61 protein-coding genes and 1 pseudogene (2 of these 62 cut by a window edge) are annotated in these 55650 nt (G+C 53.3%); 32 read left to right on the top strand and 30 right to left on the bottom strand.

Features of this window, described 5'->3' with window-relative positions; translation table 11 throughout:
- The 6 genes from moaA to D5398_RS02515 all read left to right on the top strand — a co-directional run.
- Window positions 1–630, top strand: partial view of a GTP 3',8-cyclase MoaA gene (moaA, locus tag D5398_RS02540; RefSeq protein WP_120506201.1) — the 3' portion only. It extends 357 nt beyond the left edge of the window; the window shows 630 of its 987 coding nt (coding positions 358–987); the start codon falls outside the window, past its left edge; its stop codon occupies window positions 628–630.
- Between the two features lie 31 nt (window positions 631–661).
- Window positions 662–1174 (top strand): molybdenum cofactor biosynthesis protein B, encoded by a 513-nt coding sequence (gene moaB / locus D5398_RS02535; protein WP_120133681.1) that lies wholly within the window; start codon window positions 662–664, stop codon window positions 1172–1174.
- Window positions 1175–1176: 2 nt separating this feature from the next.
- Entirely contained in the window at window positions 1177–1668 is a 492-nt protein-coding gene (gene moaC, locus D5398_RS02530) for a cyclic pyranopterin monophosphate synthase MoaC (RefSeq protein WP_120506200.1), read from the top strand.
- On the top strand, window positions 1665–1910 hold the full coding sequence (moaD, locus tag D5398_RS02525; protein ID WP_120506199.1) for a molybdopterin synthase sulfur carrier subunit: 246 nt from the start codon (window positions 1665–1667) through the stop codon (window positions 1908–1910). The genes moaC and moaD overlap by 4 nt, the downstream gene beginning before the upstream one ends.
- Before the next feature lies 1 nt (window position 1911).
- A complete protein-coding gene (gene moaE / locus D5398_RS02520) occupies window positions 1912–2364 on the top strand; it encodes a molybdopterin synthase catalytic subunit MoaE (protein ID WP_120506198.1) in 453 nt (150 codons plus the stop codon).
- A gap of 118 nt (window positions 2365–2482) precedes the next feature.
- A complete protein-coding gene (locus tag D5398_RS02515) occupies window positions 2483–3193 on the top strand; it encodes a Bax inhibitor-1/YccA family protein (protein ID WP_120506197.1) in 711 nt (236 codons plus the stop codon).
- 210 nt (window positions 3194–3403) lie between these two features.
- On the opposite strand, the gene D5398_RS02510 is transcribed toward D5398_RS02515, so the two are convergent.
- Window positions 3404–4606 (bottom strand): multidrug efflux MFS transporter, encoded by a 1203-nt coding sequence (locus tag D5398_RS02510; RefSeq protein ID WP_341868496.1) that lies wholly within the window; start codon window positions 4604–4606, stop codon window positions 3404–3406.
- A 378-nt stretch (window positions 4607–4984) separates the two neighbouring features.
- On the opposite strand from D5398_RS02510, the gene rhlE reads away from it, so the two are divergent.
- Entirely contained in the window at window positions 4985–6394 is a 1410-nt protein-coding gene (gene rhlE / locus D5398_RS02500; RefSeq protein WP_120506194.1) for an ATP-dependent RNA helicase RhlE, read from the top strand.
- Window positions 6395–6465: 71 nt separating this feature from the next.
- Here the strand turns inward: rhlE and D5398_RS02495 are convergent, their stop codons facing one another.
- Window positions 6466–7113: a helix-turn-helix transcriptional regulator gene (locus D5398_RS02495; RefSeq protein WP_120506193.1), complete on the bottom strand. Its 648-nt coding sequence runs from the start codon at window positions 7111–7113 to the stop codon at window positions 6466–6468.
- Between the two features lie 120 nt (window positions 7114–7233).
- Between D5398_RS02495 and D5398_RS02490 the strand changes: the two genes are divergently transcribed.
- From D5398_RS02490 to pbpG, 4 genes are all read left to right on the top strand, one after another.
- Window positions 7234–8679, top strand: coding sequence for an MFS transporter (locus D5398_RS02490; protein WP_120506192.1), 1446 nt, complete (start codon window positions 7234–7236; stop codon window positions 8677–8679).
- A 58-nt stretch (window positions 8680–8737) separates the two neighbouring features.
- Window positions 8738–9667: a tRNA dihydrouridine(16) synthase DusC gene (dusC, locus tag D5398_RS02485; RefSeq protein ID WP_120506191.1), complete on the top strand. Its 930-nt coding sequence runs from the start codon at window positions 8738–8740 to the stop codon at window positions 9665–9667.
- Between the two features lie 181 nt (window positions 9668–9848).
- Entirely contained in the window at window positions 9849–10751 is a 903-nt protein-coding gene (locus tag D5398_RS02480; protein WP_120506190.1) for an MBL fold metallo-hydrolase, read from the top strand.
- A gap of 251 nt (window positions 10752–11002) precedes the next feature.
- Window positions 11003–11941 carry a D-alanyl-D-alanine endopeptidase gene (gene pbpG, locus D5398_RS02475; RefSeq protein WP_162940706.1) on the top strand — a complete coding sequence of 313 codons (939 nt, stop codon included), beginning with the start codon at window positions 11003–11005 and terminating at the stop codon, window positions 11939–11941.
- A gap of 68 nt (window positions 11942–12009) precedes the next feature.
- Here the strand turns inward: pbpG and D5398_RS25885 are convergent, their stop codons facing one another.
- Window positions 12010–12093, bottom strand: a complete 84-nt coding sequence (locus tag D5398_RS25885) for a small membrane protein YohP (protein ID WP_019105993.1) — start codon at window positions 12091–12093, stop codon at window positions 12010–12012.
- Between the two features lie 107 nt (window positions 12094–12200).
- The gene (locus D5398_RS02470; RefSeq protein ID WP_120506188.1) at window positions 12201–12830 is read right to left on the bottom strand and encodes an Asp/Glu racemase; all 630 of its coding nucleotides are present in this window, start codon (window positions 12828–12830) and stop codon (window positions 12201–12203) included.
- A gap of 264 nt (window positions 12831–13094) precedes the next feature.
- On the opposite strand from D5398_RS02470, the gene D5398_RS02465 reads away from it, so the two are divergent.
- The 4 genes from D5398_RS02465 (at window position 13095) to D5398_RS02450 (ending at window position 15351) form a co-directional block, all read left to right on the top strand.
- Complete coding sequence (locus D5398_RS02465; RefSeq protein ID WP_244216703.1) at window positions 13095–13244, top strand: hypothetical protein; 150 nt, start codon at window positions 13095–13097, stop codon at window positions 13242–13244.
- Complete coding sequence (locus tag D5398_RS02460; protein WP_244216702.1) at window positions 13234–13632, top strand: c-type cytochrome; 399 nt, start codon at window positions 13234–13236, stop codon at window positions 13630–13632. The genes D5398_RS02465 and D5398_RS02460 overlap by 11 nt, the downstream gene beginning before the upstream one ends.
- 291 nt (window positions 13633–13923) lie before the next feature.
- On the top strand, window positions 13924–14583 hold the full coding sequence (locus tag D5398_RS02455) for a hypothetical protein (protein ID WP_120506187.1): 660 nt from the start codon (window positions 13924–13926) through the stop codon (window positions 14581–14583).
- A gap of 177 nt (window positions 14584–14760) precedes the next feature.
- Complete coding sequence (locus D5398_RS02450; RefSeq protein WP_120506186.1) at window positions 14761–15351, top strand: Yip1 family protein; 591 nt, start codon at window positions 14761–14763, stop codon at window positions 15349–15351.
- Between the two features lie 57 nt (window positions 15352–15408).
- Here D5398_RS02450 and dld read toward each other — a convergent pair whose 3' ends face one another.
- Window positions 15409–17100 carry a D-lactate dehydrogenase gene (dld, locus tag D5398_RS02445; protein ID WP_120506185.1) on the bottom strand — a complete coding sequence of 564 codons (1692 nt, stop codon included), beginning with the start codon at window positions 17098–17100 and terminating at the stop codon, window positions 15409–15411.
- Window positions 17101–17306: 206 nt separating this feature from the next.
- Here dld and phnC point away from each other — a divergent pair, with 206 nt between their 5' ends.
- The 4 genes from phnC to phnE (D5398_RS02425) all read left to right on the top strand — a co-directional run bounded on the left by phnC (window position 17307) and on the right by phnE (D5398_RS02425) (window position 20997).
- Window positions 17307–18143, top strand: coding sequence for a phosphonate ABC transporter ATP-binding protein (gene phnC, locus D5398_RS02440; protein ID WP_120506184.1), 837 nt, complete (start codon window positions 17307–17309; stop codon window positions 18141–18143).
- A gap of 68 nt (window positions 18144–18211) precedes the next feature.
- A complete protein-coding gene (phnD, locus tag D5398_RS02435; protein ID WP_112291356.1) occupies window positions 18212–19144 on the top strand; it encodes a phosphonate ABC transporter substrate-binding protein in 933 nt (310 codons plus the stop codon).
- A 66-nt stretch (window positions 19145–19210) separates the two neighbouring features.
- The gene (phnE, locus tag D5398_RS02430; RefSeq protein WP_113877879.1) at window positions 19211–20074 is read left to right on the top strand and encodes a phosphonate ABC transporter, permease protein PhnE; all 864 of its coding nucleotides are present in this window, start codon (window positions 19211–19213) and stop codon (window positions 20072–20074) included.
- The gene (gene phnE, locus D5398_RS02425) at window positions 20074–20997 is read left to right on the top strand and encodes a phosphonate ABC transporter, permease protein PhnE (protein WP_120506183.1); all 924 of its coding nucleotides are present in this window, start codon (window positions 20074–20076) and stop codon (window positions 20995–20997) included. The genes phnE (D5398_RS02430) and phnE (D5398_RS02425) overlap by 1 nt, the downstream gene beginning before the upstream one ends.
- A gap of 64 nt (window positions 20998–21061) precedes the next feature.
- Here phnE (D5398_RS02425) and D5398_RS02420 read toward each other — a convergent pair whose 3' ends face one another.
- Together D5398_RS02420 and D5398_RS02415 are read right to left on the bottom strand one after the other, a co-directional pair.
- Window positions 21062–22183, bottom strand: a complete 1122-nt coding sequence (locus D5398_RS02420) for a ribosomal protein uL16 3-hydroxylase (protein ID WP_120506182.1) — start codon at window positions 22181–22183, stop codon at window positions 21062–21064.
- A gap of 149 nt (window positions 22184–22332) precedes the next feature.
- Window positions 22333–23712: an NAD-dependent succinate-semialdehyde dehydrogenase gene (locus tag D5398_RS02415; protein ID WP_120506181.1), complete on the bottom strand. Its 1380-nt coding sequence runs from the start codon at window positions 23710–23712 to the stop codon at window positions 22333–22335.
- Window positions 23713–24050: 338 nt separating this feature from the next.
- On the opposite strand from D5398_RS02415, the gene D5398_RS02410 reads away from it, so the two are divergent.
- On the top strand, window positions 24051–24380 hold the full coding sequence (locus D5398_RS02410) for a DHCW motif cupin fold protein (protein ID WP_120160728.1): 330 nt from the start codon (window positions 24051–24053) through the stop codon (window positions 24378–24380).
- 60 nt (window positions 24381–24440) lie between these two features.
- The gene (gene ddlA, locus D5398_RS02405) at window positions 24441–25538 is read left to right on the top strand and encodes a D-alanine--D-alanine ligase (protein WP_120506180.1); all 1098 of its coding nucleotides are present in this window, start codon (window positions 24441–24443) and stop codon (window positions 25536–25538) included.
- 69 nt (window positions 25539–25607) lie between these two features.
- Here ddlA and D5398_RS02400 read toward each other — a convergent pair whose 3' ends face one another.
- From D5398_RS02400 to D5398_RS02370, 7 genes are all read right to left on the bottom strand, one after another.
- Window positions 25608–25946, bottom strand: coding sequence for a helix-turn-helix domain-containing protein (locus D5398_RS02400; RefSeq protein WP_120506179.1), 339 nt, complete (start codon window positions 25944–25946; stop codon window positions 25608–25610).
- Entirely contained in the window at window positions 25930–26283 is a 354-nt protein-coding gene (locus tag D5398_RS02395; RefSeq protein WP_120506178.1) for a type II toxin-antitoxin system RelE/ParE family toxin, read from the bottom strand. The genes D5398_RS02400 and D5398_RS02395 overlap by 17 nt, the downstream gene beginning before the upstream one ends.
- A gap of 191 nt (window positions 26284–26474) precedes the next feature.
- Complete coding sequence (locus D5398_RS02390; RefSeq protein WP_120506177.1) at window positions 26475–27689, bottom strand: MFS transporter; 1215 nt, start codon at window positions 27687–27689, stop codon at window positions 26475–26477.
- A 246-nt stretch (window positions 27690–27935) separates the two neighbouring features.
- On the bottom strand, window positions 27936–28193 hold the full coding sequence (gene bhsA / locus D5398_RS02385) for a multiple stress resistance protein BhsA (RefSeq protein ID WP_120506665.1): 258 nt from the start codon (window positions 28191–28193) through the stop codon (window positions 27936–27938).
- A gap of 160 nt (window positions 28194–28353) precedes the next feature.
- Window positions 28354–28611 carry a multiple stress resistance protein BhsA gene (bhsA, locus tag D5398_RS02380; protein WP_120133658.1) on the bottom strand — a complete coding sequence of 86 codons (258 nt, stop codon included), beginning with the start codon at window positions 28609–28611 and terminating at the stop codon, window positions 28354–28356.
- Window positions 28612–28778: 167 nt separating this feature from the next.
- Entirely contained in the window at window positions 28779–29036 is a 258-nt protein-coding gene (gene bhsA / locus D5398_RS02375; RefSeq protein WP_120506176.1) for a multiple stress resistance protein BhsA, read from the bottom strand.
- 409 nt (window positions 29037–29445) lie between these two features.
- Complete coding sequence (locus tag D5398_RS02370; RefSeq protein WP_120506175.1) at window positions 29446–29703, bottom strand: hypothetical protein; 258 nt, start codon at window positions 29701–29703, stop codon at window positions 29446–29448.
- A gap of 200 nt (window positions 29704–29903) precedes the next feature.
- On the opposite strand from D5398_RS02370, the gene D5398_RS02365 reads away from it, so the two are divergent.
- Both D5398_RS02365 and D5398_RS02360 read left to right on the top strand, forming a co-directional pair.
- The gene (locus D5398_RS02365) at window positions 29904–30563 is read left to right on the top strand and encodes a TetR/AcrR family transcriptional regulator (RefSeq protein ID WP_120506174.1); all 660 of its coding nucleotides are present in this window, start codon (window positions 29904–29906) and stop codon (window positions 30561–30563) included.
- An 18-nt stretch (window positions 30564–30581) separates the two neighbouring features.
- Window positions 30582–31448 (top strand): oxygenase MpaB family protein, encoded by an 867-nt coding sequence (locus D5398_RS02360; protein ID WP_120506173.1) that lies wholly within the window; start codon window positions 30582–30584, stop codon window positions 31446–31448.
- A gap of 3 nt (window positions 31449–31451) precedes the next feature.
- On the opposite strand, the gene abgT is transcribed toward D5398_RS02360, so the two are convergent.
- From abgT to D5398_RS02345, 3 genes are all read right to left on the bottom strand, one after another.
- Window positions 31452–32975, bottom strand: a complete 1524-nt coding sequence (gene abgT / locus D5398_RS02355) for a p-aminobenzoyl-glutamate transporter (protein ID WP_120506172.1) — start codon at window positions 32973–32975, stop codon at window positions 31452–31454.
- 104 nt (window positions 32976–33079) lie between these two features.
- Window positions 33080–34534 (bottom strand): M20 family metallopeptidase, encoded by a 1455-nt coding sequence (locus D5398_RS02350; RefSeq protein WP_120506171.1) that lies wholly within the window; start codon window positions 34532–34534, stop codon window positions 33080–33082.
- Complete coding sequence (locus D5398_RS02345; protein ID WP_120506170.1) at window positions 34534–35850, bottom strand: M20 family metallo-hydrolase; 1317 nt, start codon at window positions 35848–35850, stop codon at window positions 34534–34536. The genes D5398_RS02350 and D5398_RS02345 overlap by 1 nt, the downstream gene beginning before the upstream one ends.
- Window positions 35851–36051: 201 nt before the next feature.
- Here D5398_RS02345 and D5398_RS02340 point away from each other — a divergent pair, with 201 nt between their 5' ends.
- Both D5398_RS02340 and D5398_RS02335 read left to right on the top strand, forming a co-directional pair.
- Window positions 36052–36948: a LysR family transcriptional regulator gene (locus D5398_RS02340; RefSeq protein ID WP_120506169.1), complete on the top strand. Its 897-nt coding sequence runs from the start codon at window positions 36052–36054 to the stop codon at window positions 36946–36948.
- Between the two features lie 141 nt (window positions 36949–37089).
- Entirely contained in the window at window positions 37090–38196 is a 1107-nt protein-coding gene (locus tag D5398_RS02335; protein WP_120506168.1) for a suppressor of fused domain protein, read from the top strand.
- A gap of 236 nt (window positions 38197–38432) precedes the next feature.
- On the opposite strand, the gene D5398_RS02330 is transcribed toward D5398_RS02335, so the two are convergent.
- On the bottom strand, window positions 38433–39926 hold the full coding sequence (locus tag D5398_RS02330) for an MFS transporter (RefSeq protein ID WP_120506664.1): 1494 nt from the start codon (window positions 39924–39926) through the stop codon (window positions 38433–38435).
- Window positions 39927–40041: 115 nt separating this feature from the next.
- Complete coding sequence (locus D5398_RS02325) at window positions 40042–41106, bottom strand: NAD(P)-dependent alcohol dehydrogenase (RefSeq protein WP_120506167.1); 1065 nt, start codon at window positions 41104–41106, stop codon at window positions 40042–40044.
- 235 nt (window positions 41107–41341) lie between these two features.
- On the opposite strand from D5398_RS02325, the gene osmF reads away from it, so the two are divergent.
- From osmF to D5398_RS02305, 4 genes are read left to right on the top strand one after another with little or no spacing between them, the layout of a single operon-like run.
- A complete protein-coding gene (osmF, locus tag D5398_RS02320; RefSeq protein WP_120506166.1) occupies window positions 41342–42280 on the top strand; it encodes a glycine betaine ABC transporter substrate-binding protein OsmF in 939 nt (312 codons plus the stop codon).
- 60 nt (window positions 42281–42340) lie between these two features.
- Complete coding sequence (locus tag D5398_RS02315; protein WP_120506165.1) at window positions 42341–43510, top strand: ABC transporter permease; 1170 nt, start codon at window positions 42341–42343, stop codon at window positions 43508–43510.
- Window positions 43507–44451 carry an ABC transporter ATP-binding protein gene (locus tag D5398_RS02310; protein WP_120506164.1) on the top strand — a complete coding sequence of 315 codons (945 nt, stop codon included), beginning with the start codon at window positions 43507–43509 and terminating at the stop codon, window positions 44449–44451. The genes D5398_RS02315 and D5398_RS02310 overlap by 4 nt, the downstream gene beginning before the upstream one ends.
- On the top strand, window positions 44448–45206 hold the full coding sequence (locus D5398_RS02305; protein WP_120506163.1) for an ABC transporter permease: 759 nt from the start codon (window positions 44448–44450) through the stop codon (window positions 45204–45206). Before D5398_RS02310 ends, D5398_RS02305 begins: the two co-directional genes overlap by 4 nt.
- 63 nt (window positions 45207–45269) lie before the next feature.
- Here the strand turns inward: D5398_RS02305 and D5398_RS25800 are convergent.
- Window positions 45270–45371 (bottom strand): annotated as a pseudogene (locus D5398_RS25800) (hypothetical protein); the annotation flags it as partial.
- A gap of 224 nt (window positions 45372–45595) precedes the next feature.
- Here D5398_RS25800 and yedA point away from each other — a divergent pair.
- Window positions 45596–46513 carry a drug/metabolite exporter YedA gene (gene yedA, locus D5398_RS02300; protein ID WP_120506162.1) on the top strand — a complete coding sequence of 306 codons (918 nt, stop codon included), beginning with the start codon at window positions 45596–45598 and terminating at the stop codon, window positions 46511–46513.
- Between the two features lie 42 nt (window positions 46514–46555).
- Here the strand turns inward: yedA and D5398_RS02295 are convergent, their stop codons facing one another.
- The 9 genes from D5398_RS02295 to D5398_RS02255 are packed head-to-tail and all read right to left on the bottom strand — an operon-like array spanning window position 46556 to window position 53466.
- Window positions 46556–47092 (bottom strand): DUF3833 domain-containing protein, encoded by a 537-nt coding sequence (locus tag D5398_RS02295; protein ID WP_120506161.1) that lies wholly within the window; start codon window positions 47090–47092, stop codon window positions 46556–46558.
- A 22-nt stretch (window positions 47093–47114) separates the two neighbouring features.
- Window positions 47115–47642, bottom strand: coding sequence for a hypothetical protein (locus D5398_RS02290; protein ID WP_120506160.1), 528 nt, complete (start codon window positions 47640–47642; stop codon window positions 47115–47117).
- A complete protein-coding gene (locus D5398_RS02285) occupies window positions 47639–48142 on the bottom strand; it encodes a DUF2878 domain-containing protein (RefSeq protein ID WP_120506159.1) in 504 nt (167 codons plus the stop codon). Before D5398_RS02285 ends, D5398_RS02290 begins: the two co-directional genes overlap by 4 nt.
- Entirely contained in the window at window positions 48139–49371 is a 1233-nt protein-coding gene (locus tag D5398_RS02280) for an SAM-dependent methyltransferase (RefSeq protein WP_120506158.1), read from the bottom strand. Before D5398_RS02280 ends, D5398_RS02285 begins: the two co-directional genes overlap by 4 nt.
- A 2-nt stretch (window positions 49372–49373) precedes the next feature.
- Entirely contained in the window at window positions 49374–50090 is a 717-nt protein-coding gene (locus D5398_RS02275) for a DUF1365 domain-containing protein (RefSeq protein ID WP_120506157.1), read from the bottom strand.
- Window positions 50087–51445 carry an NAD(P)/FAD-dependent oxidoreductase gene (locus D5398_RS02270; protein WP_120506156.1) on the bottom strand — a complete coding sequence of 453 codons (1359 nt, stop codon included), beginning with the start codon at window positions 51443–51445 and terminating at the stop codon, window positions 50087–50089. Before D5398_RS02270 ends, D5398_RS02275 begins: the two co-directional genes overlap by 4 nt.
- A gap of 1 nt (window position 51446) precedes the next feature.
- The gene (locus D5398_RS02265; RefSeq protein WP_120506155.1) at window positions 51447–52163 is read right to left on the bottom strand and encodes an SDR family NAD(P)-dependent oxidoreductase; all 717 of its coding nucleotides are present in this window, start codon (window positions 52161–52163) and stop codon (window positions 51447–51449) included.
- Entirely contained in the window at window positions 52163–52615 is a 453-nt protein-coding gene (locus D5398_RS02260; protein WP_120506154.1) for a nuclear transport factor 2 family protein, read from the bottom strand. Before D5398_RS02260 ends, D5398_RS02265 begins: the two co-directional genes overlap by 1 nt.
- Entirely contained in the window at window positions 52615–53466 is an 852-nt protein-coding gene (locus D5398_RS02255) for a MerR family transcriptional regulator (protein WP_120506663.1), read from the bottom strand. Before D5398_RS02255 ends, D5398_RS02260 begins: the two co-directional genes overlap by 1 nt.
- 180 nt (window positions 53467–53646) lie before the next feature.
- Here D5398_RS02255 and D5398_RS02250 point away from each other — a divergent pair, with 180 nt between their 5' ends.
- Window positions 53647–54216: a helix-turn-helix domain-containing protein gene (locus D5398_RS02250; protein ID WP_120506662.1), complete on the top strand. Its 570-nt coding sequence runs from the start codon at window positions 53647–53649 to the stop codon at window positions 54214–54216.
- A 25-nt stretch (window positions 54217–54241) separates the two neighbouring features.
- On the top strand, window positions 54242–54778 hold the full coding sequence (locus tag D5398_RS02245; protein WP_120506153.1) for a GNAT family N-acetyltransferase: 537 nt from the start codon (window positions 54242–54244) through the stop codon (window positions 54776–54778).
- Window positions 54779–54897: 119 nt separating this feature from the next.
- Here D5398_RS02245 and D5398_RS02240 read toward each other — a convergent pair whose 3' ends face one another.
- A protein-coding gene (locus tag D5398_RS02240) for an ABC transporter permease (RefSeq protein ID WP_415838527.1) crosses the window boundary here: on the bottom strand, window positions 54898–55650 show its 3' portion. 246 nt of this gene lie beyond the right edge of the window; 753 of the gene's 999 nt are visible here — the last part of the coding sequence; the start codon falls outside the window, past its right edge; it ends in the stop codon at window positions 54898–54900.

Here is a 55650-nt window from a genome sequence, read left to right as displayed (position 1 = left end):
AACGTCAGCGTCGACAGTCTTGATGCCCGCCAGTTTCACGCCATCACCGGCCAGGATAAATTCCGCGATGTGATGGCCGGAATCGACGCGGCTTTTGACGCCGGTTTCAGCAAGGTGAAAGTGAATACCGTGCTGATGCGCGACGTGAATCACGCCAGCCTGAACACTTTCCTCGACTGGATCAAAACCCGACCAATCCAGCTGCGTTTCATCGAACTGATGGAAACCGGCGACGGCGGCGACTTGTTCCGCAAACATCACGTTTCCGGCGAAGTGCTGCGCGAGCAACTGGTGCGTCAGGGCTGGCAGTTACAGGTTCGCTCCCGCAGCGACGGTCCGGCTCAGGTGTTCAGTCATCCGGATTATCTCGGTGAAATCGGTCTGATCATGCCGTACGAAAAGGACTTCTGTGCCAGCTGTAACCGGCTGCGCGTGTCTGCCATCGGCAATCTGCACTTGTGTCTTTTTGGCGAGCAGGGCATTCCGCTGCGCGATTTATTGGCCGACGACATGCAGCAGGACGATCTGATGGACCGCATTCAGGGCGGCCTGAGCCGCAAAAAACAAACTCACTTCCTGCATGAAGGCAATACCGGAATTACCCAGAACCTGTCGTTTATCGGCGGCTGAGTCCGGCATTAATCGTTTAAGGAGCAAACTGATGAGCAAAGCCAGCAAAGAGTTTTTGCCTTTATCTGTCGCGATCATGACGGTTTCCGACCGCCGCACCGACGCTGAAGACACCTCCGGGCATTATCTGAAAGAAGCGGTCACCGAAGGCGGACACCATGTGGTCGCACAGCAAATCGTCAAAGAGAGCATTTACAGCATCCGCGCTGTGGTTTCGGCGTGGATTGCCGATGAAAAAATTCAGGCGATTTTGATTAACGGCGGCACCGGTTTTAACGCAGGCAACAATACGCCTGAAGCGCTGAAACCGCTGTTTGACCGCGAAATTGAAGGCTTCGGAGAGTTATTTCGCATGGTGTCGTTTGAAGATATTGGCACCTCGACCATTCAGTCGCGCGCTATTGGCGGCATCGCCAACCAGACGGTTATTTTCGCCATGCCCGGTTCAACCCGCGCCTGCCAGACCGCCTGGGACAACATCATCGAAGCGCAACTCGACGCCCGTCAGGGGCCGTGCAATTTCACTCCACATTTGAAGAAATAAGAATGTCTGAACTCACACACATTAATGCTTCCGGTGACGCGCACATGGTAGATGTCTCCGGTAAAGCCGAAACCGTTCGCGAAGCCCGCGCGGAAGCCTTTGTTGAAATGTCTGCCGACACGCTGGCGATGATTATTAACGGCAATCATCACAAAGGTGATGCCTTTGCCACGGCGCGTATCGCCGGAATTCAGGCAGCGAAAAAGACCTGGGATCTGATCCCGCTGTGTCATCCTCTGCTGCTGACTAAAGTGGAAGTGAATCTTGAAGCGCAGCCGGAATATAACCGCGTGCGTATCGAATCCCGCTGTCGCCTGAGTGGTAAAACCGGCGTGGAAATGGAAGCGCTGACGGCGGCTTCCGTGGCGGCGCTGACCATTTACGACATGTGTAAAGCGGTTCAGAAAGATATGGTGATCGGTCCGATCCGTCTGCTGGAGAAAACCGGCGGCAAATCGGGTGACTTTAAGGTGGAAGGTAAGGCAGGCGTATGATTGATATTCTCTTCTTCGCGCAGGTGCGCGAACTCACCGGCACTTCCTGCCTGCAACTTCCGGCAGAATTCCCGACGGTGGAAGCATTACGCTCCTCACTGACCGAACGCGGCGATCGCTGGGCGCTGGCGCTGGAATCCGGCAAATTACTGGTAGCCGTCAATCAGACGCTGACTACCATGGCGCATCCGCTGACTGCTGGCGATGAAGTGGCCTTCTTCCCGCCCGTCACAGGAGGCTGATATGGATCAGACGAAAATTATTGTGGATGCTGCGCCTTTCAGTGTCGGAGAAGAATACAACTGGCTGGCGCAATCTGACGCCGACGGTGCCGTAGTGACGTTTACCGGTAAAGTTCGTAATCACAATCTGGGCAGTCACGTTAGTGCGTTAACGCTGGAACATTATCCCGGAATGACCGAAAAAGCGCTGGCGGAAATTGTCGCCGAAGCTCGTACCCGCTGGCCGCTGCAACGTGTTTGTGTTTATCATCGTGTCGGCCCGATGTATCCGGGCGATGAAATTGTGTTTGTCGGCGTGACCAGCGCCCATCGCGGCATGGCATTTGAAGCCAATGAATTCATTATGGATCACCTGAAAACCCGCGCCCCATTCTGGAAACGTGAAGCCACGGAAGAGGGTGACCGCTGGGTTGATGCCCGTGACAGCGATAAACAGGCAGCGGCTCGCTGGTAAATAGCGACTCAACCGCACGCAGACCTCCCATGCTTTTCTCTCTATCTGTGATACGCTTTAAAAATCGGGAGGCTGTTTTGGCCTCATTTTTCGTCCTCCATGCAAAAGGGTAATCATCATGGATCGATATCCACGCAGTAATGGTTCAATTGTCGAACGCGCGAATACCGGCATTCAGGCGTACATGGCGCAAGTGTATGGCTGGATGTTCTGTGGTTTGCTGCTGACCGCCTTTGTGGCCTGGTACGCTTCCGGTTCTGAGAAAATCATGAGTTTTGTTTTCTCAAGCCAGATTACTTTCTTTGGTCTGATCATCGCGCAGCTGGCGCTGGTCTTCGTGATTTCCGGCATGGTGAAACGCCTGAGCGGTACCGTCGCCACCGCCTTGTTCATGTTGTATTCCGCGCTGACCGGGCTGACGCTTTCCAGCATTTTCCTGGTCTACACCGGTGACTCAATTTTCGGTACCTTCATTGTTGCCGCCGGTATGTTTGGCGCGATGAGTGTGTACGGTTACGTGACCAAGCGCGACCTGACCGGCATCGGCAGCATGTTGTTCATGGCGCTGATCGGCCTGCTGCTGGCATCACTGGTGAATATGTGGCTGAAAAGCTCCGGCCTCGCGAACATCATTTCGTACGCCGGTGTGCTGATCTTTGTCGGTCTGACTGCGTATGACACGCAGAAGCTGAAAAACATGGGTGCGCAGTTGTCTGCTGATGATCGCGATAACTTCCGCAAATACTCCATTGTTGGCGCACTGACGTTGTACCTTGATTTCATCAACCTGTTCCTGATGCTGTTGCGGATTTTCGGCAACCGTCGCTAAGAGTTTTTGATTTCAAATGTAAGAAAGGGGCACTGAGAAGTGTCCCTTTTTTTATGCCGGCTGGTGAGGTTTATTAGCTCCCTCCCCTGCGAAGGGGAGGGTTGGGGTGGGGTATAAAGGTCAAAAAATGAATGCTGAAGTGTGCAGGGATAATGGTGTCAGCCCTTAAAACCCCCTCCCGACCTCCCCCCTCGCATGGGGAGGAGCACATCAAACCCTGACTCTTCCCGTCGGCACCTGCCGGAAACTCCACCAAACCTGAACGGTGTTAAATAACACCAGAATCGCCGTAACGATAAACACCCAGCGGAAGCCGAGCAGCGCTGAGGCGCTTGAACCAATTAGCGGGCCGACCACGTTGCCGAGATACATAAAGGACTGGTTATAACCAAATATCCGGCCAGTTACCTGGTCGCTGCTGTACTTCACCAGCAGCGCCTGTACCGCAGGCATCAGCGCGCCATCACCGAAACCGAGCATGAAACGCAAAATACCCAGCTGGGTCGGGGTGTTAATCAGTGCCATCAGGCAGAACAGAATGAAACAGAAGACCAGTGCGGCGATGAGAATGCGGTGTGCGCCGATGCGGTCGCCGAGTTTGCCGAGTTTCGGGGCAGCCATCAGCGCGGAAACGCCCGGTACGGCGGCAATCACGCCGCTGATAAAGGCGATGTTACTGGTGTCCGACGAAAGCTCGCGGATAAACAGCGTCAGGATCGGGCTGATGGAACCATTCGCCAGCTGAATCATCATGGTGGTGACGAACAGGCTGACGATAAGCCACGGATAGGGCAGTGTGGTGAATACCGCTTTACCGCTCAGACGGTTGGCTTTAGTGACTGGCACCACGCGCTCTTTGATCAGGAATAACGTGATCAGGAAACTGATAAACAACATGCCGCTGGTGACGAAAAACACTGTGCGCAGGCCGAGATGGTCGGCCATAAAACCTCCCAGCAGCGGGCCGATGATCACGCCAGATACCTGTCCGGTAGACAACGTGCCCAGCGCCCAACCGCTTTTATCACGTGGCACCTGTGAGGCGACCATCGCCATCGCATTAGGAATGTAACCTGACGTCAGCCCCATCAGCGTGCGCAGAATAAACAGCTGCCAGACGTTGGTAGCAAAACCCTGCAACATCATGACGATCGCCATCCCCAGCGCCGCACGTAACAACATCAGTTTACGGCCTTTGCGGTCAGCGAGGCTGCCCCAAAGAGGTGCCACGATGGCAGAAACCAGGAATGTGCCGCTAAATACCAGCCCTGACCACAAGCTCAGAGATTCGTGAGACGTCACACCCAGTTGTTCAATATAAAGCGGTAAAAAGGGCAGGATCTGACTCATTGCCATGCCGGTAAAAAAACAGCCGAGCCAGACGGAGATTAAATTTAGTTTCCAGGTTTCCATGTTGCAGCGGTGTGGCCTTATGGATAAGAAGAGAGGGCTGCCGAAAGCATAGCAAGCGAATCCATATAGCGGGGAGCAAAAAGTGGGAACATATTGATCAGGTTTATAATTGATTATCCTGTGTCAACATTTGGGATTATCTCGACAGATTATGCCGCCGGAAAACGCCACCGGAGTCAGTCTCTGTAACCGCCCGTTACAGGGCCGGAGGAGATAAGTTCACGCTCTGCGGCGTTTTATGATAGAATCGCCCCAACTGGCGCACTGCAGTTTGTGCCGAATCCTCGTGGTAATGCCTCATTTGCCTCGTCTGATCATCCACTCTTGAAACTGCACCGAACCCCGTTCGGGTTAGAGTGGACTGGAGCTTTTCCTTATATGTCATTTGATTCCCTCGGCTTAAGTGCCGAAATTTTGCGTGCTGTTGAAGAACAGGGCTATCGCGAACCTACGCCTATTCAGCGTCAGGCTATTCCTGTCGTGCTTGAAGGTCGTGACCTGATGGCGAGTGCGCAGACCGGTACCGGTAAAACCGCTGGTTTTACCCTGCCGCTGCTTAATATGCTCAGCCATACCAACGCGCAATTCAAAGGACGTCGCCCTGTTCGTGCGCTGATCCTGACCCCAACCCGCGAGCTGGCGGCGCAGATTGGTGAAAACGTACAGGCTTACAGCAAATACCTGACCCTGCGTTCTCTGGTGGTATTTGGTGGTGTGAGCATCAACCCGCAGATGTTGAAACTGCGCGGTGGTGTGGATGTGCTGATCGCAACGCCTGGTCGTTTGCTGGATCTGGAACATCAGCGTGCTGTTGATTTGTCTCAGGTTGAAATCCTGGTGCTGGACGAAGCTGACCGCATGCTGGACATGGGCTTCATTCATGACATCCGTCGCGTGCTGGCGAAACTGCCTGCCAAGCGCCAGAATCTGCTGTTCTCCGCGACTTTCTCTGATGAGATTAAAGGTCTGGCGAGCAAGTTGCTGACTAACCCTGCTTCTGTCGAAGTGGCGCGTCGCAACACCGCTTCTGCGCAAATTGAACAAAGCGTTCACTTTGTTGATAAGAAACGTAAAAGAGAATTGCTGTCTCAGATGATTGGCGAAGGCGACTGGAAACAGGTGCTGGTCTTCAACCGTACTAAACACGGCGCAAACCATCTGGCAGAGCAGCTGAATAAAGACGGCATCACTGCCGCCGCTATTCACGGCAATAAAAGTCAGGGCGCACGTACCCGTGCACTGGCCGATTTCAAAGCCGGTTCAGTCCGAGTGCTGGTTGCGACCGATATTGCCGCGCGCGGTCTGGATATCGATATGCTGCCGCACGTGGTGAACTACGAGCTGCCAAACGTACCGGAAGATTACGTTCACCGTATCGGCCGTACCGGTCGTGCGGAAGCCACCGGTGAAGCGATTTCTCTGGTGTGCGTTGACGAACACAAACTGCTGCGTGATATCGAACGTCTGCTGAAACGTGAAATTCCACGCATCGCGCTGGAAGGTTACGAGCCAGACCCGAGCATCAAAGCTGAGCCGATCATTAATGGTCGTCAGGGCAGCGGCGGCGGCGGTCGTGGCGCGCCACGTCAGGGCCAGCGTCCGGGCGCACCGCGTTCAGGTGCTCCACGTTCCGGCGCTCCGCGTCAGGGCGGCAATGCGCAGCGCAGCGGTACCTCTGAAAATCGCGGTTCAGAAAACCGTGGTTCTGCCGAAAACCGTCCGGCACGTTCGCGTCCGGCTCATGCAGGCCAGCGTCGTACCGGCAATGCAGGCAGCGGCAACAAGTAATTGTCATCACTGCTCTGCAATCAAACCGCCTTCACCGGCGGTTTTTTTTCGTCTGTCATCTGGTCAGGAACTTAGCGGATCACATACGCGCAGCGGCGCGCGCCCTGCAAAATATGCTCGGTGCGCTGCACGTCAGCGTCCAGCACATCGCTAAATACATCGCGTTCCGCCCGGCAAAATCCCTGACAGGTCGTCGCTGCGGCGCAAATCGGGCAGTGATTTTCGACGAACAGATAACTGCCATCTTCCTGCAATGTCCAGTCCGCCATATAGCCTTCACGGGTACGGATATCCGTCAGCCTTTGTAATTTTTCTTCTATCGACACCGCACCGCGCATCGCCTGCCGATAGTTTTCCTGCGTGATTTTTTCCCGCGAGGTGATGAGCTGGTCCAGCGCCGAATCGCCAAGAGAAGTGCGGATCAGCTGCAAAAGTTGTACGGTGAGATCGGCGTGTGCATCGGGGAATCGCGCATGACCTGCGGCGGTCAGTTGCCAGTATTGCGCAGGACGGCCGACACCTTGAGAAACGGCTTTGGCTTCCACCAGACCTTCTTTCGCCAGCTTCACAAACTGCTGTCGCGCCGCTTCTCCGGTGGTGCCCAGCAGATGGCCGGCATCACTGGCCTGTAATTCCCCGCGCGTTTTCAGCAGCATCAGCAGGCGTTCTGCCACGCTTTGTCTGACGTCATTTTTATTTTCCAAGTCATTGCTTGACATATTACCTCGGCGGGTTCTAGATTACGTAAAACATATTCCAAGTAATTTCTTGTTTTAATCATACCATAACCACAACGCGCTTCAATGCGTGGAAAGCATAAACCAAAGGGATGCAGAGAAATGTCGGGAAGTCAGAACGGATGGGCGGATTTATTCAGCGCAGAAAATCGGGGGAGCGCCATCACCCTGAGCGCCGGTGTCGCGCTTTACGCCACCAACAGTTATATCGTAATCACCATTTTGCCCTCGGTGGTGCAGGATATAGGCGGGCTGGCATGGTATGCGTGGAACACCACGCTCTATGTCGTGTGCTCCATTCTCGGCTCGGCGCTTTCCGCGCGACTGATGCGTACCGCCGGGCCGCGCGGCAGCTATCTGATGGCCACCGGCATTTTCATTGCCGGTGCTGCAATCTGTACGGCGGCTCCCAATATGCCCGTGTTATTGCTCGGACGTGCATTGCAGGGGTTAGGCGGCGGATTCCTGTTCGCGCTTTCCTACGCAATGATCAATCTGCTGTTTAAAGAATCCCTCTGGCCGCGGGCCATGGCACTGATTTCTGCCATGTGGGGAATTGCGACGCTGATCGGTCCGGCGGTAGGCGGGATCTTCGCAGAACTGCACGCCTGGCGCTGGGCGTTTGGTTTGCTGCTGCCGGTCACCTCTTTGTTCGGGCTGTGGGTGTGGCGGATATTGCCAAAAGCGCAGCGTGAGAAACAGGCTGATGAGCCGTTACCGCTGATGCAGCTGGCGTTGCTGACCGGCGCGGTGCTGGTAGTTTCTGCCGGGAGTCTGTCATCCGAAGGCGGGATTAACCTGCTCGGATTCGTGATTGCGGTGGTGATGATTTTGATTCTGCGTCACCGGGAATTTACCGCTGATGTCAGGCTGCTGCCGCGCAATGCGCTACGTCGTTCATCTCCGCTTTACGGTTTGTATCTGGTCATGAGCCTGCTGATTATCGGTCTGGGCTGCGAGCTGTTTGTGCCTTATATGCTGCAACATTTGCACGGTCAGGCTCCGCTGGCGGCCGGTTACATCACGGCAGCAGCGGCAGCAGGCTGGACGTTAAGTGAAGTGGCAAGCTCCGGCTGGACGGGCCGCCGGGCCGACAACGCCATTGTTTGCGGGCCGGTAATTCTCGCCGCCGGTTTGATTTTACTGCTGTTCACCGTGCCCGTCGCCTTTGGTCTGCCGTGGCTGAATATCAGTGGCGTAGTCCTCGGACTGACGCTGGCCGGTTTCGGCATCGGACTTGGCTGGCCGCATTTGCTGACCCGCGTGTTGCAACAGGCACCGGAGGACGATCGCGAAAAAGCCGGGGCATCGATCACCGTCGTCCAGTCCTTTGCTTCAGCGCTCGGTGCGGCACTGGCGGGCACCGTTGCAAACTTCGCGGGAGTGAGTCAGGGCGATACCGGCGCGGCTAACGCGGCGTTCTGGATGTTCCTGTTGTTTGCCATACCGGCATTTCTGGCCGTCTGGATTGCGTGGCGTTCAGTAAAAGCCCGGCGGGCCAGCGGCATTGCACCGGAACACCTGAGCCGCGATTTGTCGCAGGGGTAATTGCCCGCCGGCGGGCCATGCGGTAATCTTGCGCGTCATTTTTAAAGGTTGAATTGCGATGCGCGTATTACTGGCTCCGATGGAAGGTGTGCTTGATCCCCTGGTTCGTGAACTTCTTACTGAAGTGAACGACTACGATTTGTGCATCACTGAGTTTGTGCGTGTGGTCGATCAGCTGCTGCCCGCCAAAGTTTTCCATCGCCTGTGCCCCGAATTACATCATGAAAGCCGTACGCCTTCCGGCACACGGGTGCGCGTGCAGCTGCTCGGACAATATCCGCAATGGCTGGCTGAAAATGCTGCTTTTGCCGTCGAGCTGGGTTCTTACGGTGTCGATCTCAACTGCGGTTGTCCGTCAAAAATGGTTAACGGCAGCGGCGGCGGCGCGACGCTACTCAAAGATCCCGAGCTGATTTATCAGGGCGCGAAAGCGATGCGTGCTGCGGTACCGGCACATCTTCCTGTGACGGTGAAAGTACGTCTCGGCTGGGATTCACTGGAGCGCAGCTTCGAGATTGCCGATGCGGTGCAACAGGCCGGTGCTACCGAGCTGACCGTTCACGGACGCACCAAAGAAGACGGCTATAAGCCGGAGCGCATTAACTGGGCGGCGATTGGTGAAATCCGTCAGCGGCTGAGTATTCCGGTGATCGCTAACGGTGAGATCTGGGATTACGAAAGCGGTCAGGCCTGTATGCAGACCACCGGCTGTGATGCCGTGATGCTGGGGCGCGGTGCACTGAATATCCCGAACCTGAGCCGCGTGGTGAAGTACAACGAACCGCGTATGCCGTGGCCGGACGTGATGACGTTGTTGCAGAAATACACCCGTCTGGAAAAGCAGGGCGATACCGGTTTGTATCACGTTGCGCGTATCAAACAGTGGCTGAGCTATTTGCGTAAAGAGTACGAAGAAGCGACAGAGTTGTTTACTGAAATCCGTGTGCTGAAGACGTCAAAGGAGATTGCTGAACGCATCAACCGGTGATCTTGCTCCAGGACGTTTGTTACCTGATCGACAATCAGTAAGTTTTACTCCATCACCAGAAAGGCGCTTAACGGCGCCTTTTTCTTTTGTGCAGGGCTCAGATTGCTTTGAAGGATGCGCGAAGGGGATCAATACTCAGATCAATCTTCTGACAAATCATCACTTTCCGGAGTCACAAAAAATGAATCATCCATCCGCTGTAATCGGCGCAGCGCCGCAGGCTTCAGACACTCAAAGCACCGGTTTTTACCGGCTGAAAGTCGGGGATGTCACAGTGACGGCTATTTCTGACGGTTCGATGAAAATGCCGCTTGAGAAATTGCTGACCAATATCTCGGTAGAAGATATCAGGCAGCGTATGACACAAGCGGCAATGCCCACGGAAATGGATGCGTCAGTGAATGCGTTCGTGGTGGATACCGGCGATCAGCGGATTTTGATTGATACGGGTGCTGGCGCACTGACCGGCTATACCGGTGGTCATTTGCAAAATCATTTGCGCGCGGCGGGCTATCCGCCTGAGAGTATTACGCTGGTGTTGCTGACGCATATTCACAGCGACCATTGCGGCGGTGTTTCACTGGACGGCGCACCGGTATTCACGCAGGCGCCGGTGAAAGTTTCACAGGAAGACGCCACCTACTGGCTCGCTCGCGACAATCTTGATGATATTCCTGAAGGCCGCCACCGTTCATTCAATAATGCAAAACGAGTAATGACACCGGTTCAGGATTCCGGAAAATTGCAGACTTTTACCGCACCTGCGCAGGTTCATCGGCTGATCCGCGCTATTCCTGCGCCGGGACATACGCCCGGCAGCGTGATGTACCTGCTGGAAAGCGGAACGGAGAAGATGCTGTTCTGGGGCGATATTATTCATGCAGAGCCGGTACAAATGCAGGAACCTGCGGTGGCGATTCAATTTGATATCGATCAGAGTCAGGCGATCAGAACCCGCGAGCAGGCGCTTAGCGATGCCGCAGAATACGGATATCTGGTGGGAGCCGCGCACATTGCATTTCCGGGGACAGGAAGGGTAGAGCGTCTCGGAAAAGGTTATCGCTGGGTCCCGACCAATAGCTGACGGTTTAGAAAGTTGTCATGTGGGGAATGTTACAGCATATTTTGTAAATTGCGGATTTGCATCAAGAGACGCAATTCAGTGCAATCTTACGCAAGTGTTCACTTACTCGCCGTTCCACGGTTTGCGGGCGCTGGTGACAGACTTTGTGACAAATAGAATTGAAAATTGCGGGTGCTAAGACTATTCGCGTCACTTATAATTCCGCCCGCTGTTTCGACATAACTTAATGACAACTTTCTAAATACAGAGCAATGCATGTGAAAATCCGTCTTCTGGTTCTGAGCTTATTAGCCTTAAATACAGGCATGTTGTCTGCACCTGCCGCCTTCGCAGCAAAGCAAGAGCAGGCTGTCGCCCCTATTGTTCAAATTGCTTCCGGCAGCGCCATGGTGGTGGATCTGAAAAGCCACGAAGTGATTTATTCCCGAAATCCTGATGAGGTGAGGCCGATTGCCTCCCTGACAAAACTGATGACCGCGATGGTTACGCTGGATGCGAATCTGCCGCTCGACGAAGTGATTAACGTCGATATCAGCAATACCCCTGAAATGCGCGGCGTATTCTCGCGCGTTAAACTCAACAGCGAAATTACGCGTCGTCAGATGATTCAGCTCGCGCTGATGTCTTCGGAAAACCGTGCAGCGGCCAGCCTCGCGGCACATTATCCGGGCGGCTATTCAGCATTCATTAAAGCCATGAATGTCAAAGCGAAATCGCTGGGAATGACCCATACGCATTATGTCGAACCGACCGGTTTGTCGCCGCATAACGTGTCCACCGCACGCGATTTAACCCGTCTGCTGCTGGCTTCCCAGCGCTATCCGCTGATCGGCCAGCTGAGCACCACCGCTGAAAAAACCGCGGTCTTCAGCCATCCGGCCTATGCGTTGCCGTTCCGTAATACCAATCATCTGATCATGAATCCGTCCTGGAGCATTCAGCTGACCAAGACCGGATACACCGATGATGCAGGGCATTGTCTGGCGATGCGCACCACTATCAATGGCAAACCGGTGACGCTGGTCGTGATGGATGCCTTCGGTAAATTTACTGCCTTTGCGGATGCCAACCGTCTGCGTACCTGGATGGAAACCGGCAAAACCGTGCCCGTTCCGCAGATTGCGAAGAACTACCGTAAGCAGAAAGAGCAGCAAAAAACACAGCCATCTGTCGAAGAAGCTGACGACTGATCAGATGATAGAAATGAAAAAGTCCGGCCACAGTGCCGGACTTTTTTTTGCAGGGCAGAAAATCGTAATCAGAAAATCAGTTTAAACACCCCTGTGAGGGTCAGTAAGCCGACGATAAAGATGATGGCGATGATCCACAGAATAATTTTCATGTTATCTCCTTAACACTCTCTTCAGTCGTCATCGGCCGTCAGGCTAAGCCAATGATATTCCTTATCAGTATAGCTTCTGTCCACATTTCTGCTTTTGCCCGTCGTCTTCAGGCCAGCGCCGCTCGCAAACCACATTCGGGACTGGTGAAGGGTTTGCCCATTTGTGTCAGCTGCGCTGCACCGGTCATTGAAGCCTGAGCGAGCACCACACAGGCTGCGCCTTTCAAATATTGCGCATCTGCCGCTGCCGCGATGGTCTGTAAATATCCGGCCAGATCTCCCTGCTTAAACTTTTCCCAGGCGCCCGCCACCAGACGGATTTCAAGCTGTGCCAGTGGATGTTTTTCTACCTGCATGAACAGCTGACGCGTCGGCTCCAGCGTCGTTTCGACGGCACACAGCGCGACAACATTTCCTGCGGTTTTCATAGCCCGTACTGCCAGCGCCTGATCGACACGCATAACGGGCACCGCAGCTGTTTCTGCCGCAAGCGTGGCGGCCGAACCCAGCGTCGAACAGGTCAGTAAAACGCGGTCGGCATTTTCACTCAGGGCCAGCAGAACCTCTGCGGTTTGCTGAAGAATATCCGCCGTCAGTCCGCCTGCCTTTTCGGCTGCCGCGAGTAAATCAGGTCGGGATACATGCACGAACTGATGCTGACTTAGCCCGAGCTCCTGCGCTGTATTTTCGAATACCGCAATATTGCTGTCCGCCGTATGTAAACAGGTGATACGCATGTGATTCTCCTGAGGAATGCCTGTTTCTACGTTAATGATTTTTTAACCGGTGTGCAGTCTTTTTCGCCTGAAAAAATTTGTTAATTAGTGTACTAACTCAATACCAATTAAATAATACATTGATTTAAAATACTTAAATCACGTACCAATTGATACAAAATATCTTACTTCGCCTACCATTTTCGTATAATCTCCGTCACAAAATAAAAGCCCACCACAGATGCGGGTACTTACCCGTAAGGCCCCTTCAACAGGAGCTGTATCGTGAAGCGCAGACATTTTCTGACCTCTATGGCGGTGCTTTTATTCAGCACCGCGCTGAAGGTTAAAGCCAAAATTTTCTCCGGCGGTATGCTGTGGATTACCCATTCGGTTCGTCCGCCAATAAACCGGCGGCGCCTGCATGGGCGATGATCCGAAAACCAGCGCGGTAAACCGCTATCTGCATACCCGTCAGGGCATAGGTGACTGGAGCAAAGACGACTCTGTGCCTTTAGCAACAAATTCTGCGATGGCCAACGGTAAAGATCTCTACGCCGATAACTGCGCCGCCTGTCACCAGAATTCGGGTGAAGGTGTTCGAAATAGGGTACCTGCGCTGAAAGGCAATAACGGTGTTCAGGCCACCGAGCCGACTAACATTCTGCATGTGCTGATGAAGGCGGGCAGGGTGCGGCAACGGTCAGTAATCGACCAGCGCGGATATGCCAGAGTTTGGCTGGAAGCTGACCGATCAGCAGATGGCGGATGTCAGTACATACATCCGAAACGCATGGGGAAATCAGGCTCCGGCGGTCAGTAAAGGTGATGTGGCCAAAGCCCGTAAATCTCAGCAGGGCGCATCGGCGTTGCATAATCCCACACAGCAGTAAACGAAGAATAACGTAAGCATTTAAATTTAAAGGGCCTCGTAAGAGGCTATTTTTGTTGGTTTTATTCATCATCCAAATGTAAGTTTTCGAAGCATAGATACATAAGCAGTAGTAGGTTAATCGAGAAGGAAATTGATTTGATATGGTTATTCATACAGCGCAAACTCCGCCTCAGATTAAGAATTTCTAAACAGGGAAAGCTTATGTGAGGGACAACAGCCATGTATCAGCTCAGCACAATGGATATCTCGCCCGTCAATCCGATGCTCTATTTTCCCGGCGCCCACGCATGGCCGGAAGAACACAAAGGAAAATTGCTCATGGAAAAGCTCATGCAAAATCAGATCAACAACATTGAAAAACAAGGAATCAAAAACGGTGAGGAAATTGCCGGACTGAATCTGCGTGTAGAGAAAGTGGAGCAGCAGGTCAGTCATCTGACTGAAGTCGTCATCGATACTAATCTCCGGGTCGGCAAACTGGAATATCAAATGGTCACGCTCACTGACGCGGTGACAGATATCAGTGTGCGAGTAGGAAAAACGGAACAGAGCATTTCCCGCATCGACGGGCATCTGCTGAGAATTGACGATCATTTTGTACATATCGACAAACAGTTTGACCAGGTGGATAAGCAATTTGAAAAGATAGATAAGCAGTTTGAACGAGTCGATAAGCAGTTTGAGCGGGTCGATAAACAGTTTGAAAGGGTTGATAAGCAGTTTGAGCGTATGGATGAGCGCTTTGAGAAGATCGAAACTTCAATGACTTCGATGCAGACAATGTTTTACGGGCTTATGATCAAACAGACTCGCTGGATTATCAGCATGATGCTGGTATTGGTAGGTGTGACATTTACAGCCGCCCGCTTTATGCATTAAAGGCGGCATGCTGCGGTCAATTGCTGATTTCGATGCGTTGGGCGCAGCAGCAAAGCTGACATTAACGACTATAATATAGACAGGTCGCCACCTTCTTTGTGCCTTTGTATGACGGGCATTCCCGAAGGTCTATCACTGCACGTCGCTGGCGGCTTTCGGCGTACAAGGGGGTGTTTCATGGCAAATCATGTCTGGGGACTGATGTCCCATCCTGGTCCCGAACTGCAGCAAATCCAGCGTGAGCGGGAAACCGTTTCACATGTGTATTCCCACCATGTTCTTTTAATGGCGTTGATCCCGGTCGTCTGTTCGTTTATCGGTACAACACAGTTGGGCTGGAACTTCGGTGACGGTCAGAAGCTGATGGTTTCCATGATCACCGCATCATATATCGCCGTTATATTCTATGTTCTGATGCTCGCCGCTGTCGCACTGATGGGGCGCATAATCTACTGGATGGCACGACGTTATGACAGCCGCCCGTCACTCAACAGCTGCATTGTGTTTGCCGGTTACGTTGCTACGCCGATGTTCCTCAGCGGGCTTGTTGCGCTTTATCCAATGGTCTGGTTATGCCTGTTCGTCGGTATTATCGGGCTGTGTTACAGTGGATATCTGTTGTATCTCGGCATTCCTAATTTCCTCAATATCGACCGTCGCGAAGGGTTCCTGTTCTCGAGTTCAACGCTGGCAATGGGGGTTCTGGTATTAGAGCTACTTCTGGCTCTGACGGTGATTATGTGGGGTTACGGAACACAGTTATTTTAATGACTTGTGAGATGAGGTTTTGCTCCCTCCCCAGCGAAGGGGAGGGAGTTTGATGCGTTAATCCTGCCAGTTTTTCAACTTGCTGGTTTTTCCAATCCCCGGATTGAAGCTGTTAGTCGGGTCGGCCTGCCGGTAGAATTCTTTGAGATGCGGCTTCGCCAGATATAAATGGCCAACGTTGTGTTCGGCCGGATATTCCGCGCCTTTGGCATCCAGAAGTTCAAGCATCCGGTGCTTCAGGGCCTTACTGTTCGCGCCTTTTTTGACAATATAATCCTGATGGAAAACGTGGCACATGAAATGGCCGTAATACAGTTTTGCCACCAGCTGATTGTCGATATCTTCCGGCAGTGTTTCGAACCAGTCGCGGTCATTACGACGTAAGGCGATATCCAGCGCCAGAATATCTTCCACTTCTTTTTCATGTACTGCGTGATAACGCACGGCAGCACCCGCAGCGGCAAAGCGGTGCAGGAAAGCTTTCTTACCTTCGTCAGCCGAGCAGATAAAGAAATCACCCTGGCCATCACTGAAGAATCGCGTCAGGAAAGTTCTGGCTTCGTCTATCCCAGGGCCGGACATTTTCAGCAGCAAGTGATGCTCGAAACGGTCCCGGTACTGCTTCATGCGTGGTGGAAGGTGATTTGGCAGGGCTTTGCTCAGGCACTGCATCACGCGGTCGCTGAAGTTTTTCGGCAGGAAAGGCACCTTACTGATGCGTGCATCAAACTTCCCTTTGGCAGTAAACATGTCCGGCATTTTGTCGGTGCCAAGTTTATCGATCATCATGAAAGTGTCTTTGCCGTAGATTTCAGTGATATCGAAAATATCCCGGTGCATGTATTCACCTGCCACCGGAAGATTGGCAAAATCACGCAGGATCTGACGGCGTAATTCAGTCAGCACTGCCGTGTCATTGGTGCCGATATAAAATACCTGCTGCTGAGTTTCAGCCGGGAAAGTATCCAGTCGTACGGCAAATACCGCCAGCTTACCCGCACAACCTGAGGCTTCAAACAAACGTCGCTCATCGGCATTAAAACGTGATGGCGTATCAGCGTCTACTTCGCGTACCCGTGCAGCATAATCATGATCAGACGCAATACCTTGATCTTGCAGAATATCACTTTCCAGATAATCGGCTTTTTCCAGACGGGTCAGGATTTCTTCCGGCGTTTCGCCAAGATTAATCCCCAGATGATTAATCAGGCGTAATTCACCTTGCGCGTCGATCTGTGCATAAAGCGCCATTTCGGTATACGCGGGGCCGCGTTTGACCAGAGACCCGCCTGAATTATTGCAAATTCCTCCGACCACTGAGGCACCGATACACGATGAGCCAATCACCGAATGCGGTTCACGGTTGTAAGGTTTGAGAATTTTTTCCAGCTTATAGAGGGTGCTTCCGGGAAAGCCGATCACCTGATGACCGCCGTCGAGCAACTGGATTTGATCAAGTTTGAGGGTGCTGAAAATGACAATATCGCGGTCATAATCATCGCCGCTTGGCGTTGAGCCTTCGGTCAGGCCGGTATTGGCAGCCTGCATGATGACGATTTTATCGGCGGCGATACAGGCTTTGAGCAACTGCCATTGTTGCAGCAGCGTTTGCGGGAAGACCACGGCCAGCGCTTTGCCGCCGCCCGAACGAAATCCTTTGCGGTAGCGCTCAGTATTGCTGTCTCCGGTCAGTACATGACGGGTGCCAGCAATCTCTTTGAGCGTGGCGATAAGTGACTGATTATCCATTTCATCTTCCTTTGTAAATGAGATGCCATCTAATCATGGACTTAAATGATACTTGTTAAGTTAAACTCCATTCGGGATATTCGTTAGGTAATTTCACTTAGTCTGTTGCATTTTTGTCATGCGCTGTCCATTAAATCGTCATTGATGTGTCATAAAACTCGCGCTTAATGAACGCCAGATTATGAAAGCAACCGAGAGACAGCATCATGGCGCAAGCTCAACTCAAGCTGGCACAGGCTGAATATCCTCAGACCGGGCCACAGCATTTGAACAAAGTTCTGGACGTGAAAGGCTTGGTGAAATCCTACAAATCAGGTCAGCGCGTTCTGAATGACATCAATTTTGATCTACACGCGGGCGAGTTTGTGGCGGTGATCGGGCGGTCTGGCGCAGGGAAATCGACTCTGTTGCACGTCCTGAACGGTACCATTCCGCTCACTGAAGGTAGTGTAGTGTGTCATTACGAAAACGGTGAACAGCAGCAGTTGGCGGGTTTAACCGGTAAATCTCTGCGGCGCTGGCGCTCCGGCTGCGGAATGATTTTTCAGGATTTTTGTCTGGTTCCGCGTCTTGATGTGCTGACCAACGTATTGCTGGGCCGCCTGAGCCATACCTCAACGTTCAAATCTTTTTTCAATCAGTTTGACGACGAAGACCGTGCCCGTGCGATTTCACTGCTTGAGTGGTTGCATATGTTGCCTCATGCGTTGCAGCGTGCTGAAAACCTCTCTGGTGGTCAGATGCAACGCGTGGCGATTTGTCGTGCCCTGATGCAGAACCCGAAAATCTTACTGGCTGATGAGCCTGTTGCGTCGCTGGATCCGAAAAATACGCTGCGCATTATGAATGCGCTGAAAAAAGTCAGTGAAGAAAATATCGCCGTCATGGTCAATCTGCACTCGGTTGAACTGGTGAAGGATTATTGCACCCGTGTTATCGGCATAGCTAAAGGGCAAATTATTTTCGACGGTCATCCGGATCAGTTAACTGACGGTATTTTGCATCAGTTATACGGTGAAGAACACGAAGCAATAAACAGTTAAACAATAACGTTATTTATTTTGCAGTGCTTATTTCTACTTTCTCTCAATCTACACAAGGTCATCATTACATGAAGAAGTTATTACGTCTGGCAGTCTTCGTAGCAGGTTCTTTTACCGCGATGCACAGTATGGCAGAAGATGCTCCTAAAGAATTGAATTTAGGTATTCTGGGTGGCCAGAATGCGACTCAACAAATCGGCGATAATCAGTGTGTGAAAGATTTTTTCGATAAAGAATTAAACGTGGATACCAAACTGCGTAATTCATCCGATTACTCAGGTGTTATTCAGGGGTTATTAGGCAAGAAAGTAGATATGGTATTAAGCATGTCACCTTCGTCTTTTGCCTCTGTCTATATTAATAACCCGAAAGCCGTAGACCTTGTGGGTATTGTTATCGACGATACTGACAAATCACGTGGTTATCATTCTGTTGTGGTCGTTAAAGCCGACAGCCCGTATCAGAAATTATCTGACCTGAAAGGTAAATCTTTCGGTTTCGCTGACCCGGATTCAACTTCTGGTTACCTGATCCCGAACCAGACTTTCAAGAAAGAATTTGGCGGTACCACCGATAACAAATACAACAACTTCTTCTCCAGCGTCACCTTCTCCGGCGGCCATGAGCAGGATATTCTTGGCGTGCTGAACGGTCAGTTTGAAGGCGCAGTCACCTGGGCATCGATGATCGGCGACCGCGAAACCGGTTATACATCCGGTGCATTCAACCGCATGATCCGCATGGACCATCCGGACCTGATGAAGAAAATCCGTATCATCTGGGAATCTCCGCTGATCCCTAACGGCCCGATTTTAGTGCGCAGTGATCTGCCACCGGCCTTCAAAGCCAAACTGGTTTCTGCTATCAAGAAACTGGACAAAGAAGATCACGCCTGCTTCGTGAAAGCAGTTGGCGGTAAACAGCATATCGGCGAAACGTCCCTGGCTGAATATCAGCAGATTATTGATATGAAGCGTGAGCTGACTAAAGGCGGTCGCTAACCCTTTGCTTCCTCCCCTGCGAAGGGGAGGAATAATGATTATCATCTGCAAACCGGAAATATTATTTTGAATAAAGACTTCAATCGTTATTACCAGCAGATCCGCGGAAAACAAAAACGTGAGGCGCTGATCTGGTCAGGGCTGATGCTGTTGTTATATTTGTGGTCAGGCAATGTTTCCGAACTTAATTTAAAAACGATTATTGTCTCCGCGCCTAGCTTCTTTGATTATATTGGTCAGACGGTGCCGGTATTACACTGGTCACTTTTATTTGCTGACGGTCATACAGAAGGCTCACTGGCATATTGGGGATATCGTCTTAATATTCAGTTGCCGCTAATTTGGGAAACTATTCAGCTGGCGTTATCCTCGACGATATTATCAACCGCGCTGGCGGTTATTTTGGCATTTCTCGCCGCGGGTAATACGGATTCCCCTAAATGGGTGAAATTCAGCATCCGTACTTTTGTCGCTTTTCTGCGCACCATGCCTGAGCTGGCGTGGGCGGTGATGTGCGTTATGGCCTTTGGCGTCGGCGCTATTCCGGGCTTTATCGCGCTGACGTTACATACGGTCGGTAGCCTGACCAAACTCTTCTACGAATCCATTGAAACTGCATCGGACAAGCCGGTGCGCGGCCTGAGAGCCTGCGGAGCAGGGCGTTTGCAGCGTATGCGTTTCGCTATGTGGCCGCAGGTCAAACCGATTTTTCTGTCCTACAGCTTTATGCGCCTTGAAATCAACTTCCGCCAGTCCACGATCCTCGGCTTAGTCGGAGCTGGAGGGATAGGGCAGGAGCTGATGACGTCGATTAAACTGGACCGTTATGATCAGGTCAGCATGACCTTGCTGCTGATCATTCTGGTGGTGTCGGCGATGGATTTCCTTTCCGGTAAATTGCGCAAACGCGTCGTGGAGGGCACTTTCTGATGTTAACTGATGCACTTGAACCTCATGTTGTCAGCAGCCTGAAACAGCAGCACGGACATTTGTTCGCCGCCCAGCGCCGCTATCTGCGTTATCTCGCGATACTGGCAGTCGCCATCGCGCTGTATTACGTCTATTTCTTCAGCTATTTCGGTATTCCGTGGAGCGAAGTGGTGCGCGGCACCCGCGAAGTCGGGCGTTATTTCCTGCGCATGTTCGTCTGGCATAACGTCTCTGAATGGCCGTTTAAGTATTACTTCACGCAGATTGCTATCACGCTGGCGATTGTGTTTGCGGGCACAATTACGGCGTCTTTCCTGGCTCTGCCACTTTCCTTTCTGGCAGCGCGCAACGTGATGTCAACGCCGGTTCTCAGACCTGTTTCCATGATTATCCGGCGTATTCTGGACGTGCTGCGCGGCCTGGATATGGCCATCTGGGGGCTGATTTTTGTCCGCGCCGTCGGCATGGGACCGCTGGCCGGTGTGCTGGCAATTGTGATGCAGGATTTGGGCCTGCTCGGCAAACTGTACGCGGAAGGGCACGAAGCGGTAGAACGCTCGCCGAGCCGCGGTTTGCGGGCTCTGGGGGCTTCTCCGTTACAGACTCATCGCTTCGGGATTTTCACGCAGTCTTTCCCGACATTCCTCGCGCTGTCGCTGTATCAGATTGAATCCAATACGCGGTCTGCTGCTGTTCTCGGTTTTGTTGGCGCGGGCGGGATAGGACTGGTGTATGCGGAAAATATGCGTTTATGGAACTGGGATGTGGTGATGTTTATCACGCTTATCCTGGTTGCCATTGTGATGACGATGGATAAGATTTCATCGATATTGCGCGCCAAATACATTCATGGCGAAGAGATTGATTTGTTTGAGCCGGAAGAGCGAAAAATGAAGCCACCGGTCGAGCTTTACCGTCCGTAACAAAGCGCATTTAAAAGGCGGCATCCGCAGGGACGCCGCCTTTTGTTATTTTACTGATGACAGATTACTCGTCGAAATACCAGTAACCCTGATTCACCAGGTCGGTCAGTAGGGTGACGAATTCAGGATCCTGTAACGCGGCACCCAGTTCTTTCTGACTGATCAGCGTGTAACGGCACAGCGCGTCGGCGGCATCATGCTGAGCAGTTTCCAGCGGTTCGCTGTTCACAAAGAAACGTTCACCGACATTCAGCACTCGCAACCCGCTCAGTCGGATCAGGCTATCGCCCTGCACCAGCGCATCCACGATTTCCTGCGCTTCATAAGGTGGCTGTGCCGGTGCGATATCCAGTTCATGGCGCGGAGTGGTAGCAAAACGGCCAAACCACTGTTTGAAATCTTCCGGCTGGCTGAGCATTTCAACCATCATCTGGCGCACTCGGTCCAGCTCATACTCTTCCACTTTTCCGACATGATCACGCAGCGTCAAATCCGGATCGCTGTAGTGATTGCCACCCAGATCGTTTTCCAGCGCATAGTCAGCAAAGCTGCTGATGAAATCGCGCGAGTTAGGGCCACGGAAACCGACAGAATAGTTGAGGGCAGTTTCATGGGTGAAACCGTCATGCGGGAAGCCTGGCGGAATATACAAAATGTCGCCCGGTTCGAGGTCTTCATCAATGATGGGTGTGAAAGGATCGACATGCAGTAATGCCGGATGCGGGCAAAACTGACGCATCGGCAAGGCATCGCCCACGCGCCAGCGGCGGCTGCCCATTCCCTGAATGATAAACACGTCGTACTGGTCGATGTGCGGGCCGACACCGCCGCCGGGTACGGAATAGGAAATCATCAGGTCATCTAAACGCCAGTCCGGTAATACACGGAAAGGCTTCACCAGTTCGGCGGCGGGCAGATGCCAGTGGTTAACGGCCTGCGCCAGTAATGACCAGCCGGTTTCGCCCAGTCCATCAAAATCTTCAAACGGCCCGTTGCTTGCCTGCCATTCCCCATTTTTATGGCTCACCAGACGGCTGTCCACTTCCGGTTCCATCGCCAGACCAGCCAGTTCGTCCGCAGAGATGGGATCGACAAAATTTGAGAACGCTTTTTTAATGACAACAGGTTTTTTTTGCCAGTATTTCTCTAAAAATTCCGGCCAGTCCAGATTGAGTTCATAAGCCATATGATTTTCCAGTGGGAAGACAAACGGGCCTGATTATAGAGAGAGTGCAAGTTATCGTGCTTTGTTGTGGGTCAAAGCTTGGTAATTGAGGAGGGAATAGCAGAAGGAGGATAAAAACTCCCTCCCCTGAGAAGGGGAGGGAGAAAGCATCAGGACTTAGCGGCCAGTACCACCAGTTTCTGGTTCACAAACTCTTTGATACCTAAATCAGACAGTTCGCGGCCAAAACCGGAGCGTTTCACACCACCGAAAGGCAGTTCGGCTGCGGTATCCGTCGGTGAATTAACGTATACCATCCCGGTTTCAATCTGGCTCGCCAGCTTACGTGCGCGGGTTAAATCGCGGGTGAATAACGAGCCGCCCAGGCCGTAATGGGAGTCATTGGCAAGTTTCACCAGTTCCTCATCATTTTTCACCACATACACCTGCGCAACCGGGCCGAAGAACTCTTCGAAGTACGCCGGATTATCGCGGGTAATGTGCGTCAGAATGGTCGGCTCAAAGAAATTCCCCGGATTATCGCTCACTTTCTTGCCGCCAAAGTGCAGTTTTGCACCGTGCTTCACGGCGTCATCAACCTGTTTGCTCAGCGTTTTCACCGCATCGGCGGAAGACAACGGTCCCAGCGTGGTTGATTTATCCAGCGGGTCGCCCATTTTCAGCGCCTTAAAGTGCTCGGTGAATTTTTTCAGGAACTCATCGGCGACTTTCTCATGAATGATGAAGCGTTTGGCGGCCGTACAAACCTGACCGGCATTTGACACGCGCGCCTGAGCACCGGCTTTGGCAGCTTTATCAATATCGGCATCATCGAGCACGGCAAACACGTCATTCCCGCCCAGTTCAAGGGTCGCTTTCTTGAGCTTACCTGCGGCGCGTGCAGCCACAATGGCCCCGGCTTTTTCCGAGCCCGTCAGCGCGACACCCTGAACACGGTCGTCATCGATGATTGCGGCCACCTGATCCTGCGAAATAAACAGATTGGTATAAGCCCCTTTTGGCGCGCCTGCTTCGGCAATCAGTTTCTCAAAAGTTTCTGCACAATGAGGAACGATACTGGCGTGTTTCACGATAACGCTGTTACCGGATACCAGGTTTGGTGCAAGCACACGCATCAGCTGATAGAACGGGAAGTTCCACGGCTCGACGGCCATGATTACACCAATCGGATGATGCTCAACCCAGGCTTCGCCGAGATCGGATTTATATGGCACAGGTTTGAGAAATTCCTCGGCGTTTTCAGCATAGAATTTCGCAATATCGGCGCAAATTTGTACCTCACCACGGCTCTGACCGATGAGTTTCCCCATCTCCACACTGACCACTTCTGCCAGTTCATCGACACGGGAAGCCATCAGTTCTGAAAGTTTATGCAGCACTTTAACGCGTTGCTTAATGTCGCCTTGCGCCCAGTCAGATTTATACAGGGCATGTGCCGTGGACAGCGCTTCCTCTACCTGTTTGTCGTTATGGGTCTGATATTCTTTGATGAGTTTGTTATTGAACGGGTTTATCGTTTGATATGGCATGTGTTGCTCCTTGTTTTGTGGCGTGTCGTCGACAACAACGGCACGTTGGAATTGAGGTGCGTTCGCCTTACTGCGTTCTTTCTCAACAGAACATTAAGCATAGTCGAAAAAACGTGACCTCAGTCTCACAGACACCTCATGCAACACAACAGGAATGTCTGATTATTGGGCATTCCTGCCGGCCCTGCCATACGCGGGCTGTGGCCTGTCTCTAAGAACAATCGGCTTTACGTAACTTTGCGGCGCACTGTTAATGAATTGTTTTCAGCAAGCGATTGATAAATTTACCGCTCACTTTTATGCTGGCTTTCCTTCAAATTTCCGACATTGAGAAACTCATGAAGCTTGATGCGATTCCGTTTTGTACGACTGACTGGAGTGACGTAACGCCAACACAACATCCGGGCGATACCGGCATGGCGCTGTGGCGTACGCAAAAATTTGGCGATATCCGGGTGCGTATTGTTGAATATTCAGCAGGTTATGAAGCAGATCACTGGTGCAGTAAAGGCCACGTGTTGTTCTGTCTGGAAGGTGAGCTTCATACCCGTCTGGAAGATGGTCGCAAATTTACGCTGTCGCCGGGCATGAGTTATCAGGTGGCGGATAATGCCGAAGCACATCGTTCTTCCACTCCGGTGGGCGCAAAGCTGTTTGTAGTCGACTAGCGGTTTGTTGTTTATAAGAAAATTCGCCGCCAGCCTTGTGCTGGCGACAAGGAGCAGCAGGTGAGTAAATTACGGGTTGGTATCATTTTTGGCGGTAAATCGGCAGAGCACGAAGTGTCACTGCAATCAGCAAAAAACATTGTTGATGCGATTGATAAGCAACATTTTGATGTGACATTACTCGGCATCGATAAGAAAGGAGAATGGCATATCAATGATGCCAGCAATTATCTGATCAATGCAGAGAACCCTTCGCTGATTGCCCTGAACCGCTCGAATAATCAGGTTGCGCTGATCCCTGGGCAAACGGAAAATCAGTTAATCGAAACCCATAGTGCCAGCGCGTTATCGCAAGTGGATGTGATTTTCCCGATTGTCCACGGCACTCTGGGCGAAGATGGTTCGTTGCAGGGATTGCTGCGCATGGCCAACATCCCCTTCGTGGGCTCCGGCGTGCTGGGTTCAGCAGTCAGCATGGATAAAGATGTCACCAAGCGCTTGTTGCGAGATGCCGGTTTATCCGTCGCCCCGTTTGTCTGCCTGACCCGCGCTAACCGCCAGAAACATACCTTTGCCGGAGTCTCTCAGCAGCTCGGCCTGCCGCTGTTTATCAAGCCTGCGAATCAGGGATCATCAGTAGGTGTCAGCAAGGTCAGTGATGAAGCAGGCTTTGTACGGGCGCTCGATGAAGCGTTCAGCTTCGACCATAAAGTGCTGGTCGAGTCCGCCATAAAAGGCCGAGAAATCGAATGCGCAGTGCTGGGTAATGATTATCCCCAGGCCAGCGTGTGCGGCGAAGTTATCCTGCACGACGAATTTTATTCTTACGATACCAAGTACATCAATGAATCCGGCGCTTCTGTTGCCGTTCCGGCAGATTTACCGCAGGAAACGAATGACCGCATTCGTGCCATTGCTTTACAGGCATTTCAGGTGCTCGAGTGCCGAGGTATGGCGCGTGTGGATGTGTTCCTGACCGGGCAGGGCGAGGTCATCATTAATGAAATCAATACGCTGCCAGGGTTCACAAATATCAGTATGTATCCAAAACTCTGGGCTGCCAGCGGCTTAGGTTACAGCGATTTGATCACCCGCCTGATTGAACTTGCGGTGGAGCAACATCACCAGGACAACCAGCTAAAAAGCTCAGCCAACTGACGGGCTGGTTTCAGGGGAATGCGCCAAAGGCGGGGAGAGATCTCTGCCTTTTGTGTTTTGTGATAGCGATTATTCCACCACCAGTTTCACCTGTTTTCCAGCCAGACACAGCATCAGAATCAGGGCATCCAGAGTAAATTTATCCGTTTTTTTGTTCACTACGTCCGAAACCCTCGGGCGTGAAACCTGGAGCACTTTGGCTGCATCACTCTGACGTAGATTTTGCAGTACTATCCATCTGCCGATCTCAGTCATGAGTTGTTCTTTCAGGGCAATGGTCTGAGCGATTTTAGCCTGCGAGTCTGCATGTAAAGATTGCGCTTCATTTTCGCTAAACCCTAAATCCGCAAAGACATTTCCGCCTGCCGGTGTGATATGGCGTGAAGCAACATCAATTTCTTCTTTCATTTTCTCTCCTTTGGCGTTCTCTGACGATCTCAGCGTACCTTGTTTTTATAATGGCGATATCCGCCAGAGAGGTTTGCTGAGTCTTTTTCGCAAAGCAATGAAGGATGTAAATAGCATCTTCAAATTTTGCGATATAGACGACCCGGAATGTGCCGGCAAAGGCATCAAGCTTGATTTCAACCACGCCGGATCCCCAGTCATTGACGGATTTCCATTGTGTCGGGGGGAGTCCGTGCTGGATCTGCTCGAGTTCATAGCCTGCCCGTTTTTTGACATCGGCAGGAAAATTGCGCAAATCTTTGAGTGAGCTTCCCCGCCAGTCGATATTTTTAGTCACCGTCACTTTCCTTGTGTATAAAATTTTATACCTAAATATACCTCACGCCAACACCTTTATATGACGGCAGAGCCGGTGAGGGAGAAAGCGGATATAATTTTGCGCAATACGCCGTAATAAATGGGGTTTCGCCAACGCAGGAAAGGAAAAAGGCAGGAAAAATCTCTGCCTTCTGTGTTTTGTGATGGGGATTAAGCCCGGTAACGCCAGAGCAGAATTGCGACACCGGCCAGGCTGGTGAGAGAAACACTGTGGAGCGCGACCACTGCACCGGCATTTTCTGCCAGATAACCGGCAATGGCGGTGGCAATGGCGGCGATGAACACCTGTCCGCGCCAGGCGAGAGCGCTGGCACGCGCAACATCCGCGCCCTGGAAATGGCTCAGAACCCCGAAAGTCCCCAATGCAAACACCACATTCGAAGCCAGATGTGCACCGAAAATGAGTGTCAGCGCGGCGAGCGGCCATAAGGCGAAGTGCGGTAACAGGAAATATCCGGCCAGAAACAGCATTAGACATACTAAAAGTCGCAGGTTGCTGGCGCTGTAATGCCGGAGTTTCTCCGCATTAAGCAACAGCGGCCCGCAAAGTTGCCCGAGACTGCGCGCAAAAAGAAGCGGCAGCGCCAGACTGGCCGTATCCTGCGGGTGCATTTGCTGCGCCAGTGCCGGTAACAATGCCATTGCCGGCGAACCTACCGCCGCGAGTGCCGGTAGCAGCAAGACGCTTCGTTTTTGCAAAGGCGTAAACGTTTTCCAGTGAAGTGGCGGTTCGGCATCATTTTTTGAAGGGGAGTTGTGCGGGGTACAGACTTTAAAGAGGGCTAATGATCCTGCCAGCAGAGCCGCGGATGTCGCGAAACTCAGAGCATCCAGTGCCAGCAGGCTGAGCGGTGAAAGCACATCAAACAGTAAAACGCCCAATCCGGTGCCGAGTAATACCTGTGCGGCGAATATCAGGGTTTCCAGCGCCGTTGCCGCCGGTAACTCTTCGGCGCTAAGACCGCGTTTGAACAACAATGTCAGCGCCGGATAACTCATCCCGCTGAATAACGCCTCCGCAGACTGAACGGCCAGCAGCGCCGGAATGTTATGAGCCAGCACGCCATACAGCGGCATCATCAGCGCCAGCATACCGAGTATTTCGCACAAGATCAGAATGCGCAGTGGCGACATTTTCCGGCAAAGCCTTTCGCCCCAGATACTGCCGAGAAATCCGGGCAGTGTCGCAAGCATATACGCCAGCGTTAATGTCGTGGGCGAAGCCTGCCAGCGCAGCAGTTGCCCAAAAACCACCACCTGTGTCAGACCATTTCCGAGTGAGGATAAAATAAAAGCACAGCCCAGCAGACGCAGCCAGCGGTGGCTGCGTAATGCGCGTATCAGCGCATGCAATAACGAGTTCATGAATGAGATTCTCATCTGAAATAACAGAAACCCCCGTAATGCGTTTATGCATCAGGGATATTTAAAACTGTCAGTGATGAGAATTCGTTACATCGGGATGAAGTACCTGAACGGAAACAGAAGAGAAAAATGTAGCACAGGATGGCAGGGCGGCAAGAGAGTAATAAGAAATTGACTAAACCGCAGACACGAAAAAGGCGGCAAATGCCGCCTCTTCTGCTTACTACTTTAACGTATGCCGCTGGTTTATTTATACAGTTCAGCTGTACCGTACAGGTGGTTGTCACCGGAAGCACCGATGATACGGTAAGAACTTGCACCGGCTTCACTGGCTTTAGCATTCAGTTTGTCCTGCAGGCTGCTCAGGCTGTTACCTGAAGTTGCGCTGACGACACCCATCGCCTGCTGACCTGACGGAGCGGACTGAACTTCAGTCGCTGCCAGGGTAGAGAATGAAGCGGTTGCCAGAGCGATAGCGGCGAGAGTCATCGTAATATTTTTCATATTGTTTTTCATAATACATATCCTCAATTCGTTTATTAAGCTTTGCCAGGCGTTGTCATCAACGTTCATTTAATGTGCAAAGCTGTCTTCTGTCCGATCTAACATCTAGCTTATTAATCGTTAACTAAATGTAGGTTACCCATGATGCAAAATTTCTTACTTATTTATACAGCTCAGCAGTACCGTGCAGATGGTTGTCACCAGAAGCACCGATGATGCGGTATGAACTTGCGCCAGCTTCGTTAGCTTTTGCATTCAGTTTGTTCTGCAGGCTGGATAAATCGTTGCTTGAAGAAGCGCTTACTACACCGATTGATTGTTGTCCCGTTGGGGCAGACTGAACTTCAGTCGCTGCCAGGGTGGAGAAAGAAGCGGTAGCAAGGGCAATTGCAGCTAATGTCATTGTGATGTTTTTCATGATGTATTCCTTTTTATCTCTTTATCAGCAGGTGATGATTCGGTCAGACGTTTTTAATTAACGTTCGATAATTAAATCTTAGACCTGGATCACATTCTGTGCAACTTATTTATTTATTAATCGTTAACTAATTGTGCGGCACAATCTGCTAACGCAATCTTCATCTCTTATTTGTACAGCTCAGCAGTGCCGTACATGTGGTTTTCACCGGAAGCACCGATGATGCGGTAAGAGCTTGCACCCGCTTCAGTGGCTTTCGCATTCAGTTTTGACTGAAGGGTACCCAGATCACCATTTGAAGAAGCGCTGATGGTACCGATAGTTTGTTCACCTGCCGGAGCAGACTGAACTTCAGTGGCAGCAAGGGTAGAGAAAGAAGCGGTAGCCAGTGTCAGAGCGGCGATGGTCATTGCGATAGTTTTCATGATGTCTTTTCCTGTCCGTTAATTTGTTTGGGGGGCCTGATGAAGGCGCCTCAGTTTCGGTTCAACGTTATTTATTAGTTAACGTTCGATAAGTAAATGGTAAGGGGTGTTGCGAGTTTGTGCAAGATGTTTTTTTAATGAGCATTAACTAATTGTGCTGTGACTCAGGTCACGTTCAGGAAGGTGGTTGTTTTTGTTTTGTTAAATTTATGTTTTTAAAATGGTTCATCCAAATGGAATGGAACAGACATATCCATAATTTCGCTAAATGAATCTTTAATGATCGCTAAGTTAATGGTTGGTTCTGACCGGAGAGGATGATAAAACAAAGGTCGGCTGAAAAAGATAAGGCGACCAGAGCCGCCTTATCGTTATTCCTGCCCTGACTAACGTTCGTCAGGCGCCACGCTTAGTAATAGATAGAAGCGGGCTGATGACCAGAGGTCGAAGGTGCAGGTGGCTGAGTCGGAGAAGTGGAAATACGGCCCTGCGTAACTTTTTTGTTCGCGCAGGTAGCCGGGTTACAGAAGTTACTGTCACCGGTCACATTGACCATTCTCACTTCCTGACTCAGTAAAGGCATCATGATAACCTGCTGTGCGGCAACATTGGCAACCGGTACAGCGGTTAATGCCAGAACTGCAAGAAGGATTTTAAAGTTACTCATGATGTTACGTCCTGGGTTTGTTGCTTATAAAAGCGTTTATAGCTGTGCTGCTTTGCGGGTTTGAGTGATTTTCTTATCGCTCGATAATTAAATAATAAACTCCGCTGGACTTGTGCGCAACTATTTTTAATAATGATCGTTAAGTTATTTCTATAACTATTTTAATAACCATAATCACAATGGTGATGGAAGGAGGGTGTATGAGCACTGAACAGACGGCTTTGGTCCGGAAAAGTCGCGGTCGCCCAAAACAGTTCGACCGTGGAACTGCTCTGAGCAAGGCCCTGAATTTATTCTGGCGCCATGGTTACGAGGCCACTTCATTAGCCGATTTGGTCGAAGCAACCGGTGCAAAGGCACCTACTTTGTATGCCGAATTCGGTAATAAAGAAGGGCTTTTTCGTGCAGCCGTTGAGCACTATCTGAAAAACTTTTACGAAAAGAGCTCATGTTTACTGAGCAGAACAGATTTGTCCGTCGAAGATACGGTCGGGCGCTACCTGCGTGCCATCGTTGAGCTGTTTACCGACTGCGACACGCCAAGTGGCTGTTTCATGATCAGCGCATCATCCGGGATGTCTTCATCTTCTGCGGATATTGCCGAAATGCTGCGCGCCCGCCACCTCTCGCAGGAACGCACTTTGTTTGAATATTTCGAGAAGAAAAAAGAGAGCGGCGATCTGAAAACGGTAACGGACAGCGCCCTGCTGGCGAAATACCTCGCCTGTACCATTCAGGGTTTTTCCGTTCAGGCGCGTGACGGCGCAAGTTCCGATGAGCTAAACCGGCTGATCGACGTAGTCATGAAACTGTGGCCGGAGCTGACTAAAGCGACAGTTGTCAGTAAAGCCGCACATTAACCGCTGAGTTTTAGACAATTGTTAAGAAAGAGAATAGAACGCCAGGTGCTGAGTATTTCGGGCCTGGCGTTAGGCGGTATAGACTTTGAGAAACCGGCGGGTGATCCGGGGCTTTTTGGCCCTGACAGCATCACCTGGCGAATTCACGGAGACTTCTCTTCAATGCTTTGCGGTGGTGTCAGTGCCTTACTGCTGCAAATGCTCCATCCTCTGGCGCTCGCCGGTGTCTGGGATCATTCCTCATTTCGTCAAGATATGCTTGGCCGTCTTCGTCGCACCAGTCAGTTTATTTCAGCGACGACTTTTGCACCGGTCAATGATGCCAATACCTTGATCGAAAAAGTAAAATCTATCCATTTGCGCGTCACCGGAACCGATGCTTACGGCACGCCTTATGCCGCCAGTGATCCGGATTTACTGGTCTGGGTTCACGTTGCCGAAGCGTACAGTTTCCTGCAATCGCATCTGCGTTATCGCAATCCTTCACTCAGTCTGAGCGATCAGAACCGCTATTATCAGGAATTTTCCCGCGTCGCAGAAAGCCTTGGTGCGGTAAATGTGCCCGCCAGCGTGGCGGCGGTAGAGGATTATTTGCAGGCGATGCGCCCGCAGTTACGCTGCGATGAGCGCACGCGGGAAGTGGTGAGATTATTGCAAAATGCCCCCGCGCCAAGCCGTCTGGCGAAGCCGGTCGGCAGCCTGATGATCAGTGCCGGAATTGAGCTTTTACCCGACTGGGCGGCTGCCCAACTGGGAATTTCCTTTTCCCCGCGCAAGCGTTGCAGAATTCGTTTTGCCACCCGACGCATCGCCGGCGTACTGCGCTGGGCGGTGAGAAACGGCTCATGGCATCGCGCCATGCGCCGTATGGGACGTCTGAGCTGACCCTTAAAGGTGCGGATAAACGCCGGGGCCGATCGGCAAACCGAGCAGATACCAGCCCACCAGCATCAGCAGCCACACCACGAAAAACACAACCGGATATGGCAGCACCAGCGAATAATAGGTGCCGAGTTTCGCCTCTTTGTTGTACCGCTGAAGGAAGCCGAGGAACAGCGGCACGAAAGGTGACATGGGCGCGAGCGGGATCACTGAGGAATCTGCCACACGGAACACGATTTGTGCGAAAGCCGGATGGAAGCCGAGCAGCATAAACATCGGCACGAAAATCGGTGCCAGAATCGACCAGATTGCCGAGCCGCTGGCGATAAACATACACAGCAACGCCGACAGGAAGATCAGACCGAGAAATGCCGGAATACCGGTCATGCCTAAGTTTTCCAGCACATCCGTCAGCCCGATCGCCATGAATTTCCCCATATTGCTCCAGTTAAAAAATGCCACAAACTGGGAGAGCGGGAACACCATCACAATAAACCCAGCCATCGATTTCATCGGGTCGACCAGTAAATCCGGCACGTCGCTGGCGTTGCGGATTTGTTTCGTGACCATGCCATAAGGCACTGAAATCACGAAGAAGAACAAAATGATCAGCGGCACAATGCCCTGAATAAATGGCGAAGGAATAATCCCGCCGGTTTTCGGGTTACGCAGCGGCGCGGCTTCCGGCACTACCAGCAACGCGACCAGCCCAATGAACACCAGCGCCGCAACTCCGCTGGCCATCAGTCCGCGGTTCTGCTCCGGCGTCAGCTTTTTCATCTCTTCATTGCGTTCGCCCTGGTACACCGGCAGGCGCGGTTCGACGAATTTATCGGTCAGGATAGCGCCGACAATGGTCAGCAGGATCACCGACGCAGCCATAAAGTACCAGTTGTCGATCACGCTCACCTGCACCGCCGGATTGATGGCTTTCGCCGCTTCGGTACTCAGGCCGGACAACAACACATCGGTCGTCACAATCAGCAGATTAGCGGTAAACCCGCAGCCCACACCGGCAATGGCTGCCAGTAAACCGGCTACCGGATGGCGACCGACCGCGAGGAATATCAGCGCGCCCAGCGGCGGCATCACCACCAGCGCAGCATCCGACGAAATATGGCTGAAAAAAGCGATAAAAATCACCATATAACTGGCGTAACGGGCATTCACTTTGGACGCCATTTTATACATCAGGCTTTGCAGCAGCCCGACACGCTCCGCCAGTCCGGCACCAATCACCAGCGCCAGAATCGAACCCAGCGGGGTAAATCCGCTGAAATTTTTGATGACGTTCGGCAAAATCCACTGAATGCCTTCCACACTCAGCAAATTTTTAACGCGGATAATCTCGCCGTTGGTCGGGTTTACTGCCGTGATGTTGAACCCTGAAATCACCGCACTGGCGACCATCAGCAAAGCAATCAGATAAACAAATAATAAAAACGGATTGGGAATTTTATTACCAATGCGTTCAACCCACTGGAGAAATCCTCCCGGGCTCTGGCCGGAGTCCTGCGCCTGAATACTCATCTGTTAACCCTCTGTCGTGTTTGATTTTTTTATAATTTTTTCGCCCATCAGCGCCGGAACGGGGCGCGGATGAGCGGTTTACTTCATTAACGGACATCAATGATTTACTTCAGTGGTGACGGTTTCACACCGGTCGGGATCGGACACTGATACGGGCGTCGTGCGCGTTGTGCATCGCGCTCTTTCTGACAGGCCGCCAGTAAATCCGGCTGAGTGAACAGTTCAATCGCGGTCGATGACATGACTTTTGCCGCCAGACACATCCCTTTGTGCGCGACAGAAGTGCGTCCCTGCGACACAATCTGCCAGGTATGCAGCGGCGAGCCGACCGCAAAGCACGGGCTGAAACACTGTGCAGTGGGCACCAGCCAGCTGACATCACCGACGTCCGTTGAACCGTAGAGGATATTGCCGTTCGGGGCATAGGGTGCAACGTGGTCAGTCAGCGGGGAATGGCGCAGGGTTTCGGCGAATTCCACGCCTTCTGCGCCGCTGGTGCGGGAAATATTCAGCAGATTATTATCGATATCCTGTTCGGTCAGCGTGGCGTGAATCGACGCCGCAAATGCCCGCTCTTCGTCGGTGTAATGCGGTGTGCCGTAAGCCTGCACGAACTGATACATCGCGCTTTCCAGCGTGCGATTAGGGACATAATTGGAACAGGCTTTATCAAAGCGCATCGACATCTGTGTGCCGGTCATCAGCGCCGCGCCTTTGGCAATATCCACCACGCGGTCGAATATCGCCTGCGCCTGATCCATCTGCGGAGCGCGCACCAGATACAGCACTTCGGCATCGGCCTGCACCACGTTTGGCGAAATCCCGCCCGCATTGGTGATTGCGTAATGCAGGCGCGCTTCCTGAATGATGTGTTCGCGCAGGAAGTTCGCGCCGGTATTCATCAGCGTCAGGGCATCCAGCGCGCTGCGACCGAGATGCGGCGCAGCGGCGGCGTGTGAGGACACGCCTTTAAAGCTGAATGAGGCCTGAATATTGGCCAGCGTCTGATTGCTGAATATGCCGCTGTAAGTTTCCGGATGCCAGGTCAGCGCGGCATCCACGTCATCGAATAACCCTTCGCGCGCCATAAAGGTTTTGCCGGAACCGCCTTCTTCACCGGGACACCCGTAAAAGCGCACCGTGCCAGCAAGATTTTCGCGCTCCATCCAGGCTTTTACCGCCAATGCCCCACCGAGCGCTGCTGTGCCCAGCAGATTATGACCGCAGCCGTGTCCATTGCCGTTTTCCACCAGCGGTTGCGCTACATCGCAACCGGCTTTCTGGCTTAAACCAGCCAGCGCATCGAATTCTCCGAGCAGGGCGATCACCGGTTTACCGCTGCCGAAGCTGGCAATAAACGCGGTTTCCATGCCACCGACACCACGCTCAACCGCAAATCCGCTGGCTTCGAGTTTGTCAGCCAGTAACGCTGAGGAGAAGGATTCCACAAAGCGGGTTTCAGGGTGATCCCAGATGGCATCGCTGATTTCGGCCAGCGCGGGTTGCTGGTTATCAATAAAGTCATTGATGAAATTGACGATATTTTGTTGATGAGCCATCAGTTCACTCCTTTGAATTCAGCAATATTCAGCGCCAATGCCGCCAGCGTTTTGATGCCCTGCATCATCACTTTTTCATCGAAATCGAACAGTTCATTGTGATGACCCGCGCTCAGATCGGTGCCGAAAATGACATAAGAGGCTTCGCCGCCGCGGGATTTCACGCGTTCCATCATGTACGTGGCATCTTCAGAACCGGCCGCGCCTTCCTGACGGTCAATGATGTGCTCGAATTCGCCGAGTTTTTCCGCCTGACGGTGGATGTAATTCACCCAGGCTGGGGTCGGCGTGCTGCTTTGCGCCGCGCCCATCAGTTTGATATCGAATTTCACCTGATGCATTTCGGCTGCGCCTGAAATCACTTTCAGCGCCTGCTGGTAAATAAATTCATTCACTTCATTGGTCGTGCCGCGGGTTTCCACTTTCATCGTGGCGCTGGAAGGCACCACGTTACGCCCGGTGCCCGCCTGTAAAACGCCGACGTTGATGCGTGAATCACCGCCGCTGTGACGCGGGATCGCGTGCAAACCGAGCGTTGCCTGCGCCGCGGCCAGCAGGGCATTGCGTCCGTCTTCCGGCTTGCCGCCCGCGTGTGAGGCCACGCCGGTGAAATTCACGTCGAGTTTTGTGGTCGCCATAAACGTGTCGTTACCGCAAACGATGTGATTCGCGGGTACGCCGGTGCCGATATGCACGGCGGTAAAATAATCCACATCGTCCACCACGCCTGCTTCAACCATCGATTTCGCGCCACGAGTGCCTTCTTCGGCGGGCTGGAAAATCAGTTTGATGGTGCCGCACAACTGGTCACGTACCTGCATCAGCACTTCCGCCAGCCCGAGGCCAATGGTGGTGTGTCCGTCGTGACCGCATGCGTGCATCATGCCGTGATTGGCGGAAGCAAACCCTTCACGGAACGGACGGTGCTCATCTTCCAGCAGTTCGCATAAATCCAGGGCGTCCATGTCGACCCGAAAACCCATCACCGGACCGGGGCGACCGGTTTCCAGTGTGGCGACAATACCGGTGAAACCGCCGGAAAAATGCGGCATCCAGCGGGCAATTGCCCCCTGTTCCAGCGCACGTTGTTCCTGTTCAGCCAGCACCGTGGCAGAAGGTAAACCCATGCGGGAATCCGCATCGATGACTTCTTTACCCAGTTGCAGCGAATAGCCGAGCTTTTCCAGACGATCGGCCACCAGCGTGGAAGTACGGAATTCCAGCCAGCCGGATTCGGCGTATTTATGCAGGTCACGACGTTGCGTTTGCAGGGAAGGGAACAGCTTTTCTACACGTTCAGAAATCTCATTAACCATCTCGGACTCTCTTTTTACACAGACATGCAGGCTTTCCGCGCAGCGGCAGAAAGGAGGAAATCAACGTTTTGAGAAGTGCAGACCCGGGCGCAGAAAGCGGCGAAAGGCGGCCTTAGATGATTTTCAATGTACATAAAGCAATCAGGGCATATAAGATGCCAAAATCTTCTTAGTGATAATCAGGGGTTATCAAAGAATTTCATGCCATCACAAATAAAAATGCATCAACTGCGGGCGTTTGTGTCGGTTGCACGTCAGGGCAGTATCCGCGCTGCGAGCCGGACGCTGAATTTGTCGCAGCCTGCGCTGACAAAATCGATTAAAGAACTTGAGGAAACCCTCGGGGCGCGGCTGTTTGTCCGCCGCCGTCAGGGCGTGACGCTAACTGACTGTGGTGAAGCGTTTTTTAAGCGCGCAAGCCTGATTCTGGAAGAGCTCCGTGTCGCACAGGAAGATATTTCTCAGCGCCAGGGTGGCACCAGCGGCAGGGTGAATCTCGGTGTGGGTGCCAGTATTGCGCGGACCATTATGCCGGAAGTGGTCGACAGGTTTCACCGCGAATTCCCCAATGTGAAGGTGCGGATCGCCGAAGGGCAGCTGGTGTCGATGATCCCTGAGCTGCGTCAGGGTGAGCTGGATTTCACCGTGAATACCTATTATCAGGGCCCCTTTGATAACGAACTGTTATATGAAAAGCTTATGGATAAAGAGTATCGCGTGGTGGCAAGAAGGGGTCATCCGATGCAAAACGCCCGCTCGATGCAGGAGTTGCGGCACTGCGACTGGACCATGCCGACGCCACGCGGCAGCTATTACAAACTGCTCAGCGAAGTGTTCAGTGAAATGGATGCGGAACCGAATATCAGCGTGATTTGCGAAACATTTATGTCATGCACCAGCCTGATTGCGAAAACCGATTTTCTCAGTGTGCTGTCTGTGGATGTGATTAACGATCCGGTGATCGGCCAGAGTCTGGTGGCGTTAGATCTCGACCTGCCGCTGCCGAAAGCGACGTTCTATCTCATTCAGCGGCGTGATACCACGCTGACGCCAATGGCCGCGTATCTGGCGCAACTGTTTCGCATGTACTGCCGCTGATGTCGATATTTTGATAAAAAAGCGCGTGTTTTAATGATTTATCGGGGATTTTTGGGAATATTGCCCGTTATCGGGCTGGCTTATCCGTTCTACACTGACCATCACAGGGAATAATAAGCTTCCTAATATTGTTGAGGTCATATGCGCCAGTCCGACATTGTTGCTGAAGTCAGTAACGACAAACAAACCCTGACCGCGCTGGTCGAGCAGGACAACCGCGTGGTGTATTTCTACATCTTCGCCCGCGAAGATTTGCGCGACCGCTTTCCGAAAATGCGCGCCTGCTGGGTTCGCAATCTGGTGCCCGCGCCGGTGAACGATGATACCGACGCGATGGAGCAGGGGATTGCCCCGATGCTGGCGGCGCAATATTGCCGCAACCTGGAAGGCGAAGCACCGCTGGATCCGGCACAAATTCAGATCCTGTGGAATGAAAGCGATGACGGCGCGGCATTGTGGTATCAGGGATTGTTGCTGGCGGTGATCCCCGGCTGGAGTTTGTATATCGACCATTCGGTGTGTTATTCCGCAGGCTGCATCAAACAGAATCCGCTGACTTTCCCGCTGGGATCTGCCTCGACTAATACCCAATGTGAACTGGCTGAAAAAACACGTCTGTTCTGGCGTGACTGGCAAAATGAATTCACCAATCCGTGGCCGAAAATTCAGCGCAAGCTGCTGGAATCCTACGAAGACCGTTTTGGCCCGTCGCTGAAATATTATCTGATCAATCAGGGCAGCTGGCCGCCGATGGCGATTTCCCAGCACGAAGATGAAGAAAATTATTACTTCTTCACCGTCGGCATGAGCATCCGCCCGATGCCGCAAATCGATATTGTGTTCAACGATGATGCGGAAAAGCACCGCCGCATCGAACTGGCATTTTCGGTCGGCAAAGAATACGTCACTGAAGAAAACGCCGTGCAGATGGCGAGCGCGCTGTCCGGCTATGCGCAGGTTCCCTGGACCACGCTCAGCTGGCTGGGCGAAGGCCATACGCTGATGTCGCCGATGGCACCCCTCGGTTTCGAAGGTCACGTGATTTCCTCCGCGCTCTGTGGCCCTGCGGACAAAATGCGTCTGCCAAAAATTTACGGTGATCCGGTGAATCAGTTCTGGGTAAGCCCGGTGTTTACCAGCGAGCTGGAGTTTGCGCAGGCGAAACCGAATGGGGGATTTGAACTGGTCGCCGCGATGATCGAGAACGACATCGGGTTTGTGTTTGCGCCGAGAAGCGCGGTGATTTGATGTCAGACCGGACATCGGGCAGTTTCTTCAGAACGAGTGAATTTCGGTTTCTCAATAACTGCGCTCATTTGGCTACTCGTGCCGAAACCGACCAAAGAGGGCTATGACGAGCCCTCTTTGGGATCTCCACGTCTTCCTCACTGATTTTGATACGAAAAGCCGAATTGTTTTGAATTACAGATCGTGCGGGCGATTCAGGAATCTTGCTGAACGGAGCGCATGTTGAAAAAGCCGTCTTAATGCCCGGCTTCGGCATTAAAATCCTCTGCATCCACATCATATCCCGACGGTTCCCACCGTACCGCTGTCAGCACGATAAGGCCTGCCAGTGGCGCTAACGCGATCACCCAGAACACGCCGGTGCCGAGTGCGGCGGAAAGTACCGGGAACAGGAACAGGGAAAGGGTTGAGCTGGTGCGCATCAGCGTCTGGTTGAAGCCGACACCCATGCCGCGTAGTGACGTCGGATAGCTCAGTGAGGCAAATGTCATGGTGTGCGAACCCGGACCGAAGCCCTGACCGAACAGGAATAACGCCAGCATGCCGATGGAAATCGCCGCTTCGCCGCCATCTGCCGGACGGCCAACCAGCGCGAGGCCGATCATCGCCACCAGCTGGCAAGCATAACCGGCGTAGGTCATTTTCCACGCGCCAAATTTCGACACATACCGTACCGCAATCAGACCGCCAACGAAGGCGAAGCACAGATTCAGACCAAGCGAGAACAAAATGGTGCTGATCATCGACTGTTGCAGGAAACTGGATAAGATAACCGGCAGGCCAAATGCCACGGCGTTATAGGCAAAGGATGAAGCTACGGCAGTAACAGTCGCCAGTACAGTGCGGCGCAGATAAATGCCCTGCAACAACGTGCCGTAGTTGCGCCATGCGGCTTTGCGCACTTTTACCTGCGGCGTTTTATCCGCATCGTCGGCAACAACCGCATTGATGTTGTAAGACTTACGCAGGATCGCCGCCGCACTTTGCAGGTCGCCCTGATTCGCCGCCCAGACTGGTGATTCGTTCATATAACGGTGGCGGATAGCGATGATAAGAATCGCCGGAACCGCGCCGAAACCGAGGATAAGACGCCACAACCAGTCGGTATGCGTGGCAGGCAGCACTGCATAAAGCAGCAGAACCAGTAAATAAGAAACGCTGATCGCCGCGTACCATGTCGGGCACCACATCGCCACGCGAGAGGCTTTATTGCCGCGCCCCTGAAGTTTTGAAAACTCCGCCAGAAACGCCATCGCGACGGGTAAATCGATGCCGACGCCTAATCCCATCACGAAACGCGAGCCGCCGAGCACCCATTCGTTCGGCGCAAAGGCGCAGGCCAGTGCGGCGATCACGAAGAAGAACATGTCGGCCATGAATACGCGGTAACGGCCAATTTTGTCGGTCAGATAGCCGCCAAAGAGTGCGCCGACAATCGCTCCGAAGGTGATGGCGGAAGCCACAAAGCCTGCGCCGGAAGGTGTCAGACCAAACTGGCGGGTGATATCTTTCATCCCGAAAGCCAGCGCGCCGAGGTCATAGGCGTCGAGGAAAACGCCGCCCAGTGCGATAGCAATCACGATGCGTGCGTCGCTGATTTTCGCAGCGCCGCGGTTCACTAACTGAGTTATATCGGCAGCGGAACGAATCACCACCGGTTTGCCAGACGCAGAATCTGGGCTGTAGTCCCCTGAAGAGGCGGCGGGAGAGGCCGCAAATGAATCAGACATTGTTGTGTTTACGCTTTTTGACAAAAAAACCAGCATAGAGGCGAGGTGATGCCCGTCACAAGTCCTGATTAGAGGTTGAGTAAAAACAAATGGCTATAAGTTAAAACAAAGTGATCTAAGATGCCTGCGGCCAGCATAAAACAGCCTTGATCACCTTGCCGCTGCGGGTATCTTCAATGGCCTGATTAATCTCTTCAAAGTCGTAAAAATGCAGCAACCGGTCAAAGGGAAAACTGCCTGACTGCCACAACGAAATCATTTTTGGGATGAATTCCTGCGCCACCGAATCACCCTGGATAACACTGAGGATTTTTCGCCGACGCGGGAGCGTTGCGCCGCCCGCACCGGTCAGGCGGACCATTACGCCGCCGTCTTTTAGCGCGTCCTGCCCGAGTTTATCCAGTGATGAAACGCCCGCCGTGTCGATGACGTAATCGAGCTGACCTTGCAGATTGCGCTCCCTACCGGTTTTCAGGGCTTCGGTTGCACCCAGTTCCTGCGCCAAATCTAACCGGTGCTGATGCTGGTCGAGCGCGATGATCTCTTTTGCTCCGGCAATTTTCGCCGCCATCACCGCCGCCATGCCGACCGCGCCGGTGCCGATAACCAGCAGGCGGTCGCCTTGTTTCACCTTCAGCGTATTCATTACCGTACCCGCACCGGTTTGCAGGCCGCAGCCGAGCGGCGCGAGGGTTGCCAGCGGCAGGGATTTATCGACCTTCACCAGATTCTGTTCTGTCACCAGCGCGTAACTGGCAAACGACGACTGGCCGAAGAAATGGCCGTCAATTCCTTGCGGATAGGCACTGCTGCCGTCGAGACGTGAGAAGCCGAAATTGAGTGTAGAAAAGTGCTCACAATCTACCGGACGATGCGCTGAACAGGCATCACACTGGCCGCAGGACTGAAATGACAGCGCCACGTGATCGCCCGGTTTCACGTTTTTAACCGCGCTGCCAACCTGATCGACAATCCCCGCACCCTCGTGGCCTAAAACTGCGCCCGGCGAGATAAAACCAAGATCGGTGTGACAAATTCCGCAGGCAACAATGCGCACGCCCACTTCATTGCGTCGTGGCGCGGCCAGACTGATTTTCTCGAATTTCAGCTGGTGATCGCTGCATGCGACAGCGGCACGGATCACGCGGGGATGCGTTCTCTGCGGATGTTGAACTGACATCTGATACTCCTTTTAAAAGGATCACGGACGGCGGCGTCTCCGCGATTTCGCGGATAAGCTTCGAACATTTCGGCATTTTACTCTGCTACCGCCTCCTGCTTTTATGGTTCACCATCCATTCCCCTGCGCGAAATTGGACTATTCTTGTTAGCAGCTTGTTTATTCAGATGAAAGCAGAAAGACAGAGCAGTCGCCGGGCGACAAAAACCAACATAACCCGATAAGAGGATAGAACATGACTGTAACAACCGGGCAAGTACGGGGATTTTCAGTGGCAGCGCTGGCGCTGGTTTCCGCATTAAGTTTCAGCGCACAGGCCGCTGATGATGCCGTACGTGTGGGCTCAAAAATTGATACCGAAGGTTCGCTGCTCGGTAACATCATTATTCAGGTGCTGGAAGCCAACGGTATTCATACCACCAATAAATTGCAGCTGGGAACGACGAAAGTGGTGCGCGGTGCGATCACCGCCGGTGAAATCGATATCTATCCGGAATACACCGGTAACGGCGCGTTCTTCTTCTCCGACGATAAAGATCCGGCGTGGAAAAATGCGCAGGCCGGTTTCGATAAAGTCAAAAAGCTGGATTACGACCAGAACAAAATTGTCTGGCTGAATCCGTCTCCGGCGAACAATACCTGGACTATCGCGGTGCGTCAGGACGTGGCCAGTGCGCACAACCTGAAATCACTGGGTGATTTGGGCAAATTCATCAGCAGCGGCGGCGAGTTCAAACTGGCGGCCTCGGCAGAGTTTATCGAGCGTCCGGATGCTTTACCGGCGTTTGAAAATGCCTACGGTTTCAAACTGAATCAGGCGCAGTTGCTGTCGCTGGCAGGCGGTGATACGGCGGTGACCATCAAAGCGGCAGCGGAAAAAACCTCTGATGTGAACGCGGCGATGGCCTACGGTACAGACGGCCCGGTCGCGGCGCTTGGCCTGCAAACGCTGGAAGATCCGAAAGGCGTGCAACCGATTTATGCGCCTGCGCCAATCATCCGCGAGGCGGCTCTGAAAGCGCATCCGAACATTCCTGATTTGCTTAAACCGGTATTTGCTTCACTCGACACCAAAACATTGCAGGGTCTGAACGCGAAAATCGCGGTTGATGGTCAGGATGCGAAAAAAGTGGCGGCGAAGTATTTGCAGGAAAAAGGTTTCGTTAAAAAATAACCGGGCAGTGACGCCCGGAGCACGGCCCTTGGGTCGTGCTCTCTGATATCAGGTAATGTTTTGACTTATCACTCACCCGTTAAAAACCGCGTTCTGCTGACGCTGGTTTTGTTGCTGTTGCTGGCCGGTTTCGGACTGGCCTTCGTCAGCCATGCGCCTAACAGGCTGGTGTCTGGCAAAGGTATTTCGCTGGCGAGCCTGCTGAATGGCTATTCTGCGTTACTGCTGTTGCCTGCCGTTTTGCTGCTGGTCTGCGCCTTTCTCAATCTCTATGGCCGCAATCATTTAGTGGTGATGTTGCTGGCGGAAATCCTGCTGACCGCCTTGGTCTGGCTGGCGGGGCACAGCGCATTACAACTGACGGGGGGCGATGAAGACAGTATCGCGCGTACCTCACTCGGCGGTGGTTTTTGGGCGGGTGCCGCGCTTTGTCTGCTGATCGCCTCCGACGCTATTTCCCGTTTTACCCGCAATCACAGCCTGCGCATTTTGCTTAATGTGCAGATGATCGTGCCGGTGGTGCTGCTGCTGGCGTACGGTCAGCTTGCCGAACTTTCGCTGCTCAAAGAATACGACAACCGTTCCGACGTGTTTAACGACGCGCTGTGGCAGCATCTGGGTATTTTGTTTGGCACGCTGGTGCCTGCGGTATTGATTGGCCTGCCGGTCGGTTTGCTGTGTCACCGCAAACCCCGCTGGCGCGGGCCGGTATTATCCGTGCTGAACATTATTCAGACCGTGCCGTCGATAGCGCTGTTTGGTCTGCTGCTTGCCCCTCTGGCCGGGCTGGCAAAATCGCTGCCGTGGCTGGCGGAGCATGGCATCAGCGGTATCGGACTGGCTCCGGCAATTATCGCGCTGGTGCTTTATTCGCTGCTGCCGCTGGTACGCGGTGTGATTGCCGGACTGGAATCGGTGCCGGAAGCGGTGATTGAATCCGCACGTGGCATGGGCATGAACCGCGCGCAGGTCTTTTTACGTGTGCAGATGCCGATTGCCTTGCCGGTTGTCCTGACCGGCGTGCGCATTGTGGCGGTACAAACGGTCGGCATGGCGATGGTGGCGGCGCTGATTGGTGCGGGCGGGCTGGGCGCCATCATGTTCCAGGGATTGCTGAGCAGTGCGCTGGATCTGGTATTACTCGGCGTGATCCCGGCGGTACTGATGGCGGTGGTCGTCGACAGTCTCTTTAAATTTGCAGTATCAATTCTGGAAACCACACGCAGATGATTCATTTCAAGCAGGTTAGCAAACACTTTGCCGGAAAAGCGGTCGTGCGCGATCTCACGCTGGAAATGGCTAAAGGCGAGTTCACGGTTCTGATCGGCACATCCGGTTCGGGAAAATCCACCACGCTTAAAATGATCAACCGGCTGGTGGAGCACGATCGCGGAGAGATTCTGTTTGCCGGTGAACCGATAGAAAAATTCCGTGCGCAGGATTTGCGCCGCCGGATGGGGTACGCCATTCAGTCGATTGGCCTGTTCCCGCACTGGACGGTGGAAGAAAACATCGCCACCGTGCCGCAGCTGCTGAAATGGCCGAAGGCAAAAATCCGTGACCGTGTGACTGAGTTGCTTGAACTGCTCAATCTGGATCCGAAACAGTTCCGCCATCGTTATCCGCATCAGCTGTCCGGCGGACAACAGCAGCGCGTCGGCGTGGCGCGTGCGCTGGCATCAGACCCGGAAGTGTTGCTGATGGACGAACCGTTCGGCGCGCTCGATCCGGTGACCCGTGCCACCTTGCAGGAAGAAGTCGCGCGCATTCATAAAATCACTCACCGCACCATTGTGCTGGTGACGCACGACATCGACGAAGCACTGGCGCTGGCTGACCGCATCGTGCTGCTTAACGACGGACAAGTGGTGCAGCAGGGCACACCGCTGGAATTGCTGACCCAACCGGCGACGCCGTTTGTGCGCGATTTCTTCGGTGGCAGCGACATGGGGATACGTCTGCTTTCACTGCGCGAAGTGGGTTCGCTGACTCGGCGCGGCGAGGCATATTCCGGCAGCCAGCCGCCGCTGACCGATTCCATGAGCCTGAGTCAGGCACTGTCAAAATTTGTCGCTCATCAGGTTCAGCAATTGCCGGTGATTGATGAACAGGGCCAGCCGGTCGGTGTATTGCATTTCGCTGACCTGACTACAGAGAGGAACGGCGCATGAAACGGGTGTTTGCAGATCCGCTGATTTGGTTATTCGCTTTGCTACTGGCGCTAATTTTCGGCATGACCTCGCTCGGCGGTCTGTTTCACTGGATGTTCCCTGAGCTCAGCAGGCCGGTATATCAGCAGGAAAGTTTCGCCTCGCTGGTGGAAGCGCATCTGTTACTGGTCGGTATTTCCAGCCTGATTGCGGTGGTGATTGGTGTCGCGGCAGGTGTCAGTGTGACGCGTCCGGCGGGCAAAGAATTCCGCTCGCTGGTTGAAACGCTGGTGGCAATGGGGCAGACCTTCCCGCCTGTCGCTGTACTGGCCGTAGCCGTTCCTGTGATGGGATTCAGCGAGAAACCCGCGATTATTGCGCTGGTACTTTACGGCTTGCTGCCCATTTTGCAGGGAACCATTGCGGGGATTGAATCAGTGCCTGCGTCGGCACGTGAGATTGCGCAGGGCGTCGGCATGAGCCGCTGGCAGATGTTGCGGAAAGTGGAAGTTCCGCTGGCCGCACCGGTGATTATTTCCGGCATCCGTACGTCGGTGATTATCAATATCGGGACGGCTGCGATCGCCTCGTCGGTCGGCACGTTAAGCCTGGGTTCACCGATTATTATCGGCCTGAGTGGCTTTAATACGGCGTACGTCCTGCAGGGCGCGGTGATTGTTGCGCTGCTGGCGATTTGCGTGGATATGCTGTTTGAACGCTGGAGCCTGTGGTTACAACGCTGGCAACAGCGGTCAGCGGACGGATCAGTTCGTTGATGCAGAAGACGGTGCCGGGACGACGGAAGGGGCGTCGTTATCGCTGGCTGATTTAACGTCGTCCTGAATCACCACCGCATAACCGGCCACCATCACGCCACCAATTGCGCCAATCGCCATCAGACCAAACAGCGCGATAAATAATTTTTTGCCAAGCGAATTCATGTGCAATACCTCAGAAATTTGAACGACGAATTATAAATCGTTTCGTTACCCCTGCAACAGACTATTCATGCTGTGACTACATTATCGTTGCCGTCGGCGAGTTTTTTGTCATATGCAGAAACTTTTTAGCAACATTTTGACGCGATCGCACAGATTCACTTGCCGGAAATCAGGCCAATAGCGTTAACTGTTGGCCTTCATTATCACGCTAATAAGTTCTTCCTATGACTGGTTCCGCTACCCGTTCTTTGCTGCCATTAATTGCCGCACTGTTTGCACTGTATTTTATCTGGGGTTCTACGTATTTCGTTATCCGCGTCGGTGTGGAAAGCTGGCCACCGCTGATGATGGCTGGTCTGCGTTTCTTCGTCGCCGGATGTATTCTGTTTACGTTTTTGCTGCTGCGCGGGCATAAAGTCCCCACGCTGAAGCAGTGGATGGCCGCCGGTGCCGTTGGCATTTTACTGCTGTCGGTCGGTAATGGTCTGGTGACGGTGGCGGAACATATGCAGGTACCGTCAGGCATTGCCGCCGTAATGGTCGCAACCGTTCCGCTATTTACCCTGTGCTTCAGTCGTCTGTGGGGCATGCCTAACAGCCGTCTGGAATGGACCGGTGTCGCCATCGGCCTGTTCGGGATTGTGTTGCTTAACACTGGCAGCAATCTGGAAGGTAATCCGTGGGGCGCGGCGCTTATTCTGCTCGCGTCATTAAGCTGGGCATTCGGTTCGGTATGGAGTTCGCGTCTGCCGCTGCCAGCTGGCCTGATGGCCGGTGCAGCTGAAATGATTATCGCCGGAGTGGTGCTGCTGGTTGCCAGCCGCGTCACCGGCGAACATCTGACCGCAACGCCATCGCTGCACGGTTTTCTGGCACTCGGCTATCTGGTGGTCTTTGGCTCGATGATCGCCATCAGCGCGTATATGTTTTTGCTGAAAACCGTGCGTCCCGCCGTCGCCACCAGTTATGCCTATGTGAACCCGATTGTCGCCGTTCTTCTGGGCATCAGCTTCGCAGGTGAATCCCTTTCCCCGGTCGAGTGGGTCGCGTTAGGCGTGATCCTCTGCGCAGTTCTGCTGGTCACGCTGGGGAAATTTGTCTTCGGGCGTAAGAAATCGGTGATTAAAGAAGTGAAGGTTTAAGACTCCTCCCCTTCGCAGGAGAGGGAGCAGACAGAGCGTGCCTCACTTCTTCTCAAAGAAAATCGATACGCGCGCGACTTCCACGCCGAATTTTGTCAGCGAGGTCACGTTGAACAGGTGCTGTTCGTCCTGCTGATAAATCCAGTCATCGAAGGTCAGGCGGTAGGTGCTGCCGCCTGATTTCACATCCATCACGTATTTCCAGTTAAACGCGTTACCCGCGGAATGGCCGGTCGCGGTACCGATAATATCGCCCGCCGTTCCGGTATAGCTGCCGTCGGCGAGTTTACGGATGTGCCAGACGCGGGTTTGTTTCTCGCCGTCGTCATAGACAAAATCTTCATGCAGCGTCAGCGTATCGCCCGCCACATCGCCACGGATTTTCGCGGTAAAACGTCGCGTCTGTTTATTGCTGTGATCCTGCACCATGCCGTACGCCACACTGTCACCGGCAAACCAGGTGAAAATATCCAGTTTCGGCTGAGTCTGGGCGTAATCCTCAATGTTGGCTTTGCAGCCGCTGAGGATCAGAACGCAGCCCATCAGTAACGCGAAAAAACCTTTATGGAAAACAGTCATAAAACCTCCGTTCAGAGGGATGTCAATCCGATGCGGTGGCACCGGTCAGTTTGCTGCGTAAATTCGGATATTGCGTTTCAGGAGAGAGCCAGATGGCCAGAAACGCGTCCCGGAAAGCCGGGCTGAATGCTTTGCCTGCCGGATTGATCATCACGCTGTTGGCCGCACGGCTGTAAAACTGCCCGCCTTTTTCTGTGGCGACAAAAATAATTTCACTGCCATTACTGACGTCCGGCCAGGTGTCTTTAACGGCTTCCAGCCAGCCATTTTTCTGTGCCTCGGCCAGCAGTCCGAGAGTCTGCCACTGTTCTTCGGTCGCTTTGGTCAGTTCCGCGCGATCAATACTGCGCAGGTAATCAATGTCTAAAGCCAGCGGCCATTTTTGGGGCTGATATTTACCGTCAGGGGTCAGCAACTGCGAGTTGTAAACCTCGAACGGCCCCCAGCTGAGCGTGGCGTGTCCGACGGGTTTCCAGTGTTCCCACGGTACAGCAGCGAATAGCGGCGAGGAAAATATCAGCATCAGCGCGGCGGTTAAGAGTGATTTCATCTGCTTCTCCGCAGGGGATTTTGGCTGAGCAGAACCGGCAGGCTGATCAGCGGTAAAAACAGCGCCCAGCCAGCAGCCAGCAGCGGCCAGACATGCCACGGGGTGGCCTGAAGTTGCATCGCGCCAAGATGCATCCCGATAAAATAAGCCAACGGGCCGCTGACGGCACCGAGCGGGATCAGCCAGTACACTTTCATCCGTAAAACTCCCAGCAGCCACAGCCACCAGGCACTGAAACCCAGCCACAGCGCCATCATCCACGGCGGCACGGCGGCGGAATCGGTGAATTCAAACAGACCCAGAATGCACCACATGGAATCCATCATAATGCCCAGCGTACAGGCCACGGCCACCCACAAGCGGCGGCGCGACGGGGTGAATGCCAGCATCAAAAAACTGCTGATCAGCAGAAAAAGAATAAACCGTTCGCGCCCCCAGACTGCCAGCGTCCACCAGACGTCGAAGCCTGCTGCCAGCAGCCAGAAGCGCAGGGACGTCATCCGCGTCGCTCGGCAGTCAGTTGCACGGTGCTGATGGTACGGGCGCGGAAACCGGCCTCGCAATAGCACAGATAAAACAGCCACAGGCGGCGGAAATGCTCGTCCTGTCCTTCGCCGGTTTGTGCATTCCAGTAACGCTGCACGCGCTCGCGCCATTCATGCAGGGTGCGGGCGTAGTCGGATCCGATATCAAATAAATCGCGAACCACCAGACTGGTGCAGCGCGTCATGGTGTCATTCATCGCGGTGATGGAGGGCAGGAAACCACCGGGAAACACATAACGCTGGATAAAATCGACTTTGCGGCTGTAAGACGCGTAACGCTGGTCGGCAATGGTAATTGCCTGAATTGCCATCCGTCCCTGAGGTTTAAGCAGCGCGTTACAGCGTTTGAAAAAGGTCGAGAGATAACGCTTACCCACCGCTTCAATCATCTCAATCGACACCAGTTTGTCGAACTGTCCGCGCAGCGAGCGGTAGTCCTCGCACAAGACGGTCACGCGGTCGCTCAGCCCGGCTTTTTCAATACGCTCGCAGGCAAAACGGTACTGCTCGCGGGAAATAGTGGTCGTCGTCACCTGACAGCCGTATTCGCGCGCGGCAAATTCTGCCATCGCGCCCCAGCCGGTGCCGATTTCCAGCAGATGATCCCCCGCATGCAGTTGCAACTGTTCACACAGACGGCGCATTTTGGCTTCCTGCGCCTGTTCCAGCGTCATTTGCGGTTCCTGATACCAGGCGGAGGAGTAGAGCATTTTCTCATCGAGAAAACCCTGATAAAAATCGTTGCCCAGATCGTAATGGGCGGAGATATTTTTTCGCGCCTGAGCAGGGCTGTTGCGGCGGAAAAAGTGGATCAGATTATTGGCGGGTGTACTGAGCCAGCTCAGACGCGCTTCGAGTTTATCCACCAGTTTCAGGTTTTCCGCCAGCAGTTGTAACACCGTCGTCAGGTTCGGCGTGGTCCAGTCGCCGTCAATAAAACTTTCACCCGCCGCAATGCTGCCGCCCAGTAAAACCCGGCGGTAAGCGCGCAGATGTTGAACTTCGATTTCGCCCTGCAAAGGTGCTGTGTGATCACCAAAAAAAATGGCGTCTTCGCCCGGTTCCCGCAGGGTCAGACCGGCCCCTTTAAGTTGCTTGAGCACGCTCAGGATCAGTGCGCGTGCGGCTTTGCTGCGCCTGTTGTTCGCCCCGTCACGGGCGAGCTGCACTTCAGGTTGGCTCATGGTCAGTCCTTATCAACGGGAGGATGAGAATAAATGGGTGCCCGTTTCAGCCACAGTTTCAGCGCCTGCCAGTATATGGTCAGCGCGGTTTTTGCGGTCATCAGGGGCAGCCGCCACAATTGCTGGCGCAGCGCCGCGCGTGTCAGCGGGCGAGCAGTCAGAGAAAGGGCAGCATCGAATTCCCGTTCTTTGCGGTGATTTTCGATAGTGATGTGTAACTGTTTTCCCGGGGGTGTCAGACGCCAGTGATAGACCATGTCCATCGGATTGAAGGGCGACACATGAAAGGCTTTTGGTACCGGTTGTGAGCCGTCAGGGAGGACCGCGTAGGTGTGGCGTTCATTCCAGGGCGTATTGCGCACCTCAGCCAGCATCCAGCGCAGAATTCCGCTCTGATCATAAAGGTAGTAGAAGTTCACCGGATTGAAATAGCAGCCGAAATAACACAGCTGGCAGAGCAGCATCACGCGCCCTTCGGGACGTTCTCCGGTCAGCTCAGCGATTCTCGCCTGTGCCTTGGTTTTGATGTCACCGCCGCCGAGATAATCTTTGCGGCGAAAACTTGCCGGGGAAAATTTTTCCAGCCGGATACCCAGCGCGGGCAGCGCATCCAGCTCATCAAGATCAATCAGCGGCATGAAAATGTCGTAGTCAAAACGGTGTTCAACCGGCGTAAACCGCCGGTGGCGCACGGTGCCAACATAGAGCTGGCTGTTCATGACGCCTCCCGTTTTTCCTGCCCGCGTTCGGCCTGCAAACTGAATAACCGCAGGCTTAGTTGTTCCGCCACGTCGCGCGCGCTGTTAACGCCATCTTCATGAAAACCGTTGTACCAGTACGCGCCGCAATACCAGGTGTTGTGCTGGCCGTTGATCCGATAACGTTCCTGCTGCGCATGATGGCTGGCCAGATTCAGAACCGGATGCATATAAGTGGCGCGGAACAAAATTTTGCCCTCATCTATGGGCGTCAGCGGATTAAGGGAAACACAAAAGGTCTGCGGCGCGTTCAGCCCCTGCAACATATTCATGTTATAGGTTACGCTGGCACGGCGGCTGTGCGCCGGATTGCTGTCGCGAAAATCACCGCGATCCGCCAGACAGAGCGTATTGGGCAACTGATAATTCCAGCTGGCCCAGGCGCGTTTTTCGCGCGGCAAAAGATGAGTATCGGTATGCAAAATGACGTCGTTGGCCTGATAGGGCAGCGCGCCGAGAATGCTTTTCTCTGCGTCCGTGGCATTCTGGCCAAGAATGTTCAACGCCTGATCGGAATGGCAGGCGAAAACCACCTGATCAAACCGCTCTTCGCCGCACTCAGAATGCAGTGTCACGCCGCACGGCGTGCGGACAACGTGAGTGACCGGCGTGCTGGTCAGCAGTTTTACGCTGACGGGCAATTTCTCCTGCATCCGGCGGATATATTCGCGCGAACCTCCCGGCACCACCATCCACTGGGGACGGTTCGTCACATCCAGCAGCCCGTGATTGTTGAAGAAACGCAGAAACATCGACAGTGGAAAATTCGCCATATCGCCGAGCGAAGATGACCAGATCGCCGCGCCCATCGGCAGCACATAATGCAGGGCGAAGAACGGCGAAAATCCGTTTTGATCGAGCAAATCGGCCAGCGTGTCTTCGTCGTTATGCGGATTGAGCAGGCGCGCTTTACACAGTTTGTTAAAGCGCAAAATTTCGAGAATAAACCGCCAGAAGCGCGGCCTGAACAGGTTACGCCGCTGAGCAAACAGGCTGTTGAGGGAATGTCCGTTGTATTCGAGTTTGCTGAGCGGATTACGCACAGAAAAGCTCATTTCCGTCGGCTGGCCTTCAATGCCCAGGTCTTTGAGCAGGGCGATAAAATGCGGGTACGTGCGTGAGTTATAGACAATAAAACCGGTATCGATGGCGTATTCCTGACCGTCAGAAATTACGTCCTGCGTGGCGGTGTGTCCGCCTAACGTTGAAGACGCTTCAAAGACGGTAATTTCGCAGTCCGGCTGATTTTTTGCCAGCATCCACGCACAGCTCAGCCCTGAAATTCCGCTGCCCACGATAGCCACTTTAGTCGTCATTTTATTTCACCATTTTCCGGCATAACCATTTTTGCAGACCTACCGGCAGCAGCGCGGCGGTTTTCAGCAAGCGGGCAAAAAGAGGAGGGAAGGCAATTTCACTGGCTCCGTGCGCCAGTTTTTTACGGATGTGTTTTGAAGCCTGCGCCGCGGTCACCATCATTGGCATCGGAAAATCATTGCGTGCCGTCAGGGGTGTTTCGACAAATCCCGGCTGGATCAGGGAAACGTGGATCTGACGTTTGGCCAGATCTACTGCCAGAGAGCGTGCGAAAAAGGCCAGCGCGGCTTTCGATGCGCCGTAGGCTTCACTGCGTGAAAAAGGTAAAAGCCAGGCAGTGGAACCGACCAGCGCTACGCGACTGCCGGGAGCGAGGCGGGGTAACAGGGCATCAAGACAATTGACCGGGCCGATGAAATTGGTGTTCATCACGCGGGCCACTTTTTCTGCCTCGACTACGCCGTCATCCAGGTATTCGCAGGTTCCGGCGCACAGGATCACCAGATCGGCCTGCGTGCCCTGCAAAGCCTGACGGGTTTCTGATAAATCGGTGATATCAAAACGCAGCGGGGTAATCAGCGGACTGGCGGCGGCCACCGCATTGAGTTTTTCACCGTCACGCCCGCAGGCGATGACTTCCCAACCTTCTGCGGCATAGTCCTGAGCCAGCTGTTTTCCGATACCCGAACTGGCACCGGTGATCAGGACGCGATGCATTATTTCAGCCTGGCTTTAACCGCGCGGACAGCGCCGCCGAGAACCGGAACATGCTCATACAGCATGGCACCGAGATCGTAATAATCGCGCTGATAGGCAATCCGGTTGTCGGTCAGACGCAAATGGCTGGCGCCATTGAGAAACATGGCCTGACCTTTTTTCAGGGCCGGATGCGAAAACTCCATCCGCCAGAACAGTGACGCTTCAGCGCCATTGGTCAGCGGAGGCTGAATTTCAAACCGGCAGTAATTCACTTTTTTAAGCAGCTGGGCGAAATAACGTTCGAGCGCATCGACGCCGTCGTAATGCGAAACCGGATCGATAAACACCACATGCGGATGGTAAATCCGTGAAAGCTGCGGCAGCTGGCTCACATCCAGGTGGCTGTAAAATTCGCAAAGCCGGGTCAGAACATCAGCGGGCATCGCGGGTTCAGGAAAATGTTTGATCATTATTTTTTCCTTTCATTACGCACTGGCACTATCTGAAGAACAGGAGGTGCGCCTGCACCGTGAAGTTTTTCGACATTATCGTTTTCGTTTTCGCTCTCCTGTGAGCCCAGCAGCAGGGCGGCGCTGCCCAGAAGAAGGATCGACAATCCCTGTTCCACCCAGTTGAGCAAGCGCTGGCGCTGAATTTGCGTCAGCTTGCCTTCCGCCCATAACAGGATTTGGGAACCGCTGAGGTTTTCCAGATGCGGGTCATCGAGCGGTACGGGCATGATTTCGACCTGCATCCCTTCCTCACAACGCACAATGGCTTCGAGCCACAGTTCGGTGCTGTCCAGATGTCCCCAGCCGACCAGCGTCGCCGGATTGCCGGGACGTTTTCGGGCGGCACCCATGCACATGACCGCGTGCTCGATGATCAGCCCGTCGAGCTGGCTGCGTAACATCAGCAGGCGCGGATCCCCGGCACTCAGACGAGAGCGCAATGGTCGGAGCACGTTATTTACAAACGATACCGCCGGATATTCGCGGCCCAGTTCCATGATTAACTGGCGCACTTTATTGCTGCGGCCTTCCTGCAATGCGGTCAGTAAACGATGTTCTGACTGCGACCAGCCGCCCGGCAGCGCATCGACTTTCCCCTCGAGCAGAGATTTCACCTGACCGACCGGGATCCCACGATTAATCCAGCCCAAAATAGTGCGGATAGTATCAAGGTCATCATCATTAAACAGACGATGGCCGCCTTCGGTTCGCTGAGGCTTCAGCAGGCCGTAACGGCGCTGCCAGGCACGCAGCGTGACCGGGTTGATACCACAAATTCGTGCGACTTCGCCGATGCTGTAAAGAGACATAATGATTTCCAAAATTTTCCTGCTAACTAAAGTTAACTCTAGCGCCAGATCGCAAAGCTGTACAACTTTATTATTTTTGTACAACTTAACTAATACTCACTTATTACATTATTTTAACTTGTTTAATTCCCTGATAAGAGATATTTTCCCGATATTGAGAATTCATGACAGAGTATGAAAATGGAAGAAGGGCAGGATAACGACGATCTGCGTCTGGCTGAGCGTCTGGCACAATTGCGAATCGGGCAGGGCTGGTCGCTGGAACAACTGGCGCAACAGACCGGTATCAGCCGCGCCACGCTTTCACGCATTGAACGAGCAGAAACCAGCCCGACCGCCTCTTTGCTCGGCAAACTGAGCGCGGCCTACGGTCTGACCACTTCCCGCCTGCTGATGGCGCTGGAAGATAACCCGCCGGAGCTGATCCGCAGCGCACAGCAGCCGGTCTGGCATGATCGTGAAACCGGTTTTGAGCGCCGTTCGGTTTCCGCGCCTGCTCCCGGTTTTCGCGCAGAACTGATTTCTGGTTTGCTGAAATCAGGTGCGACTATTTCCTATGATTCCCCGCCGGTGGACGGCCTCGAGCAACACCTCTGGATGCTGGAAGGTGTACTGGAATTTACGCTTGATGGTCGCTGTTACCGGCTCGAGGCGGGCGACTGCCTGCGTTTTCATCTGCACGGCACTTCCTCTTTCCACGTACCCGGCCCGCAGGATGCCCGTTACGCCATCGTTATTTCACGTCCTTAATGTCTGATAAGAAGGGGTAATTGGCATGCAAAACAACAATGAGTTGGTGATAAGCGAAGTGCAGAGCGGCGTGCTGACGGCTGCGGATCTGGATGCGCTGGCGGAAACGCTGATGCAATCCGTTGCACTCGGTGCGAGTATCGGATTCATTTTACCCTTTGGTTTTGTGCAGGCGCAGGCGTTCTGGCAAAAACTTCTGCCAGCCTTTGAGCGCGGCGAAAAACGTCTGCTGGTAGCGCGCATAGCCGGGAAAATTACCGGTACCGTACAACTGGTGGTCGATCAGCCTGCCAACGGTATACATCGTGGTGATGTCGTAAAACTGATGGTTCACCCCGATGGCCGCCGTAAAGGGATCGCCCGCCAGCTGATGACCGCGGTCGAAGCGCTGGCCCGCGAAGAAGGCAAAACTCTGCTGGTTCTCGATACGGTAACCGGCAGTCCGGCGCAGGCGCTGTATGAGAGTCTGGGTTTCACCCTGAGCGGGACCATCCCGCATTACGCCATGTCGACCGACGGCCTGCTGGAATCGACGAGTGTGATGTATAAGGTGCTGGTGTGATCTGATTTTGACCGAATCAGAGGCGGTTTTAACTTCAAACTCAAATTCAAATTCAAGTTCGTGGGCGGCGAGCCCACGGTGTTGACTTCAAAAAAACCGAAATATAGCGGGGGTCTCCGCTATCTCTTCTGAATATATGTCAGCGCCAGCGCTACCGCCAGCACCAGTCCTTTGATGATATCCATCGCGTAATATGGCACCGACAGCATCACCAGCCCGTTGGACAATACGCCTAAAATCACCGCGCCCAGCAAAGTCCCCAGCGCATTTGGCTTGCCGGAACCTGCCAGCGAGAAACCGATATAGGCGGCGGCAACGGCATCCATCAGATAGCCGCCACCGGCATTGACCTGTGAAGACCCGATGCGTGATGCCAGTAAAATACCGCCTGCACCGGCCAGCACTGACGACATCACATACGCAATCACGCGGTAACGCGCGGTGCGGATCCCCGCCAGACGTGCAGCCAGCGGATTGCCACCAATGGCATACATGCGGCGGCCATGTTTGGTCAGTGACATAAACAGTTGCACCACAAGGGTTACAACGGCCATCACGATGACAATCACCGGCACCTGACCGAGCAGGCTGAACACCGCAGGCACTGTGCCTTCAGCCATGTCACCACTTGGCAGGAGCATGTTTTCAGTGATCGAGCCACCGTAACTGTAAGTCATCGCTGCGCCCTGAATCACGAACAGGCTGGCAAGGGTGGCGAGCATGTCTGGAATCTTCAGGATGACGATCAGGAAGGCATTAAACAGGCCGACCAGGGTACACAGTGCGAGCGTGATTAAGATGGCTTCGGTGGTGCCGAAACCGTGCCAGACGAACATCGAAATCACCAGCGCATTGGCGAGTGATGCCGTTGA

This window comes from Rahnella bruchi, assembly GCF_003614975.1.
GTDB classification, from domain to species: Bacteria; Pseudomonadota; Gammaproteobacteria; order Enterobacterales; family Enterobacteriaceae; genus Rahnella; species Rahnella bruchi.
Note: the sequence above shows the minus strand (reverse complement) of the source record. Positions and strands in the feature narration are given on the sequence as shown.

Bases quoted from the DNA above. Each gene is read 5' to 3' on its own strand.
- D5398_RS02390 (WP_120506177.1), bottom strand. From the start codon at position 27,689: ATGAACTCGTTATTGCATGCGCTGATACGCGCATTACGCAGCCACCGC.
- D5398_RS02265 (WP_120506155.1), bottom strand. From the start codon at position 52,163: ATGCATCGCGTCCTGATCACCGGTGCCAGTTCGGGTATCGGAAAACAG.
- D5398_RS02340 (WP_120506169.1), top strand. From the start codon at position 36,052: ATGCCATCACAAATAAAAATGCATCAACTGCGGGCGTTTGTGTCGGTT.
- D5398_RS02490 (WP_120506192.1), top strand. From the start codon at position 7,234: ATGTCGGGAAGTCAGAACGGATGGGCGGATTTATTCAGCGCAGAAAAT.
- yedA (WP_120506162.1), top strand. From the start codon at position 45,596: ATGACTGGTTCCGCTACCCGTTCTTTGCTGCCATTAATTGCCGCACTG.
- D5398_RS02255 (WP_120506663.1), bottom strand. From the start codon at position 53,466: ATGTCTCTTTACAGCATCGGCGAAGTCGCACGAATTTGTGGTATCAAC.
- moaC (WP_120506200.1), top strand. From the start codon at position 1,177: ATGTCTGAACTCACACACATTAATGCTTCCGGTGACGCGCACATGGTA.
- D5398_RS02515 (WP_120506197.1), top strand. From the start codon at position 2,483: ATGGATCGATATCCACGCAGTAATGGTTCAATTGTCGAACGCGCGAAT.
- D5398_RS02365 (WP_120506174.1), top strand. From the start codon at position 29,904: ATGAGCACTGAACAGACGGCTTTGGTCCGGAAAAGTCGCGGTCGCCCA.
- rhlE (WP_120506194.1), top strand. From the start codon at position 4,985: ATGTCATTTGATTCCCTCGGCTTAAGTGCCGAAATTTTGCGTGCTGTT.
- D5398_RS02370 (WP_120506175.1), bottom strand. From the start codon at position 29,703: ATGAGTAACTTTAAAATCCTTCTTGCAGTTCTGGCATTAACCGCTGTA.
- D5398_RS02245 (WP_120506153.1), top strand. From the start codon at position 54,242: ATGCAAAACAACAATGAGTTGGTGATAAGCGAAGTGCAGAGCGGCGTG.
- D5398_RS02410 (WP_120160728.1), top strand. From the start codon at position 24,051: ATGAAGCTTGATGCGATTCCGTTTTGTACGACTGACTGGAGTGACGTA.
- pbpG (WP_162940706.1), top strand. From the start codon at position 11,003: ATGCATGTGAAAATCCGTCTTCTGGTTCTGAGCTTATTAGCCTTAAAT.
- osmF (WP_120506166.1), top strand. From the start codon at position 41,342: ATGACTGTAACAACCGGGCAAGTACGGGGATTTTCAGTGGCAGCGCTG.
- D5398_RS02420 (WP_120506182.1), bottom strand. From the start codon at position 22,183: ATGGCTTATGAACTCAATCTGGACTGGCCGGAATTTTTAGAGAAATAC.
- D5398_RS02285 (WP_120506159.1), bottom strand. From the start codon at position 48,142: ATGACGTCCCTGCGCTTCTGGCTGCTGGCAGCAGGCTTCGACGTCTGG.
- D5398_RS02310 (WP_120506164.1), top strand. From the start codon at position 43,507: ATGATTCATTTCAAGCAGGTTAGCAAACACTTTGCCGGAAAAGCGGTC.
- abgT (WP_120506172.1), bottom strand. From the start codon at position 32,975: ATGAGTATTCAGGCGCAGGACTCCGGCCAGAGCCCGGGAGGATTTCTC.
- phnE (WP_120506183.1), top strand. From the start codon at position 20,074: ATGTTAACTGATGCACTTGAACCTCATGTTGTCAGCAGCCTGAAACAG.
- phnD (WP_112291356.1), top strand. From the start codon at position 18,212: ATGAAGAAGTTATTACGTCTGGCAGTCTTCGTAGCAGGTTCTTTTACC.
- D5398_RS02350 (WP_120506171.1), bottom strand. From the start codon at position 34,534: ATGGCTCATCAACAAAATATCGTCAATTTCATCAATGACTTTATTGAT.
- D5398_RS02295 (WP_120506161.1), bottom strand. From the start codon at position 47,092: ATGACTGTTTTCCATAAAGGTTTTTTCGCGTTACTGATGGGCTGCGTT.
- D5398_RS02260 (WP_120506154.1), bottom strand. From the start codon at position 52,615: ATGATCAAACATTTTCCTGAACCCGCGATGCCCGCTGATGTTCTGACC.
- phnC (WP_120506184.1), top strand. From the start codon at position 17,307: ATGGCGCAAGCTCAACTCAAGCTGGCACAGGCTGAATATCCTCAGACC.
- D5398_RS02415 (WP_120506181.1), bottom strand. From the start codon at position 23,712: ATGCCATATCAAACGATAAACCCGTTCAATAACAAACTCATCAAAGAA.
- D5398_RS02290 (WP_120506160.1), bottom strand. From the start codon at position 47,642: ATGAAATCACTCTTAACCGCCGCGCTGATGCTGATATTTTCCTCGCCG.
- D5398_RS02495 (WP_120506193.1), bottom strand. From the start codon at position 7,113: ATGTCAAGCAATGACTTGGAAAATAAAAATGACGTCAGACAAAGCGTG.
- D5398_RS02270 (WP_120506156.1), bottom strand. From the start codon at position 51,445: ATGACGACTAAAGTGGCTATCGTGGGCAGCGGAATTTCAGGGCTGAGC.
- D5398_RS02470 (WP_120506188.1), bottom strand. From the start codon at position 12,830: ATGCGTATCACCTGTTTACATACGGCGGACAGCAATATTGCGGTATTC.
- D5398_RS25885 (WP_019105993.1), bottom strand. From the start codon at position 12,093: ATGAAAATTATTCTGTGGATCATCGCCATCATCTTTATCGTCGGCTTA.
- D5398_RS02305 (WP_120506163.1), top strand. From the start codon at position 44,448: ATGAAACGGGTGTTTGCAGATCCGCTGATTTGGTTATTCGCTTTGCTA.
- D5398_RS02335 (WP_120506168.1), top strand. From the start codon at position 37,090: ATGCGCCAGTCCGACATTGTTGCTGAAGTCAGTAACGACAAACAAACC.
- bhsA (WP_120506176.1), bottom strand. From the start codon at position 29,036: ATGAAAACTATCGCAATGACCATCGCCGCTCTGACACTGGCTACCGCT.
- D5398_RS02345 (WP_120506170.1), bottom strand. From the start codon at position 35,850: ATGGTTAATGAGATTTCTGAACGTGTAGAAAAGCTGTTCCCTTCCCTG.
- D5398_RS02510 (WP_341868496.1), bottom strand. From the start codon at position 4,606: ATGGAAACCTGGAAACTAAATTTAATCTCCGTCTGGCTCGGCTGTTTT.
- D5398_RS02275 (WP_120506157.1), bottom strand. From the start codon at position 50,090: ATGAACAGCCAGCTCTATGTTGGCACCGTGCGCCACCGGCGGTTTACG.
- D5398_RS02455 (WP_120506187.1), top strand. From the start codon at position 13,924: ATGTATCAGCTCAGCACAATGGATATCTCGCCCGTCAATCCGATGCTC.
- bhsA (WP_120133658.1), bottom strand. From the start codon at position 28,611: ATGAAAAACATCACAATGACATTAGCTGCAATTGCCCTTGCTACCGCT.
- D5398_RS02400 (WP_120506179.1), bottom strand. From the start codon at position 25,946: ATGAAAGAAGAAATTGATGTTGCTTCACGCCATATCACACCGGCAGGC.
- dld (WP_120506185.1), bottom strand. From the start codon at position 17,100: ATGGATAATCAGTCACTTATCGCCACGCTCAAAGAGATTGCTGGCACC.
- bhsA (WP_120506665.1), bottom strand. From the start codon at position 28,193: ATGAAAAATATTACGATGACTCTCGCCGCTATCGCTCTGGCAACCGCT.
- dusC (WP_120506191.1), top strand. From the start codon at position 8,738: ATGCGCGTATTACTGGCTCCGATGGAAGGTGTGCTTGATCCCCTGGTT.
- D5398_RS02325 (WP_120506167.1), bottom strand. From the start codon at position 41,106: ATGTCAGTTCAACATCCGCAGAGAACGCATCCCCGCGTGATCCGTGCC.
- moaE (WP_120506198.1), top strand. From the start codon at position 1,912: ATGGATCAGACGAAAATTATTGTGGATGCTGCGCCTTTCAGTGTCGGA.
- D5398_RS02330 (WP_120506664.1), bottom strand. From the start codon at position 39,926: ATGTCTGATTCATTTGCGGCCTCTCCCGCCGCCTCTTCAGGGGACTAC.
- moaB (WP_120133681.1), top strand. From the start codon at position 662: ATGAGCAAAGCCAGCAAAGAGTTTTTGCCTTTATCTGTCGCGATCATG.
- D5398_RS02280 (WP_120506158.1), bottom strand. From the start codon at position 49,371: ATGAGCCAACCTGAAGTGCAGCTCGCCCGTGACGGGGCGAACAACAGG.
- moaD (WP_120506199.1), top strand. From the start codon at position 1,665: ATGATTGATATTCTCTTCTTCGCGCAGGTGCGCGAACTCACCGGCACT.
- D5398_RS02480 (WP_120506190.1), top strand. From the start codon at position 9,849: ATGAATCATCCATCCGCTGTAATCGGCGCAGCGCCGCAGGCTTCAGAC.
- D5398_RS02450 (WP_120506186.1), top strand. From the start codon at position 14,761: ATGGCAAATCATGTCTGGGGACTGATGTCCCATCCTGGTCCCGAACTG.
- D5398_RS02460 (WP_244216702.1), top strand. From the start codon at position 13,234: ATGGGCGATGATCCGAAAACCAGCGCGGTAAACCGCTATCTGCATACC.
- D5398_RS02250 (WP_120506662.1), top strand. From the start codon at position 53,647: ATGGAAGAAGGGCAGGATAACGACGATCTGCGTCTGGCTGAGCGTCTG.